The sequence below is a fragment of the Stenotrophomonas sp. GW821-FHT01H02A genome, from assembly GCF_059422145.1.
Genome location: NZ_JBWKWI010000003.1, coordinates 340,031 through 386,479, shown reverse-complemented (window position 1 = coordinate 386,479; position 46,449 = coordinate 340,031). Strand labels below are relative to the sequence as shown.

Sequence of the window (46,449 nt, the reverse complement as noted above, 5' to 3'; positions counted from 1 at the left end):
GATCCACGCCTGCATCGTCCCCGCCGCCGGCTTCGGCCGGCGGCGCGGGCAACCCGAGGCATCGCAAAGCACGCGCAGGAACGGGCCATGGCCATGGGTCCGGACTCTCTCCCGGTCGCCACACCATCGTGGCCATGGCCCGCCCCTGCGGCAGAACTGTTATCAGCGCTGTTTGTTTGACTGAACACCCCGGGTGGCTTCGTCTCCCCCCGCTTTTCAGTAGCCTGACCCCTCCTCTGCATTGGAGGAGGGTTTTTTACAGACGACCTATCAAGGGCGCGGACCGCCGCCCCTGCCCCAGGGCTCCTGCAACCGGCGTGCCAAACCCGCCGCTGCCCTGGCTGGCACAACTCCTGCATCAACGTGGTTCTAAAGACCCGGCGGCTACGGCCGCTACTTTCGTTGACGGCAACGCCCTGCGACTTCACTGCAGCGGCAACAGACAGGAGATACAACGTGGCGGACTTCGGTTACGGCGGCATCGGTTCAGGGCTGGATATTTCCGGCATGGTCAGCAGCCTGGTGGCAGCGGATCGCAAGCCGGCGGACAACGCACTGAACCTGCAGCAGTCCAAGGCCAAGATGCAGCTCTCGGCGATCGGCACGGTCAAATCCGCGTTCGATACGCTGAACACGGCGCTGAAAGCGCTGAAGGCCAACACGGCGTTCGACGCCCGCACGTTCACGGCCAGCAAGCCGGGTACCGACGACATCTTGACGGTCAGCGGCACCAACGCGGCCGCTGCCGGCTCCCACGCCATCGACGTGAAGGAACTGGCCACCGCGAACAAGTGGATCGCGGACACCTCGCTGCCGAAAACCGACACCTTCGGCGCCGGGACCCTGACGCTCACCGTGGGCGTCGGCGACAAGCAGAAGACGTTGAACATCGACGTTGCGGCGGACGACACGCTCAGTTCGATCCGCACCAAGATCGAGAAGGCCGGCCGCTCCTCGGGCGTGCAGGCCACGCTGATCTCCTCCGGTGACAACCAGTACCTGTCGATCTCGCAGGAGAAGTCCGGTACCGCCAATGCGATCAAGCTCAGCGCCGACCCGTCCAACACCAAGCTCGCCGCCCTGGCCAACAGCCTGTCGGAACGCACGCCGGCCGCGGACGCCAGGTTGCTGATCGACGGCGTGGAAGTCATCAGCAGCGAGAACACCGTCACCGACGTCGTTCCCGGGCTGACCCTCAACCTGAAGAAGATCGGCGAAAGCACCGTCACCATCACCACCGACGTCGCCGCCGCGCGCAAGGTGATGCAGGACTTCGTGACCGCGTACAACGGCGCGATCGCGGCGATCAACACCGCGACCAAGTACGACATCGAGAACAAGGAGCCGTCCTCGCTGACCGGCGATGCGCAGATGCGCGGGGCCTCCAGCCAGCTGCGCAGCATGATGGGCGGCATCCTCAAGGACCTCTCGGCCGCCGGCCTGGACCCGAAGAAGATCGGTCTGCAGACCCGCGCCTACCCCAACGCCGACGGCAGCCTGGTGCTGGATACCGCCAAGTTCGATGCCGCCCTGGTCAACCAGGGGGGCGCGGTGCGTGAGGCCTTCACCGGCGATGACGGTGCCGCGGCCAAGCTGTTTGCGATGGTGGACGGTTACGTCAGCACCACCGTCGGCAAGGAAGGTGCGTTCGTCTCGCGCACCAAGAGCATCAACAACACGCTGACCGACATCGACAAGCGCCGCAAGGCGCTGGATGTCCGCATGGAAGGCGTGTCCGAGCGTTACAAAAAGCAGTTCCTCGCGCTCGATGCGCTGATGAGCAAGATGAGCCAGACCATGTCCAGCCTGACCACGCAGCTCTCCCAGCTCAGTGGTTGATGGGTGTCGGCCGCGGACTCAAGTTGGGCCGGTCCGCGGCCGATACCACTGGCAGGACACCCCGCAGGCTCCACCCGGTGCCGACGATGTCGCGAACCTCGCGGCCCCGCATGAAGGAGACATGATTGATGTACGGTTCCAACCGTCAATTCACCGAGCAGTACCGCAAGGTCGGCGTGCAGAGTTCGGTCACCGATGCCGATCCGCACAAGCTGGTGGCATTGCTGCTGGCCGGTGCCTGCGAACGCCTTCGGCTCGCCCTGGCCTGCCTGGAACGTGGCGACCAGGCACGCAAAGGCAAGGCGATCGGCGAGGTCTGCGCGATCGTCGGCCACCTCAACGGTTCGCTGGACCATGAGGCGGGCGGCGAGATCGCCGGCAACCTGTCCTCGCTGTACGACTACGTGATGCACCGGCTCACCGAAGCCAACCTGCACAACGACCCGGCCGCGTTGACCGAAGCGCTCGAGCTGCTGGGCGAGATCGATTCGGCCTGGAATGCCATCCCGCAGCAGCAGCGCCAGACCGCGCAGGTCGCGCCGTGACCTCGCTGGGCGCGCTGAACGCACGGCTCGATGCGCTGGAGACGGCGCTGCATGACGAGAACTTCGACGAAGCGGGCCTGCAGCTGGATGCGCTCGACGCCGCCCAGCGCGATTACCTGGCCGGTCCGTCGGCGCTGTTCGATGTGCCGGGCCTGTCTTCGCTGCAGGCGCGCCAGCAGCGCATCATGCTGTTCATGATGCGCCAGCGCGAAGACGCCAGCCGCCACATCCACAATGGCCACCAGTCCCTTCGCGCCGCACAGGCGTACCTGACGGCAGAATCCCTCTCATGACCGACCTTCGCACCAGCGCCATCCATCACCCGGCCGAAAGCGAGCTGTTCGATGAGACGTTGAGCTGCGAAGTGGCGCTGCCGGCCGAGTTCCGGATCGGCAGCGCGGTGATCCGCCCCGGCACCGCCGAGACGCTGCTGCGCAGCGTGGCCCTGGTCGAAGATGCGCGCAGCGATGACGGCCATGACGATCGCAGCGAGGCCACCCTGCAGGTGCAGCGACTGGAGGCCAAGCTCGACCTGGTGATGGTGCTGCTGGGCCGCCTGGTCCGGCAGAGCACCCAGGATCTGCCGCTGCGCCCCCTGCGCTGGTCCCGCCGCGGCATCCGCCTGGAACAGGGATCGCGCAGTGGCGCCGCGCCCGGCAGCATGGGCGTGATCCGCCTGCAGCCCTGCGACTGGTTGCCCGACCATATCGACCTGCCCGTGGTGATCGTGGCCGAAGCCGCCAATGGCTCGGGCGCGCACTACCTGTGGCTGCGCTTCGAAGGCCTCAGCGACGCGCTGGAGATGGCGCTGGAGCGACATCTGTTCCGACTGCACCGCCGCCAGATCGCCGAAGCACGCCGGCTGCGCTGACCGCAAGGCGCCGACTGTGACGCATTCGGCTTGGCGCTGGGCCTTCACTCCGTTAAGGTGACGACCTCCCCGCTCCCCTAGCAGCCTGTGCGCGTTCTCATCGTCGATGATCACACCCTGGTCCGTGCCGGCCTCAGCCGCCTGCTGCAGGGCTTTGCCGACGTCGAGGTCATCGCCGAGGCCAGCAACGCCGAACAGGCGCTGCAACTGAGCGTGCAGCATTCCCCGGACGTCGTGCTGATGGACCTGTCCCTGCCCGGCCGTACCGGCCTGGAAGCCCTGAGCGACATCCTGCTGCGTACGCCCGGCTCGCGCGTGGTGATGATGACCATGCACGACGATGCCGTGCACGTGCGCGATGCGCTGGACCGGGGCGCGGTGGGCTTCGTGGTCAAGGACGCTGCCCCGCAGGAGCTGGAACTGGCGCTGCGCGCCGCCCATGCCGGCCAGGTGTTCCTGAGCCCGCAGATCTCGGCCAAGATGCTGGCCCCGATGCTGGGCAAGGAAAAGCCGGTTGGCGTGGCCGCCCTGTCGCCGCGCCAGCGCGAGATCCTGCGCCAGATCGGCAAAGGCGAGAGCAACAAGGAAATCGCCGCGGACCTCGGCATCAGCGTCAAGACGGTGGAGACCCACCGCGCCCGGATGATGGAGTCGCTGGGCTGCCGCCGTGCCAATGACCTGGTGCTGCTCGCCGCCCGCCACCAGCACGAACTGGAGTGATGCGCGCCGGTTCTCCGGCACCCGCGACCTCCCCGACGCCTGCGGCGACGGATTCTTGAAGCCCGATCGGTCGAGCAGCAACGTAACGACAAGGTCCCGTGGCGAACACCCGTCAAAATACCGCGCTGATGTAGGGGTTCTCCCTACATGCTGTCAGGCATTTGACGACCCGACTCAGGAACCCCCTGATTCCCGGCGTACCGGAACACAAGCAAGATGTGTTCCATAACGCACCGGGGAGTCGGTGCGAACGGGGAACCACCTTGAAAGCCTCCATGTCGACCCAGATGGGTCAGCAGCTTCACCTCACGCCGCAGCTCCTGCAGTCCATCCGCCTGTTGCAGCTGGACGGCATGCAGCTGGAACTGGAAATCCGCCGTGCGCTGGAGACCAACCCGCTGCTGGAGCTGGAAGAGGCACCGGAGCCGGTCGCCGCCGAGACCGACCTGGCCAGCACCACGCAGGAAGTGGCTGCGTTCGACGAACTGCCGGAAAGCACCCTGTGGGATGTGGCCGGTGCCGGTTGGCAGGACGGCGATGACGACCGCATGCAGCGGGTGGCGGCCGGTGAGTCCTCCGATCCGCAGCTGCGCGCCCTGCAGCGCCTGGCGCTGGAACTGGATGCCCGCGAACTGGCCGTGGCCGGCTTCTGGCTGGAGCATTGCGACGACGCCGGCTACCTGGATGCACCGCTCGCGCAGCTGACCCTGCTCGCCAGTGCGCGCTGCGACGTGGACGCTGCCGGTGTGGAAGCAGTCCGCCAGCAGATCCTGCACGGCGATCCGGTCGGCTTGGCCGCGCAGGACCTGCACGAATGCCTGAGCGTGCAGTTGCGCGCCCTGCCCGGCCGCGTGCCGGCCCGCCACCTGGCCCAGCGTGTGCTGGACGAGGGCCTGGTCGCGCTGGCCGCCCATGACTATCCGGCGCTGGCCCGGGAGCTGGACGCCGAAGTCGCCGACATCCATGAAGCGGTGCGTTTGATCCTGTCGCTGCAGCCGCGCCCGGGCGAGAGCCTGCTGCCGGACAGCAACGGCGTGGTGATCCCGGACGTGGTGGCCTGGCATGCCGATGGCCAGTGGCGCGTCGCGCTCAACCCGGCCACCAGCCGCCGCCTCAGCATCAACCCGCATTACGAGCAGGCCCTGGCCGAGACCAGCGACGCCGCCCAACCGCTGCGCGACATGCTGCAGGAAGCGCGCTGGCTGACCCGTGGCCTGTCGATGCGATACGACACCCTGCTGCGCACCGCACGGGTGATCATCGAGCGCCAGTCCGGCTTCCTGACCCGTGGCGAAGAAGCGATGGCGCCGCTCACCCTGAAGGAAGTGGCCGACGAAATCGGCATGCACGAATCCACCGTCTCGCGCATCACCACCGGCAAGTACCTGCAGACCCCGCGCGGCACGCTGGAACTGAAGCACTTCTTCGCCGTGCGCCTGGAAGGCGCCAGCGTCTCCGGGCAGGCGGTCAAGGCCATGGTGCGCCGCCTGATCGAATCCGAGCCGGCCGCGCGCCCACTCGCCGATGAAGCGATCGCCGGCCTGCTCTCGCGCCAGGGGGTGAACATCGCCCGCCGTACCGTTGCAAAATACCGCGAACAACTGGACATCGCTCCGGCGCGCGAACGCCGCCGCAGCCATGCCGGCACCTCGCATCTGGCCCGGGTGGGCTGAAGGAAATGGAAGACATGAACAAGCTCACCGTCCTGCTGGTCGACGACCACGAAGGTTTCATCAACGCCGCCATGCGCCACTTCCGCAAGGTCGACTGGCTCGATGTGATCGGCAGCGCCGCCAATGGCCTGGAAGCGATCGAACGCTCCGAGTCGCTGCGCCCGAAGGTGGTGCTGATGGACCTGGCGATGCCGGAGATGGGCGGGCTGCAGGCCACCCGCTTGATCAAATCGCAGGATGACGCGCCGTACATCGTCATCGCCAGCCACTTCGACGACGCCGAACACCGCGAGCATGCCCTGCGCGCCGGTGCCGACAACTTCGTCAGCAAGCTGTCCTACATCCAGGAAGTGATGCCGATCCTGGAAGGCCTGAAGGGGAACGGATCATGAGCGAATCCCGCATCCTGGTACTGGACAACGACGCCGTCCGCGCCGAGCGCACCGTCGCCCTGCTGGAGTTCATGGACTTCAACCCGCGCTGGGTGGCCGACGCCAGCGATTTCGACATCAGCCGCCACCGCCCGAACGACTGGATGGCGGCGATCATCGGCGGCCTGGACGGCTCCGAGCGCAGTGATGCGCTGTTTGCCTGGCTCGGTAAAGGCGCACTGCCGCCGCCGGTGATGTTGATCGATGGCGACACCACCGCCTTCGCCCAGCAGTACGGCCTGCACGAAGCCAATGTGTGGCCGCTGGAAGCCCCGCTCCGCCATGCGCAGATGGAAGGCCTGCTGCGCCGTGCCAGCCTCAAGCGCCTGGATGCCGAACACCAGGCCGGCGCCGTGCAGGAGCAGGGTCCGACCGGCGAAGGCCCGGCGGTCACCCAGCTGCGCCGCATGATCGAGCAGGTTGCCGCGTTCGATACCACCGTGCTGGTGCTGGGTGAATCGGGCACCGGCAAGGAAGTGGTCTCGCGTTCGATCCACCAGCGCTCGCCGCGTCGCGATGGGCCGTTCGTGGCGATCAACTGCGGCGCGATTCCGCCGGATCTGCTGGAAAGCGAGCTGTTCGGCCACGAGAAGGGCGCCTTCACCGGCGCACTGAGCGCGCGCAAGGGCCGTTTCGAGATGGCCGAAGGCGGCACCCTGCTGCTGGACGAAATCGGCGACATGAGCCTGCCGATGCAGGTCAAGCTGCTGCGTGTGCTGCAGGAACGCAGTTTCGAGCGTGTCGGCGGCAACCAGACCATCCGCTGCAACGTGCGCGTGATCGCCGCGACCCACCGCGACCTGGAGTCGCGCATCGCCGACGGCAAGTTCCGCGAGGATCTGTTCTATCGCCTCAACGTGTTTCCGATCGACGTGCCGGCCCTGCGCGAGCGCAGCGAAGACCTGCCTGCGCTGGTCACCACCATTGCCGGCCAGCTGGCCCGCACCGGGCGTGGCGAAGTGCGTTTCACCGGCGAAGCACTGCAGGCGCTGGCCGCCTACGAATGGCCGGGCAATGTGCGCGAGCTGACCAACCTGGTCGAACGCCTGGCCGTGCTGCACCCCAGCGGCAACGTGCGCGTGCAGGACCTGCCGGCCCGGTACCGCGGCGACTTCGCCGCCGCTGCGCCGGCCGCCGTGGCCGCAGCGGCTGCGGTGGCCGACGAGCGCCTGGACCTGCGCAGCTTCTCCTTCCACACCCCGGGTGCCCAGGGCACCCCGGCGCCGGACAACGGCATCGGCCCGGTCACCCGCGCCCCGGCCCTGCCCGACGATGGCCTGGACCTGCGCAACCACATGGCCAACATCGAGTTGAACCTGATCAACGAAGCGCTGGAGCGCACCCAGGGCGTCGTCGCCCACGCCGCCCAGCTGCTCGGCCTGCGCCGCACCACCCTGGTGGAGAAGCTGCGCAAGTACGGCATCGAACGCGACCAGACCGAACTGGCCGGCTGAGCGATTGACCGGTGGAACGTTGAAGCCCGGGCATGTCCCGGGCTTTTTTGTGGTTCTGCTCCCACGCAGCGTCGCGCGCCCTCCGCCGGTTTTCCGGCGTCGACTCTCCGGCACGCCACCGTCACACCGCCACGGGGTCACGTAGCCGCACCGCCCGCACGCGGCCGCCGCGCGCCCACGCCCCGCTGAATACGCAAACCCCCGCCACCGCTACAAAACTGAACCACTCATCTGTTTCGGCACGCCACTTGCAACGTCTCCCGGTGTAACCCACCCCTGCTTCGGAACGTTCCAGATGTCGCACTCCGTCACCTCGATCCTTTCTCAGATCCGCACCTTCCAGACCCAGATGGGGCAGTCCGCCGTCAGTCCGCTGACGGAGGCGCCGCGCAGCAATGCCATCCAGGGCCTGGTGTCGCCCCAGGAGATCCAGGGCCCCAGCTTCACCGAAACGCTGCGCGGCGCCATCGCCAGCGTCAACGATGCACAGCAGACGTCCGGCGCCCTGGCCAAGTCCTTCGAACTGGGTGAACCCGGTGCGGACCTTGCCAAGGTCATGGTCGCCTCGCAGCAGTCCCAGATCGCCTTCCGCGCCACCGTGGAAGTCCGCAACCGTCTCGTCCAGGCTTACCAGGACGTGATGAACATGCCGCTGTAAGGATAGAAACGCATGGCCCTGTCGCTCTCCAAAGAATCGCTGAACACCGAAAAGGCTGGGCAGTGGTTCGACCGGCTGCAAAGCCTGCAGATCACCCGTCGGCTTGGCCTGATGGCGATGATCGCCGTGGCCGTGGCGGCAGGCCTGTTCGTGTTCTTCTGGTCACAGAAGCCGGGCATGGTGCCGCTGTACACCGGGCTGGACCAGAAGGCCACGGCCGAGGCCACCGACCTGCTGCGCGCGGCACAGATCCCATTCCAGCTTGACCAGGCCACCGGTGGCATCACCGTGCCGGAAAAGAACCTGCACGATGCCCGCCTCAAGCTGGCCGGCTCGGGCCTGACCGACAGCGGCAGGCTCGGTTTCGAACTGATGGAGCGTGACCCCGGCTTCGGCGTCAGCCAGTTCATGGAGAACGCCCGCTACCAGCACTCGCTGGAAACCGAGCTGTCGCGCACCATCAACACGCTGCGCCCGGTCCGCGATTCACGCGTGCACCTGGCCATCCCCAAGCCCAGCGCGTTCACCCGCCAGCGTGACGTGGCCAGCGCCTCGGTGGTGCTGGAACTGCGCGGTGGCCAGCAGCTCGAACGCGGCCAGATCGATGCGATCGTGCACATGGTCGCCGCCAGCATCCCGGATCTGGCACCCGAGCGCGTGACCGTGGTCGACCAGAGCGGGCGCATGCTCAGCGTCTCCGACCCGAACAGCGAGGCCGCCCTGAATGCCGCGCAGTTCGAGCAGGTGCGCCGCCAGGAAACCTCGTTCAACCAGCGCATCCGCGAACTGCTCGAGCCGATGACCGGCCCCGGCCGGGTCAACCCGGAAGTCAGCGTGGACATGGATTTCTCGGTGATCGAGGAAGCCCGTGAGCTCTACAACGGCGAGCCGCAGAAGCTGCGCAGCGAGCAGATGAGCGAGAACAGCAGCAACGTGCCCGGCCCCCAGGGCGTGCCCGGTGCGACCAGCAATACCCCGCCCGGCCCGGCCGCCGCCCCGGCGACCGCGCAGGCACCGACCGAGACCTCCAAGAACGCGACCCGCAACTACGAGCTGGACCGCACCCTGCAGCACACCCGCCAGCCGGCCGGCCGCATCAAGCGCGTGTCGGTGGCGGTGCTGGTGGACAACGTGCCGCGCGCCGGTGCCAACGGCAAGATGGCCGACCAGGCCCTTTCCGCGGCCGAACTGACCCGCGTGGAGGCGCTGGTGAAGCAGGCGGTCGGCTTCGATGCCGAGCGTGGCGACACCGTTTCGGTGATGAATGCCCCGTTCGTCCGCGAGGTCACCCCGGTCGAAGGACCGAAGTGGTGGGAGCTGCCGCAGGTGCAGGACGCACTGCGCCTGCTGCTCGGCGCGATCGTGGTGCTGGCCCTGGTGTTCGGTGTGCTGCGCCCGGCGCTGCGCTCGATCACCGGCCAGACCAAGCCGAACGACGACGAACTGGAACCCCACAGTGCCGACGTGCAGCTGGTCGACGACGGCGAAGGCCTGCCCGCGATCGGCAGCGAACGCCTGCACGCGGCCGGACATGAACCGCTGGCATTGCCGGTGGACTCTTACGAGGAACGACTGCGCATGGCGCGTGAAGCTGTAAAGACCGATTCCAAGCGCGTGGCCCAGGTGGTCAAGGGGTGGGTGGCCAATGATTGATGCACCTCCACCGCTGACCGGCGTGCAGCGCGCTGCCGTCCTGCTGCTCTCGCTGGGCGAACTGGATGCCGCCGAAGTGCTGCGCCACATGGAGCCCAAGGAAGTCCAGAAGATCGGCATCGCCATGGCGACCATGACCGACATCACCCGCGAGCAGGTCGAGCGGGTCATGGACCAGTTCGGCAGCGAGCTGGGCTCCAAGACCTCGCTGGGCGTTGGCTCGGACGACTACATCCGCAACATGCTGGTGCAGGCGCTGGGCAGCGAGAAGGCCGGCAACCTGATCGACCGCATCCTGCTCGGCCGCAACACCACCGGCCTGGATGCGTTGAAGTGGATGGATCCGCGTGCCGTGGCCGACCTGGTCCGCAACGAACACCCGCAGATCATCGCGATCGTGATGGCCCACCTGGAAACCGACCAGGCCGCCGATGCGCTCAAGCTGCTGCCCGAACGTACCCGGGTCGACGTGCTGCTGCGCATCGCCACGCTGGACGGCATTCCGCCGAACGCCCTCAATGAACTCAACGAGATCATGGAGCGCCAGTTCGCCGGCAACCAGAACCTGAAGTCTTCCAACATCGGCGGCGTGCAGTGCGCGGCCAACATCCTGAACTTCATGGACAGTGGCCAGGACCAGGCGATCCTGGGCGAAATCGCCCGCATCGATGCACCACTGAGCGGCCGCATCCAGGACCTGATGTTCGTGTTCGACGACCTGGTCGATCTGGACGACCGCGAACTGCAGCTGGTGCTGCGCGAGGTCAGCGGCGAGCGCCTCGGCCTTGCCCTGCGTGGCGCCGACATCAAGGTGCGCGACAAGATCACCCGCAACATGTCCCAGCGCGCCGCGGAAATCCTGCTGGAAGACATGGAAGCCCGCGGTCCGGTGCGCCTGTCCGATGTGGAAGTCGCGCAGCGCGAGATCCTGGCCATCGTCAAGCGCATGGCCGATGAAGGCACCGTCACCATTGGTGGCAACGCGGAGGCCATGCTGTGAACAACGCCGTGCGCTGGCTTGCCCCGGACCTGCTGGCGGTGCCCGAGCCGCCGCCGGAAGAACAGTTCGAACTCACCGAGCCGGATCCGGAGCACGAGCCGGAACCGCTGCTGCAGCTGCCGACCCTGGAAGAAATCCAGGCGATCCAGGACAGTGCCGAGAAAGACGGTTTCGATCAGGGCCATGCTGAAGGGCTGGCCCAGGGCCAGGCCGAGGTGCGTCGCCTGATCGCGCAGATCGAAGGCATCCTGGACAACTTCAGCCGGCCGCTGGTGCGGCTGGAGAACGAAGTGGTCGCGGCGCTCGGCGAGCTTGCCGTGCGCGTGGCCGGCAACCTGGTCGGGCGTGCCTATGAGGCCGAGCCGGAACTGCTGGCGCAGCTGGTCAACGAGGCGGTGGATGCCGTCGGTGGCGCAAGCCGCGATGTGGAAGTCCGCCTGCATCCGGACGACATCGCGGCGCTGGCCCCGGTGCTCAACCTGGCCCCGAACCAGCGCCTCACGCCGGACCTGAGCCTGAGCCGTGGCGACCTGCGCGTGCATGCCGAGGCCGTGCGCATCGACGGCACCCTGGACGCACGCCTGCGCGGCGCCCTGGATGCGGTCATCCGCAAAGCCGGAACCACCCCATGAACACCGATACCCTGCCCCCGCCCGCCGACTGGACGGCCGCCCGCAACCTGCGGCTGGCCTCGCGGCTGGACAACATCCGTCCGGATACCGCACACGGCCGTGGCCTGATCCGCGAGGGCGTGCTGCGCCGCGCGGTCGGCCTGACCCTGGAAGCCGTTGGCTGCGAGGCACCGATGGGCGCCAGCTGCAAGGTCGAAGTGGCCGACGGTGGCTGGGTCGATGCGGAGGTGGTCGGCTTCGCCGGTGAACGCACTTACCTGATGCCCAGCGCCGAACTGCACGGCCTGCTGCCCAACGCACGGGTGGTGCCCTCGCTCGGCCGCGGCGGCGTGGAAGTGGGCGAAGGCCTGCTCGGCCGCGTCATCGACAGCGACGGCGTGCCGCTGGACGGCAAGGGTCCGATCCGCGCCGAAGGCACGGTCGGCATGGCCGGCGTCTCGATCAACCCGCTCGCACGCGAGCCGATCACCCAGCCACTGGATGTCGGCGTGCGCGCGATCAACGCCCTGCTGCCGATCGGCCGTGGCCAGCGTGTCGGCCTGTTCGCCGGCTCCGGTGTCGGCAAATCGACGCTGCTGGGCATGATGACCCGCTACACCGCCGCCGACGTCATCGTGGTCGGCCTGATCGGCGAACGTGGCCGCGAAGTCCGCGATTTCGTGGAAAGCACGCTGGGCGAGGAAGGCCTGCGCCGCGCCGTGGTGGTGGCCAGTCCGGCCGACCGTCCGCCGCTGGCCCGCCTGCACGGTGCCTACCGTGCGACCGCGATCGCCGAGTGGTTCCGCGACCAGGGCTTGAACGTGTTGTTGCTGATGGACTCGCTGACCCGCTTCGCCCAGGCCCAGCGCGAGATCGGCCTGTCGGTCGGTGAGCCGCCGACCACCCGCGGCTACCCGCCGTCGGTGTTCGCCAAGCTGCCCGCCCTGGTCGAGCGTGCCGGCAATGGCGCCAAGGGGCGTGGCTCGATCACCGCGTTCTACACCGTGCTGACCGAAGGCGATGATCCGCAGGATCCGATCGCCGATGCCGCCCGCGCCATCCTCGACGGCCACATCCTGCTTTCGCGCCGGGTCGCCGACAGTGGCCTGTACCCGGCCATCGACGTGGAATCCTCGGTCAGCCGCGTGGTCACGGAAATCGCCGACGAACCGTGGCGCCTGCGCATCCGCAAGCTCAAGCGGCTGGTCTCGGCGTACTCGTCCAACCGCGACCTGATCGCGATCGGCGCCTATCAGCGCGGCAACGACCCGGCCACCGACGAGGCGCTGGAGCGCTGGTCGGACATTGTTGAATTCCTCGGCCAGGACGTCGGCAAAGCCGCCGACCTGCCGCACAGTCAGGCCGCCCTCAAGCGGCTGGTGGAACCAGAGACTTAAGCCATGATCCAATCCAAGCGCTTCGACCCCTTGCTGAAACGAGCCCAGGACCACGAAGACGAGGTCGCCCGCGACCTGGCCGAGCGCCAGCGCGCGCTCGACACGCATGTGTCGCGCCTGGATGAGCTGCGCCGCTACGCCGAGGAATACGCCGGCGCCCAGATGTCGGCCACCAGCCCGGCCCAGCTGATGAACCGCCGTGCGTTCCTGGATCGGCTGGACAGCGCGGTCGCGCAGCAGCGGCAGACCGTGGACAACAACCGCGAGAAGGTCGACGCCGAGCGCGCCCGCCTGCTGCTGGCCAGCCGTGACAAGCAGGTGCTGGAGCAGCTGGCCGCCAGTTACCGGGCCCAGGAAAAAGTGGTCACCGACCGCCGCGACCAGCGCGAAATGGACGACCTCGGCGCCCGTCGCTCGCGTCAGGCACAGCGCGAAGACGGCGACAACGGAGGCACGCCGTGATGCCCCCGGCCCTGCTTGGCGGCGCCGCACCCGCACAGAACGCCGGCGGCACGGCCGCCAGCCCGCGTCCGGACAGCACCGGCAACAGCGATCGTCGGGACTTTGACGCACTGCTCAAGCCGGGCAGCGAGGCACCGCGAGGCGACACGCCGCGCAAGCCCGGCGGCAACCGCGACGCCGGCAAGAGTCCGACGACCACGGGCCCCGGCCAGGACAAGGGCGCAACGACGCGTCCTGCCAAGCCCGCCACCTCCTCCGCCGGCGACAACGCGATGCCGGGCGATGCCAGCACCGCGGCACCGGCCACCGCGGAGAAGCCGGCGGCCAAGCCGGCCGACGAGACGGAGGCCGCATGGCCGCCGCTGGGCCTGGCCGGCCTGGCATTGAACGGACTGCCGCTGCCGGCGCCTGCACCGGTCCTGCCGGTCCTGCCGGCCCTGCCGGCAACCGCAGCGCCCGCCAACGCCGCTCTCCCCGCACTGGCGACGGCGGCGACGGCCACGGACGGTGCCGCACCGGCGCTGGCGTCCCCCATGCCGGCCGACGACGCCGCCATCGAACTGCCGACACTGGCCATCGAGGCCGCCCCGGCCGACGACGCTGCGCTGCTCAAGACCTTCGCGGATGCCATGGACGCGGCAACCGCCGACGGCCCGGATGCACCTGCCGCCCCGTTGCTGCACGCACTGCACGGCATGACCGAGGCCAAGCCGGCGGTCGCCAGCCTGTTCACCGGCTCGCCGACCGCCACCCCGCACCTGGGCGGTGACGATTTCGACGATGCCGTCGGCGCCCGCGTCGGTTGGCTGGCGGACCAGAAGATCGGGCACGCCCACATCAAGATCACCCCGAACGACCTCGGCCCGATCGAGGTGCGCCTGCAGCTGGATGGCGACAAGGTCCATGCGACCTTCACCAGCGCACATGCCGACGTGCGCCACGCACTGGAGAGCAGCCTGCCGCGCCTGCGCGACCTGCTCGGCGAACAGGGCTTCCAGCTTGGCAATGCCGATGTGGGCCAACAGCAGACCGCGCAGGATGGCGGACGTGGTGAGGCCGGCAACGGGATGAACGGCGACGACGGAGAACCGGCGCTGGCCGATGCCACCCTGTCGCCGTCCCAGCTGATCCGCCAGCGCGGCCTGGTCGACGCTTACGCCTGATGGCACGCGGCGGCGCCGGCTCGGCCGCGCCGCCAGAAACCCGACACACCGCCTCTCCGGCATTCAGGCACGGCCTTTGCATGTAGGCAGGAAGCAATCCTCTGGAGCTTCCCCTCGTGGCCGCAGCCGCCGATAAAACCAAGAAATCCGCCGACAAGGACAAGACCGCCAAGCCGCGCAGTCCGCTCCTGGTCACCGCCCTGGTCGCGGTGCTCGCCGCTGGCGCCGCCGGTGGCGGAGTCTGGTACTTCACCCAGTCCAGGCACGACGACAAGGCCGCCAAGCCGGCCGCCAGCAAATCCGCGGTGCCCGCCCCGGCGCAGTACTTCGGGCTGGAGCCGCCGTTCGTGGTCAACCTCAACAGCAGCTTCGACGGCCCGCGCTACCTGCAGGTCGAAGTGCAGCTGATGAGCCGTGATCCGGCCGCGATGGAGGCGATCAAGCTCCACGCGCCGGCCATCCGCGCCAAGCTGCTGATGCTGTTCTCGCAGGTCGAGCCGACCGACATCGCCGACCGCGCCGGCAAGGAGCGCCTGCAGGCCACCTCCCTGGCCGAAGTGCAGAAACTGCTCAAGGCCGAGACCGGCAAGCCCGGTGCCGACGAATTGCTGTTCACCAGTTTCGTGACCCAGTAAGGGCGACCATGAATGACCTGCTTTCCCAGGACGAGATCGATGCCCTGCTGCATGGCGTGGACTCCGGTGCAGTCGAGACCGACATCGATGCGCCCACGCCCGGCGAGGCGCGCTCGTACGATTTCGCCAGCCAGGACCGCATCATCCGCGGTCGCATGCCGACCCTGGAAATGGTCAACGAGCGCTTCGCGCGCCTGTGGCGCATCGGCCTGTTCAACCTGATCCGCCGCTCGGCCGAACTGTCCGTGCGCGGCATCGAGCTGATCAAGTTCAATGACTACATGCACTCGCTGTACGTGCCGACCAACCTCAACCTGATCCGCTTCAAGCCGCTGCGCGGCACCGGGCTGATCGTGTTCGAGCCGACGCTGGTGTTCGCGATCGTGGACAACTTCTTCGGTGGCGACGGCCGTTACCCGACCCGCATCGAAGGCCGCGAGTTCACCGCCACCGAAATGCGCGTGATCCACCTGCTGCTCAAGCAGACCTTCGCCGACCTCCAGGAAGCCTGGGCGCCGGTGATGGACGTGGAGCTGGAGTACATCAACTCCGAGATCAACCCGCACTTCGCCAACATCGTGACGCCGCGCGAGTACGTGGTGGTCTGCCGCCTGCACGTCGAGCTCGATGGCGGTGGCGGCGACATCCACGTCACCCTGCCCTACTCGATGCTCGAGCCGATCCGCGAGCTGCTCGACGCCGGCATCCAGAGCGACCGCAACGACCGCGACGCCAGCTGGGGCGTGATGCTGCGCGAGCAGCTCAACATCGCCGAAGTCACCCTGTCCAGCGTGCTGGCCACCAAGCGCATGAGCCTGCGCGACCTGACCAAGCTGAAGATCGGTGACGTGTTGCCGATCGAGCTGCCCAAGCAGGTGCCGGTGTGCGTGGAGAACGTGCCGGTGTTCACCGGTGAGTTCGGCGTCGCCAACGGTTTCAACGCGGTGAAGATCACCGCCACCCATCCCCCGGGCACCCGCCCGCGCGTTCCCGTACTGCAGGAAGACCCGCAATGAACGATATCGAATCCAACGAGCCGGCACCGGCACAGTTCACCCAGCTGCAGTCCGACGACACCACCGTCGGCGACGAGCTCAACCTGGATGTGATCCTGGATGTCCCGGTGACGCTGTCGCTGGAAGTTGGCCGCGCGCGCCTGCCGATCCGCAACCTGCTGCAGCTCAACCAGGGCTCGGTGGTGGAACTGGAGCGCGGTGCCGGCGAATCGCTGGACGTGTTCGTCAACGGCACCCTGATCGCCCACGGCGAAGTGGTGGTGATCAACGACCGCTTCGGCGTGCGCCTGACCGACGTGGTCAGCCCGAGCGAACGGATCCGGAGACTGCGTTGAGTGCCGGGCTGCTGATCGCGGCCGGCGCCTCGACCGTCAAGGTCGGCCAGCATGCCGCCGCCGCACCGGGCATGTTCGGTGCGGTGCTGGCATTGCTGGGCGTACTGGCGCTGATCGTCGGCCTCGGCTGGTTGCTCAAGCGCATGCCCGGCAGCGGCTTCCGCCCGGCCGAAGGGCTGCGCGTGGTCGCCAGCCTCAACGTCGGCGCCAAGGAGCGCGTGGTGGTGGTCGAGGTCAATGGCACCCAGCTGCTGCTGGGCGTCACCGCCGGCGGCATCAATACGCTGCATCAGCTGCCCGAACCGCTGCCGGCCCCGACCCCGGCGCGCCTTCCCGATTTCAAACACCTCCCGAATTTCGCCCAGCTGCTGCAACAGCGGCTGCGCAAGGAACCCTGAACATGCGTGGCTGCCGTACCTCCTGGACCCGTTACCTGCCCCTGTTGCTGACTGTCCTGCTGTGCGCGCTGCCGGCCCTGGCCTGGGCCGCGCCCGGCGTGCCGGGTGTGCCGGCGCTGCCGGACGTGAATGTCGGCAAGATCGGCGGCCAGCCGGTCAGCCTGCCGCTGCAGACGTTGCTGCTGATGACGGCGATCACCCTGATCCCGTCGATGCTGCTGGTGCTGACCGCCTTCACCCGCATCATCATCGTGCTCGGCCTGCTGCGCCAGGCACTGGGCACCGGGCAGACGCCGTCCAACCAGGTGCTGCTCGGCCTGGCCCTGTTCCTGACCGCGATGGTGATGCTGCCTGTGTGGCAGAAGGCGTGGGGCAGCGGCATGGCGCCGTACCTCAATGGCGAGATCGATTTCCAGACCGCGTGGACCCTGACCACCCAGCCGCTGCGCGCCTTCATGCTGGCGCAGATCCGCGAAACCGACCTGATGACCTTCGCCGGCATGGCCGGGCACGGCACGTATTCCAGCCCGGATGCCATCCCGTTCCCGATCCTGGTCGCCTCGTTCGTCACCAGCGAGCTGAAGACCGCCTTCGAGATCGGCTTCCTGATCTTCATTCCGTTCGTGATCATCGATCTGGTCGTGGCCAGCGTGCTGATGTCGATGGGCATGATGATGCTCTCGCCGATGCTGGTCTCCGCCCCGTTCAAGATCCTGTTGTTCGTGCTGGTGGACGGCTGGGTTCTCGTGGTCGGCACCTTGGCCGCCAGTTTCAATGCGGTCTGACCGCCCCGCCCTGCTGATCGATACGGACCCGAGACCGACATGACGCCCGAACTTGCCCTGACCGAACTCCGTGGTGGCCTGATCACCGTGCTGTGGGTCGCCGGCCCGCTGCTGCTCACCGTGCTGATCGTCGGCGTGGTGGTCGGCGTAGTCCAGGCCGCGACCCAGCTCAACGAACCGACGATCGCCTTCGTCGCCAAGGCGGCGGCATTGACCGTGGTGCTGTTCGCGCTGGGCAGCCTGCTGATCGGCCATCTGGTGGAATACACCACGTTGCTGTTCCAGCGCATCCCGCACCTGATCGGCTGAGGCCAGGCCGCCGTGGATTCCGCGACCCAGATGGCCGCCGACGGCCTGCAGGCCTTCGGCATGATCGGCACGATCCTGTGGACCATGCTGCGCATCGGCGCGATGCTGATGGCGATGCCGCTGATCGGCACCCGCGCGGTGCCGTCACGGATCCGCGTGCTGCTGGCCGGCGCGTTGGCGATCGCGTTGTCGCCGATGCTGCCGCCGGTACCGGAATGGACCGGCTTCGATGCGGCCACGGTGCTGACCATTGCCCGTGAACTGGCGATCGGGGTCTCGATCGGCTTCGTGCTGCGGCTGGTGTTCGAGGCTGGCGCGATGGCCGGCGAGCTGGTCGCCCAGGGCACCGGCCTGGCCTTCGCACAGATGAGCGATCCGCTTCGGGGCGGCAGCTCCGGCGTGATCGGACAGTGGTTCTACCTGCTGTTCGGCCTGCTGTTCTTCACCGCCAACGGCCACCTGGCGCTGATCTCGCTGCTGATGGACAGCTACAAGGCGCTGCCGATCGGCACCTCGCTGCCCGATCCGCAGGCATTCCTCAGCATCGCCCCGACCTTCCTGCTGCAGGTCTTCCGTGGCGCACTGACCCTGGCATTGCCGTTGACCGTGGCGATGCTGGCGATCAATCTGGCCTTCGGTGTACTGGCGCGCGCCGCACCGGCCCTGAACCCGATCCAGCTGGGCTTGCCGGTGGCGTTGCTGCTGGGCCTGTTCCTGCTCACGGTGCTGGCCGGCGAGATGGGTCCGCCGGTGCAGCGCCTGTTCGATGCCGCCTTCGATGCCGCCGAAAGCGTGAGCCGCTGACCCGGGACACACACCGGGACAGCCGCGCCAGCGCAGCGGCGACCTGCACGCCTGCCACTTGCGATCCCCCCGGGGCGTGGCGTTAGTCTTGGCTGACGACGATACCTTCACCCGATCTCTGCGGTGATGGCGCCGCGTTCTGTCGTATCGCTCAGACGTTGGCCAGGGAGAGCGTCATCCATGCTGATCGGCAGTTACACCCCGTGGTTGGTGATCATTTCATTCCTGGTCGCCGTGCTGGCCTCGTTCACTGCGCTGGACATGGCCAGCCGGGTCACCACCGCAGCCACGCCCCGCAGCACCTGGTTGTGGCTGGTCGGCGGTGGCTGCGCGATGGGATTGGGCATCTGGTCGATGCACTTCATCGGCATGCTCGCCTTCCAGCTGCCGATCCCGCTCGGCTACGCGCTCGGCCTGACCACCATCTCGCTGCTGGCCGCCATGGCCTCCTCGATCTTCGCGCTGTGGCTGGTCTCGCAACCCACCCTGCCGCATGGACGCCTCGCGCTTGGCGCGGTGCTGATGGGCAGCGGGATCGCCTCGATGCACTACCTGGGAATGGCCGCGCTGCGCATGCAGCCCGGCATCGATTACCACGCCGGCTGGGTGGCGCTGTCGCTGTTGATCGCCGTGGCCGCCTCGTGGACGGCGCTGTTCATCGCCTTCCGGCTGCGCAGTACCCATCGCCGCCTGCGCGACCGCGCCGCCCCGGCGCTGGTGCTGGCCACCGCAATCGTCGGCATGCACTACACGGGCATGGCGGCCGCCCGCTTCCCGGCCGACAGCATCTGCGGTGCCGCGGCCGGCGACGGGCTGCAGGCGCAGTGGCTGGCCCTGGTGGTGCTGGTCCTGACCATCGCGATCCTGGCGGTGGTGTTGATCGTGTCCTGGCTCGACCAGCGCATGGAGGCGCAGCTGCTGCGGTTGCGCAACACGGACCTGAGCAGCTCGCTGGACGATGCGTACGCCGAGCTGACCCAGGCCGCCCTGCACGATCCGCTGACCCGGCTGCCGAACCGCCGCCTGCTGCAGCAGCGGATCGAACAGGCGCTGGCCGAGGCCGAACAGCGCGGCAGCCGCTTCGCGGTGATGTTCATAGACCTGGACGGCTTCAAACAGGTCAACGACGCCTACGGCCACCAGACCGGCGACGCGCTGCTGGTCGCCGTGGCCGATCGCACACGCAAGCTGCTGCGCCCGACGGACATGCTGGCGCGGCTGGGCGGCGACGAGTTCGTGCTGGTGGTCTCGATCGAGAACGATGAAGACGTCGCCACGCTGGCCAGCCGCCTGATCCAGACCGTCGGCCGCGAACCCCTGCTGCCCCACCAGGACCTGCAGGTGACGGCCAGCATCGGCATCGCGATCTGTCCGGACCACGCCGCCAGCGAACGCCAGCTGATGGCCTTTGCGGATGCCGCCATGTACCAGGCCAAGGAAGCGGGCCGCAACGCCTACGTCCTGTTTGCCGACTGGATGAACGACAGTGCCGAGCAGCAGTTCCAGCTGCTGGCCGACCTGCGCCGCGCGATCGGCACCGAGCAGCTGTTCCTGCACTATCAACCCAAGACCCGCGTGGCGGGCCAGTCGGTCAGCGGTGCCGAAGCCCTGATCCGCTGGCGGCATCCGCAGCAGGGCCTGATTCCGCCGGACCGCTTCATCCGCCTGGCCGAGCGCAGCGGCGTGATCAACGAGATCGGCCGCTGGGCGCTGGACGAGGCCTGCCGCCAGCTGCGCCTCTGGCACGACGCCGGGCATGACGGCTGGACGGTCTCGGTGAATCTCTCGCCGATCCAGTTCGCCTCGCCCGGCCTGCTGCAGGAAGTGCGCGAAGCGCTGCAGAACCACGCCATCGAGCCGCGCCGCCTGATCCTGGAGATCACGGAAAACACGGTGATGCGCGACACCGACGCCAGCCTGACCCTGCTGCAGGGCATGGCGGCGCTGGGCGTGGGGATCTCGATCGACGACTTCGGCACCGGCTACTCCAGCCTGTTGTATCTCAAGCGCCTGCCGGCCACCGAGATCAAGATCGATCACGCCTTCGTGCGCGACCTGGAGAACAGCTCCGAGGACGTGGTGATCGTGTCGGCGATCGTGGCGCTGGGCCATGCGCTGGACATGGACATCGTGGCCGAAGGGGTGGAGACCGCCGGCCAGCGCGCCTACCTGGAGCGGCTGGGCTGCGACTACCTGCAGGGCTACCTGCTGGGCCGCCCGGTGGATGCGCAGCGCTTCATGCAGCTGCATGACCTGCCGCGACCGCGGGTGGAAGTGGCCACGGGGTGGACGCCGCCCCGGCGGCCGGACGCCGCCGCCGGGTAACGCCGGGCGCCGGCCCGCGCCGGGCACGCCCGGATAACGGAATGGTTCTTGCACGGACCGGGGTATCCCCTCCTGTGTCGTGCCCTGATGTCCGAGAACGAACAAGCCGGCGAAAAAACCGAATTACCCACCGAGAAGCGCCTGCGCGATGCCCGGGAGCAGGGCAACATCCCGCGCTCGCGTGAGCTGGCGACGGCGGCGGTATTCGGTGCCGCTGTGCTGGCGCTGATGGCGTTTTCCGGCACCATCGCCCGCAACGCCAAGACCTGGATGCAGGTCGCGCTCAGCCCCGAGCCGGGACTGCGCCTGCATCCGCAGGCACTGTTCGGGCATTTCGGCGAACTGCTGCTGCGCCTGCTGCTGGGCATGTGGCCGCTGGTGGTGATCTGTCTGCTGGCCAGTTTCCTGTCGCCGGTGGTGATGGGCGGCCTGCGCTGGTCGAACAAGTCGCTGCTGCCCGACTTCAAACGGCTCAGCCCGATGGCCGGCATGAAGCGACTGTACGGGCCCGAAGCGATCGCCGAGTTCACCAAATCCCTGCTGCGCATCGCCTTTGTCGGCACCGCAGCTGGACTGGTGGTGTGGCACGGGATCCGCTCGCTGCGCGACCTGCTCAACCAGCCGCTGGAAGCGGCCATGGTCCACGGCCTGGGCTTCACCCTGAAGCTGATGCTGGCCACCGGCGGCGCGATGATGCTGCTGGCCGCCATCGATGCGCCGTACCAGCGCTGGAACTGGATGCGCAAGCTGAAGATGACCCGTGAAGAACTGCGCCGGGAAATGAAGGAAAGCGAGGGCAGCCCGGAGGTCAAGGCCCGTATCCGCCAGCTGCAGCAGCAGATGTCCAACCGCCGGATGATGGAATCGGTGCCCACCGCCGACGTCGTGGTGGTCAACCCTACCCATTACGCGGTCGCCCTGAAGTACGAAGGCGGAAAGATGGGCGCGCCCACCGTGGTGGCCCTGGGCGTGGATGAAACCGCCCTGCGCATCCGTGAGGTGGCCGACGGCAACAAGGTCGCCATCGTCTCCGCCCCGCCTTTGGCACGCGCCTTGTATCGGGAAGGTCAACTTGGAAAGGAAATTCCCGTGAGACTGTATTCGGCCGTGGCCCAGGTGCTCTCCTACGTCTACCAGCTGCGCGGCTGGCAGGGCGGCCCGATGCCGGCTGCGCCCAGCATCGACATCGATGAATTCGGCAAGGGAGGCCGCCCATGAGCGCGCAACCTGCCGGCATGAACGTGCGCCGCGCGCTGGACATGATCCGTCACGGACTGGGCGCCCCGCTGATCGTGCTGGCCCTGCTGGCCATGGTGGTGGTCCCGCTGGCGCCGCCGGTGCTCGATGCGCTGTTCACCTTCAACATCGCCATCTCGCTGATGGTGCTGCTGGCGGTGGTCTACGTGAAGCGCCCGTTGGACTTCACCATCTTCCCGATCGTACTGCTGGTCACCACGATGCTGCGGCTGGCGTTGAACGTGGCCTCCACCCGCGTGATCCTGCTCAACGGCCAGAACGGCCACGAGGCGGCCGGCAAGGTGATCGCCTCGTTCGGCGAGTTCGTGATCGGCGGCAACTACGCAGTCGGCATCGTGGTCTTCGCGATCCTGACCATCATCAACTTCGTGGTGATCACCAAGGGCGCCGGGCGCGTCTCCGAAGTGACCGCCCGCTTCATCCTGGATGCCATGCCCGGCAAGCAGATGGCGATCGACGCCGATCTCAACGCCGGTTTGCTGACGCGTGAGGAAGCCAAGGCCCGGCGCGAGGAGGTCCGCGAGGAAGCCGACTTCTACGGCGCGATGGACGGTGCCAGCAAGTTCATCCGCGGCGACGCGATCGCCGGCATCCTGATCCTGTTCATCAACCTGGTCGGCGGCCTGGCGGTCGGCGTCCTCCAGCACGGCATGCCGTTCGGCGATGCCGCCGCGACCTACACCCTGCTCTCCATCGGTGACGGCCTGGTCGCCCAGCTGCCGGCGCTGCTGGTGTCCTCGGCGGTCGCCATGCTGGTCACCCGTGCCTCGCGCTCGCAGGACATGGCCCAGGCCATGATGGGCCAGGTGTTCGGCCAGTACCGCGCGCTGACCATCGCCGCGGCGATCCTGGCGGTCGTCGGCCTGGTCCCGGGCATGCCGAACGTCGCCTTCTTGACGCTGGCCGCGATCCTCGGCTTCATCGCCTGGAAGGCGTGGAAGAAGAGCACCGCCCAGGCGCGCGCCGCGGAATCCCCCGCCGCCAACCGCCCCGACAGCCTCGGCCTGCCCGGCGCGGCACCCTCGCCGACCGCCGAGCTGACCTGGGATGAACTGCGCCCGGTCGATCCGCTCGGCCTGGAAGTCGGTTATCGGCTGATCCCGCTGGTGGACAAGAACCAGGGCGGCGAGCTGATGGCGCGGATCAAGGGCGTGCGGCGCAAGCTCACCCACGACATCGGCTTCCTGATTCCTTCCGTCCACATCCGCGACAACCTGGAGCTGCCCGCGACTGCCTATCGCCTGCTGATCCACGGCGTGCCGGTGGCCACCGCCGAGATCCACCCGGACCGCGAACTCGCGCTGGACCCGGGCAGCGCGCTGGGCACGCTGGAAGGCATCGCCGGCAAGGACCCCGCGTTCGGCCTGGATGCCACCTGGATCCAGCCACATCAGCGCGCCAATGCCGAATCGATGGGCTACACCGTGGTCGACCCGGCCACCGTGGTCGCCACCCATCTGTCGCACCTGATCCGCGAACACGCCCCGGAGCTGCTCGGCCATGAGGAGGTGCAGCAGCTGCTGGCCAACCTGGCCAAGAGCGCACCCAAGCTGGTCGAAGACCTGACGCCCAAGTCGCTGCCGCTGTCGGCGGTGGTGCGGGTGCTGCAGAACCTGCTGATCGAGCGCATTCCGATCCGCCAGCTGCGCAAGATCGTCGAATCGCTGGTGGAGAGCGCGCCGACCAGCCAGGACCCGGCCGTGCTGACCGCTGCCGTGCGCAACGCACTGGGTCGTTTCATCGTGCAGGAGATCGCCGGGATGTCGCCGGAGCTGCCGGTGTTCACCCTCAACCCGCAACTGGAACGCGTCTTGCAGGAGTCCACGCAGGGCAACGGCGCCGCGCTGGAACCCGGACTCGCCGAGCGACTGCACCAGAGCCTGGCCGAATGTGTCGGCAAGCAGGAAGCGAAGAACGAGCCGGCGGTCGTGCTGGTGCCCGGCCCGGTACGTGCCGCGCTGGCACGGCTGGTACGCCACAGCGTCCCCTCGCTGTCCGTACTCGCCTACAGCGAGGTGCCCGAGGACAAACGGTTGAAGCTGGTCGGCACGATCAGTTGAACCGGACACCCGACGGCACCGCGACAGAAAACAGACACCTCATTCGATTTCACCGCAGCAGGAAATAAAGGGACTCCCTGACCGTGCAGACCACCGACAACCAGCGTTTCCCTTCCACCACTCCGCCGCCCCAGTCCCGGTACCACAGCATGAAAATCAAACGCTTCGTCGCCTCCGATATGCGCTCGGCCATGAACCTGGTGCGCAAGGAACACGGTCCGGACGCAGTGATCCTGTCCAACCGCCGGATCGAGGAAGGTGTCGAAATCGTGGCGGCGGCCAACTACGACGAGAGCGCCGTGCAGCGTGCGCTGGAAGCGGCCCGCAAGGACGTCGCGCCGCCGCCGGTACCGCGCCCGCGCAGCGCCGCCGATGCGGTGATCGCCGCCGTGACCCGCCGCAAGGCACCGGTCGCCACGCCGGAGCCGGTGGCGGCGACCACCTCGGCAGTCGCCGCGCTGGCCCGCGCCGCCGTCGGCGCGACCGGTCGCACCTTGGATACCGCCAATGAAATCGTGCCGCCGCCGGGCAGCGACGGTTTCGCCGCCACCCTGGCGCGCGCCAGCGTCGGCCCGGCCGTCAACGAACCGTCGCTGCCGGAGCAGATCTTCGCGCCGTTCAATGTCGAGCAGGCCGCCGCCGCGTCTCCGGCCGCCCCGGCCGACGCACTCGCCACGCCCGCGCCGATCAATCGCGCCCGCTTCGTGATCGATCCGCCGCTGGACGAGATGGACGAGGCCGTGATGCCGGTCGCTGCAGCGCTCGCGCCGCTGCCGGTGGTGGCCGCCGCCCTGCCGCCGGCCCTGCCGCTGCCGATCGCCGAAACCGTCACCACCGCCGCCAATGAACCGGCAGCGGCCGTGGCCAGCGTGCCCGAACTGACGATCATCCAGCGCGACGACGAGGAAATCCGCCAGCTGCGCCATGAAGTGGCCGGCATGCGCCATGTCATCGAACGCGAGATGCACCGCTTCACCGACGAGCGCCTGCGTGGCTCAGCGGTCCGCGCCGCCGCGCTGGACCTGATGGACGAGTACGGCTTCGACGCCGGCATCAGCCGCGACGTGGCCATGCAGATCCCGCTGGACACCGAAGCCCACCGTGGTCGCGGCCTGATGCTCGGCCTGCTCTCCAAGAAGCTGCCGATCGCCCCGGTCGACCCGCTCGAAGCCGGCGGCGTGATCGCCCTGGTCGGCCCCACCGGGGCCGGCAAGACCACCACCATCGCCAAGCTGGCGTCGCGTTTCGCCGAGGCGCATGCCGCCCGCGACGTCGCCCTGGTCACCACCGATACCGGCCGCATCGGCGCCCGCGAGCAGCTGTACGGCTTCGGCCGCCAGCTCGGCATCGCGGTCCATGAGGCCAGCAGCGGCAGCGACCTGAACCAGCTGCTGGAGCGCCTGAAGGACTACAAGCTGGTCCTGATCGACACCGCCGGGCTGGGCCCGCGCGACCGCGCCATGGCCGCCCAGCTGCAGTGGCTGCGTGCCGCCGAGCAGATCCGCACCCTGCTGGTGCTGCCGGCCAACACCAGTTTCGGCGACATGGACGAGGTGGTCCGTCGCTTCAGCGCCGCCAACCCGCAGGGCGTGGTGCTGAGCAAGCTGGACGAGACCGGCCGCTTCGGTACCGCCCTGTCGGTGGCGGTCGACCACCGCCTGCCGATCACCTGGGTCACCGATGGCCAGGACGTTCCCGAAGACCTGCACCGTGCCAGTGCGGCCAATCTTGTACTTCGCCTTGAAGATTTGCGCCGCGCGGCCGATATGCCCTGCAACCCGGAGTTGAACCATGCCGTCGCGTGAGTACGCCAAGCTGACCAAGACCTTCCCGTTGTCGGCTACCCGAAGCCAGCCGCTGGGCCCGGTCCGCACCATCGCCGTCACCGGCGGCAAGGGCGGCGTGGGCAAAACGAACGTTTCGGCCAATCTGGCCGTGGCGCTGGCGGACATGGGCAAACGCACGCTGCTGCTGGACGCCGACCTCGGCCTGGCCAACATCGACGTGATCCTCGGCCTGCAGCCGAAGGTGACCCTGGCCGACCTGGTCGCCGGGCGCTGCACGCTGGAAGAAGTGATCATGGAAGGCCCCGGCGGCGTGCTGGTGGTCCCCGCCGCCTCCGGCCGCCGCCACATGGCCGAGCTGCAGCCGGCCGAGCACGTCGGCCTGGTCAACGTGTTCTCCGAGCTCGAGCGCGAGCTGGACATCATGATCGTGGACACCGCCGCCGGCATCACCGATGGCGTGCTGACCTTCTGCCAGGCCGCGCAGGACACCGTGGTGGTGGTCTGCGATGAGCCGGCCTCGATCACCGATGCCTACGCGCTGATCAAGGTGCTCTCGCGCGAGCGCGGCGTGGACCGGATCCAGGTGGTGGCCAACATGGTCCGCGACCCGAACGAAGGCCGCGTGCTGTACGAAAAGCTGACCCGCGTCTGCGAGAAGTTCCTCGCCGATGTCTCGCTGAACTACCTGGGCTGCGTGCCGCAGGATGACTGGCTGCGCCTGTCGGTGCAGCGCCAGCAGCCGGTGGTCAAGGCCTATCCCTCCAGCCCGGCCGCGCTGGCGCTGACCGAGATCGCGCGCCGCACCGCCCGCTGGCAGGCCCCGACCGAGCCGCGTGGCGGGGTCGAGTTCTTCCTGGAACGCATCCTCAAGCAGCGCGGGGTGACGGCATGAAAGGCGCAGCACAATACAAAGAGGTCCAGCGGACCGCCGCGAACGAGTGCATTGCCCAGCACTCGGACCTGGTCCGGCGGATCGCCCACCATCTGGCCGCGCGCCTGCCGGCGAGCGTGGAAGTGGACGATCTGATCCAGGCCGGGATGATGGGCCTGATCGAGGCCTCGCGCAGCTACGACGCCGACCAGGGCGCCTCGTTCGAAACCTACGCCTCGATCCGCATCCGCGGCTCGATGATCGACGAGATCCGCCGCGGCGACTGGGTGCCGCGTTCGGTGCACCGCCGGGCCCGCGATGCCGCCGCGACCATCCGTCGCCTGGAGCAGAGCACCGGCCGCGCCGCCAGCGCCACCGAAGTGGCCGCCGCGATGGACATGCCACTGCCGGACTACCTGCGCCTGATGGAAGACGCCTCGCGCGGCCAGGTGCTGAGCCTGGAATCGCGGATCGAAGACCAGGGCGAGCTGGACACCGTCGCCCAGGGCGGCCCGACCCCGCAGCAGGTCCTGGAGCGCGGCGAATTCGGGCGCGAGCTGGGCAATGCGATCGGCCTGCTGCCCGAACGCGAACAGCTGGTCCTGTCGCTGTACTACGAGCAGGAACTGAACCTGAAAGAGATCGGTGCCGTACTGGGTGTCAGCGAATCGCGCGTGTGCCAGATCCATGGCCAGGCCGTGCTGCGCCTGCGGGGCCGGCTGAAGATCTTCGAGGCGGCAGACGCCGGCCTCGAGAACCATTGAAATCGAGGAAAATGCTTTGAACAAGAACATGCGTATCCTGATCGTCGACGACTTCTCGACCATGCGTCGTATCGTCAAGAACCTGCTGGGCGATCTGGGCTTCACCAATACGGCCGAAGCCGAGGACGGGCATGCCGCGCTGGCGATGTTGCAGAGCCAGCCGTTCGATTTCGTGGTCACCGACTGGAACATGCCAGTCATGACCGGCATCGACCTGCTCAAGGCCGTGCGTGCCGATGCCAAGCTCAAGACCCTGCCGGTGCTGATGGTCACCGCTGAAGCCAAGCGCGAGCAGATCATCGAAGCCGCCCAGGCCGGCGTGAACGGCTACATCATCAAACCGTTCACCGCGCAGACCCTGGAAGAAAAGCTCGGCAAGATCTTCGAACGCCTGGCAGCGAGCGCCTGATGGAAACCCTGAGCGACAAATCCGCGCTGGTGCAGCGCCTGCAGGACGCCCTGGCCGCACTGGAGAGTGGTGACGAGGCCGGTTGGCGCCGGGAAATCGACGCGCTCGCCGCGCTGCGCACGCAGCCGATGATGGCCGGCCTGAACCGCCTGGCCCGCGAGCTCGGCCAGGCCCTGGGCGAACTGCCCAGCCTGCCCAGCGAAGCCGGCGAGCTGGATGATGCCTGCGCGCGCCTGGACCACGTGGTGGCGATGACCGAACAGGCCACCCACCGCACGCTGGACCTGGCCGAGGAATGTCGCTCGCTGACCGAGCAGCTGCGCGCCAACGGGTTGACGCCCGACCAGGACCAGCAGCTGGACCGGATCCGCCACAACCTGACCGAAATCGCGCTGACGCAGAGCTACCAGGACCTCACCGGCCAGATCATCCGCCGCGTGGTCGGGATCGTGCGGCGCGTGCACGAGGGCTTCGGCGCGCTCGGCCTGCCGCCGCAGGACGACGACAGCAAGCGCGACAACAACGGCCTGGCCGGCCCGGCCGTGAATGGCCTGGATCGCCATGCGGTGTCACAGAACGACGCCGACGACCTGCTCTCGGACCTGGGACTGTAACGATCATGAGTGCTGTGCCAGACGATATCGCTGCCGATTTCATCCTCGAGGCCCAGGAAATCCTGGACCGCCTCGGCGAACAGCTGGTGTCGCTGGAGCAGGCGCCCCAGGATGCCGACCAGCTCAACGCCGTGTTCCGTGGTTTCCACACCCTCAAGGGCGGTGCCGGCTTCCTCGGCATCCAGGCGATGGTCGAGCTGTGCCACGCCGCCGAGGAAACCCTCGGCATGGCGCGCTCGGGCCAGGCCACGCTGCAGGCCCACCATTTCGATGCGGCCCAGCAGTCGCTGGACTACCTGCAGTCGATGCTGGATTCGGTCTCGGCCGGGACCGAGCCGGGGTATGCCCCGCCGGAACTGATCGCCCAGTTCGACGTCAACGGTCCGGCCACGCCGACGCCCGCGGCCGCTCCCACGGCCGGCAGCGGTGGCGAACTGATCACCGATGATGAGTTCGAAGCCCTGCTCGACCAGCTGCATGGTGGCGCGGCGCCGGCCGCCGTTGCCGCGCCGAAGCAGGACGACGGCCTGATCGGCGAAGACGAGTTCGAAGCGCTGCTGGACCAGTTGCACGGTGGCGCCGTTCCCGGTGCCAACGCGATAACCAGTACACCCTCGCCCGCTCCTCGCGCCACGGCGGCACCGGCGGCACCGAGCGCGAAGCCGGCCCCGGCCAAACCGGTCGCCGAAGCCGAACACACGGTGCGCGTGGACACCAAGCGCCTGGATGCGATCGTCAACCTGATCGGCGAGCTGGTGCTCTCGCGCAACCGACTCAAGACCCTGCGCGCGCGCCTGCACGATGAAGAGCTCGACCGCGCGGTGTCCACGCTGGACATCGCGACCGCACGGCTGCAGTCGGCGGTCATGCGCACGCGCATGCAGCCGGTCGGCAAGGTGTTCTCGCGCTTTCCCAAGGTGGCCCGCGACGTGGCGCGGTCGCTGAAGAAGGAAGTCGAACTGGAACTGATCGGCGCGGAAACCGAACTCGACCGCAACCTGGTCGAAGCGCTGGCCGATCCGCTGGTCCATCTGGTCCGCAATGCGATCGACCATGGCGTGGAAATGCCCGACCTGCGCGAGGCCCAGGGCAAGCCGCGCAGCGGCCACGTGCGCCTGTCGGCCCAGCAGGAAGGCGACTACGTCAGCATCGAAGTGCAGGACGACGGCGCCGGCATCGATCCCGAACGCCTGCGCCAGAAGGCGCGCGAGAAGGGCTTGATCGACCCGGAGGCCGCGGCCCGCCTGAGCAGCGAGGAATGCCTGCACCTGGTGTTCCTGCCCGGCTTCTCGACCAAGCAGCAGGTCACCGACATCTCCGGCCGTGGCGTGGGCATGGACGTGGTCCAGTCGCGCATCCGCGAGCTGAGCGGCCAGATCCAGATCCAGTCCGAGCTGGGCCGTGGCAGCCGCTTCATGATCCGCGTACCGCTGACCCTGGCGATCCTGCCGACCCTGCTGGTGCAGGCCGGCGAAGACGTCTACGCCCTGCCCCTGGCCCGCGTGATGGAGGTGCTGCATGCGCCCAACACCTCGCTGGGCTGGTTCGATGGCCGCGCCGTGCTCGACCGCAAATCGCACACCCTGGCCCTGGTCGATCTGCGCCACTGGCTGGACGTGGAGCCGATGCCGTCTTCGCTGCTGACCATCGTGGTGCTGCAGGCCGGCGAGGCCCGCTTCGGCCTGGTGGTCGACCAGGTACACGGCCGCGAGGAAGTGGTGATCAAACCCCTGCCCAAGGCACTGCGCGGCCTGCGCGGCTATGCCGGTGCCACCCTGATCGGTGACGGCCGCATGGCGTTGATCCTGGACGTGGACGGACTGCGCACCCACCACGATTGACCGCGTGAAAGTGTGACCGCCGCAGCACTGGATTCCGTCGGCGTCTCAAGTCCCATTCACACAAGCCGATAACGGACCCATGGACAGACTCAGCCTCATTGGACTTTTCCTCGCGTTGGCCTCGCTGGTCGGCGGCAGCATCCTCAAGGGGGCCGGTCTGGCGTCACTGTGGTCGCCGGCCGCCTTCGTGATCGTCATCGTCGGCACCATCGCCGCGATCCTGCTGCACACCTCGCCGGCCGTGTTCAAGCATGCCTTCAGGATCGTGCGCTGGGTGATCCGCCCGCCGAGCAGCGACCGCCGCGAGCTGATCCAGCAGATCGTGGAGTGGAGCAACATCGCCCGCCGCCAGGGCCTGCTCGGCCTGGAGGCGCAAGTGGATGCGCAGGACGATCCGTTCCTGCGCAAAGGCCTGCAGCTGCTGGTGGACGGCGTGGAGCCGGAGACCATCCGGCACATGATGGAGATCGAACTGAGCAGCCAGGAGAGCCAGGACCTGGCCGCCTCCAAGGTGTTCGAGGGCATGGGCATCTACGCCCCGACCCTGGGCATCATCGGCGCCGTGCTCGGGCTGATCGCGGTGATGAAGAACCTCGCCGACCCGAGCAAGCTCGGCCACGGCATCGCCGCGGCGTTCACCGCCACCATCTACGGCATCGCCTCGGCCAACCTGCTGTTCCTGCCGGTCTCGGCCAAGCTCAAGAGCGTGATCCACCACAACAGCCGCGACCGGGAAATGATCATCGAAGGCCTGATTTCGATCGCCCAGGGTGAGAACCCACGCAACATCGAAACCAACCTGTCCGGGTTCCTGCACTGACATGGCCCGTCGCAAGCACCACGAAGAACATGCCAACCATGAGGCCTGGGCGATCCCCTACGCCGACCTCATGACGCTGCTGCTCGCCTTCTTCGTGGTGATGTACGCCATCTCCTCGCTCAACGAGGGCAAGTACCGGATCATGGCCGATGCGCTGACCACCGCCTTCGGTGGCGCACCGCGCACCATCAACCCGGTGCAGGTCGGCAACCAGCAGGTCCAGGGCGGCGGCTGGGACAGCCCCTCGGTAATCAAGGCCGGGACCAAGATCGGCCCGTCCGCGCCGGCCCCGAGCAACGATCCGACCCTGCTGCCGGCGATGGCCTCGCAGATGCGCATGCCGGTCTCGATCCGCAACCAGGAACAGCTGCAGCGCGCCGAGCGGCAACTCAACGGCATCGCCGACAAGCTCACCGCCACGCTGGCGCCGCTGATCGAACGCGGCATGATCACCGTGCGCCGCACCGAGCTGTGGATCGAGGTGGAGATCAACAGCGACATCCTGTTCCCGACCGGTTCGGCCACGCTCGACGTGCATGCACGCGACACCCTGTCCAAGCTGGCCGAAGTACTGCGTGATGCGCCCAATGGCGTTCGCGTGGAAGGCCATACCGACAACATTCCGATCGCCACCTCGCTTTTCCCCTCCAACTGGGAACTCTCGGCCGGGCGCGCCGCCAGCGTGGTGCATCTGTTCGCCGACCAGGGCCTGCAGCCGGCACGGCTGGCGATGGTCGGCTACGGCCAGTTCCGCCCGCGCGAAGACAATGCCAGCGCCGAAGGCCGCAACCGCAACCGGCGGGTGATGGTGATCATTCTCGCCGACACCGCGCAGAGCGTGGATCCGATCACCGACCGGCTCAGCGCCGACGCCGATGCCGCCGATGCCGTCAACGCGCCTGCCAGCGGCACCCCTGTTACCCCCATCGCACCGGTGCAGTTGCCACCGGTGCCGGCCGGCAGCCGCGTTGGCGCCGCCGTTCCGCCCGCAATGAAGGAGTGAACCGCATGCGTATCTGGGCCGTTGCCAATCAGAAAGGCGGTGTGGGCAAGACCACCACGACGCTCGCGCTCGGCCGCGGCCTGGCCACGCAGGGCCACCGCGTGCTGCTGATCGATCTGGATCCGCATTCTTCGCTGACCCGCGCCTTCGGCGTGCCGCTGGACCCGCCGCCGCAGGGCGTGCTGGAACTGTTCGGCGCACCGCCGGCCGAGCTGTCCACGCTCGCCCACCCCAGCGCCATCCCGGGCCTGGACTACGTCTGCGCGCAGGCGGCGCTGGCCACGCTGGAACGCCGCAGCGCCAACCAGCCAGGCCTCGGCCTGGCCCTGCAGAACGCGCTCGGCCGCCACCAGGGCCAGCACGACTACATCCTGCTGGACTGCGCACCCACCCTGGGCCTGCTGATGATCAACGCGCTGGCCGCCGCCGACCGCCTGATCATCCCGACCCAGGCCGAGCCGCTTGCTCTGCACGGCCTAGATGGCATGGTCCGCACCGGCGAAATGGTCGAGCGCTCGCGTCGCCGCCCGCTGCCGATGTCGATCCTGCCAACGCTGTTCGACCGCCGCACCCGCGCCGGCAACGAAACCGTCAAGCTGATGCAGGACAAGCATGGCCACCGGGTCTGGGAAGACGCGATTCCGGTCGATACCCGCATCTGCAATGCCGCCAGCCTGACCGTACCGCCGCAATCGGAGGACTACCCCGGCCGTGGCCTGGCGGCCTACCGGCGTGCCCTGGAATGGATCCTCGCCGACGACGCGCAGCAGATGGAGCGCGCGGCATGAACACCGCCGGCGTACTCGACGATTACCTGGAGCAGCTGCTCGGCGATGCAATGCCCGCGCCGGTGGAGGCGAGCGTTGTTGAAGCGGCGCCTCCGACCGCCGAAAAGAGCACCGCCGGGATCGTGCCGGTGACGGATGAGGTTGCGCTCGCACCAGGTTTCAATGACCTGCTCGATGAGCTTCGCAACGACCCGCTGCTGAGCGGCGCCATGACGCTTCCCGCGGCCGGCACCACCGCCGGGGCGGAGCAACCAGCGGCGGTGGCCGAGGCGGCCGCGCCGGCACCCGGCTTCGACGACCTGCTCGATGAGCTGCGCAATGATCCCCTGCTCAGCGGTGCGATGCCCGCGCCCGCCGACGAAGCGCGCCCAAGCTGGGACGACCTGCCGCCTGAGGTCGTCTACGAAACCGAACCCGTGGCCGTAGGCGCCAGCGCGCCTGCAGCAGCACCCACCCCGGTGGTGCCGCCCGCCCCTGCGCCGGTCGCGGCGCCTGCCCCTGTAACCGCCGCTGCCGCGCCAGCAGCACGTGCAACGGTTGCCCGGCCGATGCCTGCCATGCCGCCGATGCCGGCGGCGACCAGCGCCCGCGCCGGCACGCCCTCGTTGGCGCAGAGCCGTCCCGGCAGCTGGGAGGAACTGCAGCGCCAGGCCCGCGACCCGGCCTCCAGCCCGCGCGAAAACCGCCGCGCCAGCGAGCGCACCTCGCGCTGGCTGCGCCTGCGCTGTGGCGCGCAGGCCTACGCACTGGAGCTGCTCAAGGTCCAGGAAGTGGTCCTGCCGGTGCCGTTGCTGCCGCTGCGGGGCACCTCGCCGGCGATGCTGGGGATCATGAACCTGCGCGGCCAGGTGGTGCCGGTGATGGACCTGGGCATCCACCTGGGCAGCAGCGCGGCGGGCAACGATGCCAACACCCGCATCGTGGTGCTGGAAGAGAACGGCGAAACCATGGGCCTGCGCGTCTCGGCCGTGGAGGACGTCGCCAACCTGACCGACTCCCAGATCGAGCCCCCGGATACCGCCCGCATCTGCCAGATCTCCAACGACCTGTTCCGCGGCGTGGCCCGTGGCGGCGCCCAGCCGATGATCCTGCTGGATGCGACCCAGTTGCTGAACTGACCGCCGGAACGGCTAAAGCTTCCCGGGTTATTGCCGTTATAGACCTCGGAACCGTTTGTCCGGAGCAATGATGAGCACTGTGGCCCTGGGTGATGATCTCGGTATCGAGACCAGCACCGAGCTGAAAACCCGTTTGGCCCCCCTGGTGGACCAGGCCGGCGATCTGACGCTGGACGCCAGCCAGATCGGCCGTATCCATACCGCCTCGGTGCAGGTGCTGTGCGCATTCGTCGAGGCCCGCCGCAAGGCCGGGCATCCCACCGGATTCCACGGTTGCACCGCAACCTTCCGTGATGCCGCGCGCCTGCTCGGCGTCACCCAGGCCCTCGGCCTGGATGCACCCCATGACAACCTGAAATCTGTGGAGAACGCTGCATGAGCGCACGTATCTTGGTGGTGGACGATTCGGCGTCGATGCGCCAGATGGTCTCTTTCGCCCTCACCTCGGCCGGCTTTTCCGTCGAGGAAGCCGAAGACGGCGCGGTCGCCCTCGGTCGTGCCAAGGGCCAACGCTTCAACGCGGTGGTCACCGACGTCAACATGCCCAACATGGACGGCATCGCACTGATCCGTGAGCTGCGCCAGCTGCCCGACTACAAGTTCACGCCGATGCTGATGCTGACCACCGAATCGGCCGCCGACAAGAAATCCGAAGGCAAGGCCGCCGGCGCGACCGGCTGGCTGGTCAAGCCGTTCAACCCGGAGCAGCTGGTCGCCACCGTCCAGAAAGTCCTGGGCTGATCCCGCTTCGCCCTTCCCTCCCCTCGCAACCGGACACCCCGCACCATGAGCATGGATCTGCAACGTTTCCACGCCACCTTCTTCGAAGAAAGCCGCGAGGGGCTGGATGCGATGGAAGCTGGCCTGCTGGCGCTCGAATCGGGCCAGCAGGACCCGGAGATCATCAACTCGGTGTTCCGTGCGGCGCACTCGATCAAGGGCGGTGCCGGCACCTTCGGCTTCGACGCGATCGCCGCGCTGACCCATGTGCTGGAAACGCTGCTGGACGAACTGCGCGCCGGCAAGCGGGCACTGGAGCCCGCCGCGGTCGACGCGATGCTGGCCTCGGTGGACGTGCTGCGCGCCCTGCTGCGTGAAGCCGAACACGGCCAGCCGGCGGATCCGCAGGCGGTCGCCGACGTCAAGGCACGCCTGGAAGCGGTGCTGTCCGGCCAGGCTGCCGCAGCGGCTCCGGTCGCGGCCGCGAAGGTGGATGACACGCCCGAAGCATGGCGGATCGGCTTCGTGCCGGCGCCGTCGCTGTTCATGAGCGGCAACGACCCGCTGCGCATCATCCGCGAGCTGGAACACCTGGGCTCGCTGCAGGTCGCCGCACGCCTGGACCGCCTGCCCGGCTTCGACCAGCTCGATCCGCTCGAAGCGCACCTGGCGTGGGACCTCGGGCTGGTCGGCAAGGTGCCGCGCAGCAAGATCGAAGACACGTTTGCTTGGGTCGTGGACGACTGCGAACTGGACATCCGCCCGGCCGCGCCACCGAGCCTGGCCACCCGCGCGCCGGTCGAGGCCAAACCCGCAGTCGCCGCCCCCGCCGCCGCACCGGCCGCAGCAGCACCGGCGGCCGCCGCCGCACATGAAGCAGAAACCTCGATCCGCGTCAGCGTGGACAAGGTCGATGCGCTGATCAACCTGGTCGGCGAACTGGTCATCACCCAGGCCATGCTCAAGCAGGTTTCGCATGCGCTGGACCCGGCGCAGGCCGAGCAGCTGCTGACCGGACTGGACCTGCTCGAACGCAATACCCGCGATCTGCAGGAAGCGGTCATCGGCGTGCGCATGCTGCCGGTGGATGCGGTGTTCCGCCGCTTCCCGCGCCTGGTCCGCGATCTGTCCTCGCGCCTGGGCAAACACGTGCGCCTGCGCACCATCGGCGAAGGTACGGAGCTGGACAAGGGCCTGATCGAAAAGATCGCCGATCCGCTCGTGCACCTGGTCCGCAACTCGATCGACCACGGCCTGGAAATGCCGGACGTGCGTCGCGAGGCGGGCAAGGACGAAACCGGCACGATCACGCTGGCCGCGTCCCACCAGGGCGGCCACATCGTGATCGAAGTCAGCGACGACGGCCGCGGCCTGAACCGCGACAAGATCCTGTCCAAGGCGCTCGAGCGTGGCCTGAGCGTGCCCGACAACCCCACCGACGCACAGGTGTGGGACCTGATCTTCCAGCCCGGCTTCTCCACCGCCGATGCCGTCACGGATCTGTCCGGTCGTGGCGTCGGCATGGACGTGGTCCGCCGCAACATCCAGGCACTGGGGGGCGAAGTGCAGCTGGAAAGCCAGGCGGGCAACGGTACCCGCGTGCTGATCCGGCTGCCGCTGACACTGGCGATCCTGGACGGCATGACCGTGTCGGTGGCTGGCGAAACCCTGATCCTGCCACTGGCCTACGTACTCGAGGCACTGCAGCCGCAGGCCGACGATGTGCGCACCATGGCCGGCGAGGGTCGCGTGCTGCGGGTCCGCGGCGAGTACCTGCCGATCCTCTCGCTCAGCGAGTACTACGGCTACGGTGGGCGTGCGCTGGACGATCCGCTGGTGGTGGTGGTTGAAGGCGATGGCCAGAAGATCGCGCTGGAAGTGGACGAACTGGTCGGCCAGCAGCAGGTCGTGGTCAAGAACATCGAGAACAACTACCGCCGGATCAGCGGCGTCTCCGGTGCGACCATCCTGGGCGATGGCCGCGTTGCGCTGATCGTCGACATCGGCGGCCTGGTGCGTTCGCTCAAGGTGCCGCAGGCCGCGTAACGCTGCTGCCATCACGCTGGCCCCGACGCCGCCGCTCCCCCGGGAGCGGCGGCGTTCGTTCGTGCACGCACGGTTGCGATCCGTGCGGCCAGTCCGCCCGAAAACTGTGAACTTGATCGGCACGCCGCTCAGCGATGCTCGCCTGCAACCGTTCGCCAAGGTATGGCCTGCCCGCGCGAAACCCTTGCAGCAGAAACCATTCCGCGTGTACAGCGCCGGTCGACCGCTGCGAAAAAAATGTGACGAAGCGCTATCAAGTTGCGCGTGCCCGACGCCGCTATCCGAAGTAGCGACCACGGCAACCGTCGCGCCGCACCCCTCCTCCCACCCCGCTGATTCCGCCCAGCACCCCACGGCTGTGCGCCACTGCCCTGCCCGGAGTTTCCACCATGAAGTGGTTCCACAACCTGCCCATCGCCCGCAAGCTGGCGGTAGGCTTCACCCTCACGACGTTGATGACACTCGCCCTGGGCAGCTTCGCGCTGGTCCGCCTGGGCGAGGCCAACGCACAGCTGCGTGCGATGAGCACCAACGACATCCCGTCGGTGCAGCATCTGGGCGAAGTGCGCGCGCAGCTCGGCGAATTCCGCACCTACGAGATGGCCCAGCTGACCGTGCTCGACAAACCCGACGCGGTTGCCGACTACGACAAGCGCATGGCCGATACCGGCAAGGTCGTCAACGCCGAACTGGCCGCCTACGCGGCGCTGCCGGCCGGCGCCAGGGAACGTCAACTGTATGACGTGGTCGCCGCGCGCACCGCGGACTACTTCAAGGCCAACGGCCTGATCAAGGACGCCATCGCCGCCGGTGATGGCGTCACCGCCCAGCAGATCTCCGATGAGCAGTCGCGCCCGGCACGCCGCGCCCTGTTCGCCGCGCTCAAGGAGCTCGGTGAGTTCAGCAACGGCCTGATGGCCAGCCGCATCGAGAGCGCCAACGCCACCCACCAGAACAGCATCTACGCCATCATCGGCTGCATCGTGCTGCTGTCGCTGCTGGCCGCGGTGATGGGCGTGGTGATTTCGCGCGCCATCACCCGCCCGCTGGGCCAGGCCGTGCACGCCATCCAGTCGGTCGCCCGCGGTGACCTGTCGGTGAACATCCAGGCCACCAGCCAGGACGAAGCCGGCAAGATGCTGGCCGCCACACGCGACATGACCGTGATGCTGCGTCGCTTCTCCGAGCAGACCCAGCAGATGGTGGAAATGCATGCCGGCCCGGACATCAGCCACCGCATTCCGGAAGACTTCCCGGGCGTGTACGGGCAGCTGGCCGTCGGCATCAATACGGTGATCTTCGAGCATCTGGACTCGATCAAGGACGCGATCAACGTCCTGAACCAGTACGCCGCCGGCGACCTCTCGCCGAATGCCCGCCGCCTGCCCGGCACCCGCGCGATCCTGCACGAATCGATGGACGCGGCCAAGGCCAGCCTGCTGGCGATCAACACCCAGATCCAGTCGCTGGCCCAGGCCGCCGCGGCCGGCGACTTCACCCAGCGTGGCGACGCGATGCGCTTCGACCACGACTTCCGGGTCATGATCGAGAACCTCAACACGATGATGCAGGTCGCCGATGGCAACCTGTCCCAGCTCTCGCACCTGCTGCAGTCGATCGCCAACGGCGACCTGACCGCCCGCATGCAGGGCGAGTTCCACGGCGTGTTCGCCTCGATGCGTGACGATGCCAACACCACCGTCGCCCAGCTGACCCAGATCGTCGGCCGCATCCAGCAGGCCTCCTCCAGCATCAGCACCGCGGCCGGCGAGATCGCCTCGGGCAACAACGACCTGTCGCGCCGCACCGAGCAGCAGGCCGCCAACCTGGAAGAGACCGCGGCCTCGATGGAGGAACTGACTTCCACCGTGCGCCAGAACGCCGAACACGCCCGCCAGGCCAACCAGCTCGCCATCGGCGCGCACAGCGTTGCTTCGCAGGGCGGTGAGGTGGTGGGTCGCGTGGTCAGCACCATGCACGAGATCGACGCCTCCTCGCGCCGCATCGCCGACATCATCACCGTGATCGACGGCATCGCGTTCCAGACCAACATCCTGGCGCTGAACGCCGCGGTCGAAGCCGCCCGTGCCGGTGAGCAGGGCCGTGGTTTCGCGGTGGTTGCCTCGGAAGTGCGCACCCTGGCCCAGCGTTCGGCCGGCGCGGCCAAGGAGATCAAGGGGCTGATCGACGACTCCGTCGGCAAGGTCGCCGAGGGCTCGCAGCTGGTCAACCAGGCCGGCGCCACCATGGGCGAAATCGTTGCGTCGGTGCAGCGCGTGACCGACATCATGGCCGAGATCTCCGCCGCCTCGCAGGAACAGTCCGCCGGCATCGACCAGGTCAACCAGACGGTGGTGCAGATGGACGAGACCACCCAGCAGAACGCCGCGCTGGTGGAAGAAGCCACCGCTGCCGCCCGTGCGATGGAAGAACAGGCCACCCAGTTGGCCGATGCCGTGGCGATCTTCCGCCTCGACAACCAGGTGGCGCAGGCGGTCAGCGCGGTGACCGCCCGCGCGGTCGCCGAGATGCCGCCGATGCGCCGCGCCAGCCGCCCGGCAGCCACGGCCCCGTCCGGTGCCACGCCGGTGCGCGCCGTGCGCAGCACCCCGGCCGATGACGGCAACTGGCAAACGTTCTGAGTTTCCAGGGCGATCACCCGATCGCCCGCACCTCCTTCCCCTGCGAGTCCGCCCGTGTCCACGCCCCCCGCCAACGCCGCTTCACCGAACGCCCGCGAATTCGAGTTCGCCGACCGTGATTTCCGCCGCGTCTGCGAGCTGATCTACCAGCGTGTCGGCATTTCACTGGCGCCGGCCAAGCGCGACATGGTCTACGGCCGCCTGTCGCGCCGCCTGCGTGCGTTGGGCATGCGCAGTTTCAGCGAGTACCTGGACCAGCTCGAAGCGCACGGCGGCGACGAATGGCAGGCCTTCACCAATGCGCTGACCACCAACCTCACCGCCTTCTTCCGCGAGCCGCACCACTTCGAGAAGCTGGCCGAGGAACTGCGCCTGCGCGCTGGCCAGGGCACCCTGCAGCTGTGGTCGTGCGCGGCGTCCACCGGGGAGGAGCCCTACTCCATGGCGATCACGGCGTGCGAAACCTTCGGTACGCTGAAGCCGCCGGTGCGCATCCTGGCCACCGACGTGGACACCCAGGTACTGGCCACCGCCAGCCGGGGTGTCTATGCGATCGACCGCGTGGCCGGGCTGGACCCGGCCCTCCGCAAGCGCTACTTCCAGCGCGGCACCGGCCCCAATGAGGGCCATTGCCGGGTCAATCCGGCACTGCGCGACCTGATCGACTACCGCCCGCTCAACCTGCTCGCCAACCGCTACGACGTCGGCGGCCCGTTCGATGCCCTGTTCTGCCGCAACGTCATGATCTATTTCGACAAACCCACCCAGCGCGGCATCCTCTCGCGGCTGATCCAGCACATGGGCGATGACGGCCTGCTCTACACCGGCCACTCGGAGAACTACCTGCACGCCGCCGACCTGATCCAGCCCTGCGGCCGCACGCTGTACAAACGCGCGCCGGGAGCGCCGGCATGAGCCTGCCGATCCGCAACGACGACGTGATGCGCTACTTCGACAGCCGCTTCCAGGTGACCGCGGCCAAGCTGCTGCCGACCCAGTACCTGGCCGTGGACGACAACACCGCACTGACCACCACGCTGGGCTCCTGCGTGGCCGCCTGCCTTCGCGACCCGGTGCTCAAGATCGGCGGCATGAACCACTTCCTGCTGCCCGAGGGCAACATCGGTGATGGCGCGCCCGCGCGTTACGGCAGTTACGCCATGGAACTGCTGATCAACGACCTGCTCAAGCGCGGCGCCCACCGCAAGCGCCTGGAAGCCAAGGTGTTCGGCGGGGCCAACGTGCTCAAGGGCTTCACCAGCAATCCGGTCGGCACCCGCAACGCCGAGTTCGTGCGCCAGTACCTGCAGGCCGAGCACATCCCGATCATCGCCGAGGACCTGTGCGGGATTCATCCGCGCAAGGTGTGGTTCTTCGCCGATACCGGCCGCGTCGTGGTGCAGCGCCTGCCGCACGCCCATGAAGCGGAAGTCGCGGCGACCGAGTCCGCAGTGCGCGCCCGCCTGTCCAAGGCCCCGGTCACCGGTGGCGTGGAGCTGTTCGAATGACCCACGGTGTGCCTTGCAAAGTCCTGATCGTCGACGACTCAGCGGTCGTGCGCCAGATGCTCAGCGAGATCCTCGCCAGCGATCCCGGCATCGAAGTGGTCGGCACCGCTGCCGATCCGCTGCTGGCGCGCGAGAAGATCAAGCGCCTGGCCCCGGACGTGATCACGCTGGACGTGGAAATGCCGCGCATGGACGGGCTGGCCTTCCTGGAAAACCTGATGCGCCTGCATCCCCTACCGGTGGTGATGATTTCCTCGCTGACCGAACGCGGCGCGGATACCACCCTGCAGGCGCTGGCACTGGGCGCGGTGGACTTCGTCTCCAAGCCGAAACTGGATGTCGCCCGTGGCCTGCAGGGCTATGCCGACGAGATCATCGCCAAGGTCAAGATGGCTGCGCGCTCGCGCGTGCGCACCCTGGCCCGGCCCAATCCGCCGCGGATCACGCTGGGTGCGGTTGCCACCACGCCCACCCCACGCTCCATCCAGTTCCGCACCACCGACCGCCTGATCGCCATCGGCGCCTCGGCCGGGGGCACCGAAGCCCTGCGCGTGGTGTTGGAAGGCCTGCCCGCCGACGCCCCGGCGGTGGTGATGACCCAGCACCTGCCGGCACAGTTCAGCACGCCGTTCGCCGAGCGCCTGGACCGCCATTCGGCGATGTCGGTACGCGAAGCCAGTGACGGTGAAGCCGTGCTGCCCGGGCATGCCTACCTGCCGCCGGGCGGCAAGCACCTTCGCGTGATCCGCGATGGTGCCCGCTGGCGCTGCCGGATCGACGATGGCCCGCCGATCAACCGCCACAAGCCGGCGGTCGATGTGCTGTTCCGGTCCGTGGCCGAGAGCGCCGGAGCAAACGCCATCGGCGCGATCCTGACCGGCATGGGCGACGATGGCGCGCGCGGTCTGCTGGATCTGCGCAACGCCGGCGCCCCGACCCTGGTGCAGGATGAAGCCACCAGCGTGGTCTGGGGCATGCCGGGCAGCGCGGTGAGGATCGGCGCGGCGGAGGAAATGGTGCCGCTGGAGCGGATCGCCGAGCGGTTGATGGCGTTGGCGCGCAGCTAGCGCCTGCACTGCGATGGCGTTGGCACGCGCCTGAGTCCCACAACACCCGGATGGCCTGAGCACGCTAATAGCACCTTGTACAGCCGGGCTCAGCACTGCCGCGGCCCGCCCCATCCAAGTCTTCCCGAACGACTGGCAATACCGCTGATCGGTATGACCAAGGCATGGTTCGAGCAGAAAGAGGCAGTTCGCCAGGAGCCACCCCGGCGCTGATCGCGCGGCCGGTCTTCCCCTACCGGCGCACGCCGCCTGCTTGACTCGCAAGAATCTGGGCGCCCGCTCAGCCCACAACCGTGCCCGCGCCACCAACCGGCAAGTAGCCATTCTGTTCAGGACACTGAAAAACCGCGTCAGAACTACTCACATCGCTCAATAATCCGAAATCAACGATTGAATAAATCAAGGTACTTGATTCCGTCCTCAAGGCGCTGACGGAAATGTTCATTTCTAATCGCAGGCAACACATCTAGACGATCGCCGAGTCGCAGCAACCTATCGGCTTCAGCCGTGAAAGTTCCAACATGTACGACCCTTCTGCTCCTACAAAACTCTTCTTCAAACGATACAAGATTCGCCTCTTTGACGACCAGAGCCAGGCCCCAGTCACCCACTGTGAAAGCTAGTGGCCAAGGATCGCGCTGATTGACGACTCCATATTCAACGGCCACCGGGTGAAGCGGGAAGAGATCGGCGTCAACAACTATTCCGACAGAATCATCACAAAAAATCGCGATAGCGTCAGCCAACCCATCGCTCAAGTCACATGCGGCGAAAACCTGCTGAGCCTCGCGCAACTCTGATGCCAGCTGAACATCCGCCCGTGGGAACTTTAGAATATCTATCAGCTGTTCACTGCGCGGAAGAGAGCCATCGGTCAATGCAGACATCGCTGCTGCTGCACCCCCGAGTCTACCTGTTACGTAGAGCCGATCCCCGGGAGCTGCCTTCTTCCTCGACCAGTAGTGATCCTTAGATACGCGCCCGATTGCAGCCCCCACAACCTGAGGCGCATCTCCCTCTTTTGTATCCCCACCCACAAATCGCACTCCATGCTCCTCACACGCATCTCGGCATCCGAGCACGATATTTCGAGCATCATCCGCGGAAAATCCCGGCGGAAGGACGAGCGATATCATGACCGCATGAGGCTCGGCCCCACCAGCAATCAAGTCACTGATGTTTGCTACGGCAGCCAATCTCCCCCAAACCGAATAATCCAAAACTCCGAGCGCAAGAAGTACCGGCTTTGGCGCACGGTCAATTTTGAATGCTACATAGTCACTAAAACCAAGATCGATGACACTTACATCGTGACCAAACCCATTCATAAACCCGACTGACTCATGGAGCAAAGGAAGCAAAGAGCTAATAAACCCCTTCTCACCCAGGTCTTTCATCGTTGACCCAATCACGCCAAATACCCAAAAAGAGTGTTCAACCGCTGGCGATTCTCAGCGCCATCCCCACCAATTAATTCGGATACTTTAGACAGTTTACCTGCCTCAACCTCCTTCTCAAGACGCTCAAGCTTAGATCGAAGATCATTCATCTTTGATTCCATCAGTCCGTATGTCGCCAATGGCGGTATCGCTGCAGTGGCCAGCAATAAAGCTACGAAGACCATTCCGAACCTTTGTAAATCAGTCACCTTTTTTTCCACCGAGACAGCTCGAGCTGCCAGCTGATTCAAGCCACTTCGAACAGGTGTTCTCAATTGCTCAGCGATTCCAGATACGCTCCGATGTGCCGTGCTAGTTGGCTCGCCAACCGAGCCAAATGCCAATCCACAAACCTTCGTGAATTCGATAGTCGCCAATCGCTCGCCGCGCTTGAGACTTTTTTCACTCGAAGAGAGATTATGAATCATCACAATCACTCGACCTTTATAGCCTGGGTCGAATGGCGGCTGAGCAGTAAGGACCAATCCGTCATACACGTGAAACATCCGGAGCGAAACTTTCGCAGTGAGATCGAGCGGCAGGTGAATAGCCTCGGACGAAAGCACGAAACACAGGCCGTGAGGAGGGATAACTAAAGAATGCCCCATGCCCAAACGCTTAGCCGAAACCGCACCTCCCTGGCCATTACACCCGGAGTAATATTCATCTCCTACCGTCAAATCATATGAGCTGCGCCGAACATTTTCCTTGTTGAAAGGTGAAATTAATCGAGCGCCACTCGATGCCAGCCGAACAATTTCATCTCGCCCAATTATCACCTGACTCAATCCTCAGAAAGATGTCCGCCAACGCCGCCTTCAGCTGCTCCACTGAACACCCTCCCCTCATGCAACACTCGTCTATCGACGGGCTGCCAGGCTTGAGTACCAGCGCCGTCACCGAACCCGGATGCCAAAGTGAGATGGTAACGGCTCCTTCCGCCGAAACCGACACTCGGTGTAGATCAAATGCTTTGGCAAAGTATGACTGCCCAGCGCAATACGTGTTTGATTCCAATCGACAGGCCCCCGTCGAACCAATTCGAGTAGCTCTTACATCGCCATCAGAGCCGTACTCGTATGCGACCAAGGAAAACGCCTCACCTTCTGTCAACTCATACGAATCACTTGAAATGATTCCACTCAGCACCCGAGAGGTGAAATGCGAGCGGTGCGAGTGAATATCCTCAGCAACCACGCTTCCTCCTGGCCAATAGTGCAACCTCAAGACTTCACTGTCAGAATCGAACGGCAAGATAACTTTCAAAAATCCCAACGGATGCCAGTATGATTTTGCCGCGAGAACTGACATTGAGTCCGGGCAGCCGCTCAATTCCTTAAGAAGGAAATAAATAGACCTCGTTGAGGGCAAGCGGCAGGCCGAATCTCGCTTCCATTCTTCGTAACGCGGTTCCATGGAAGGTCTCCACCATCGCCGAGAGCATCAGAAAACGGGCCCGGCTTATGCCGGGCCCCAATCATCCTACATCACTACATCAGCAAATCGCGTCAGGCAGCAACCGTACCGGCCACGTCCTGATAGTCCTCGATCTGGTCGAAGTTCATGTAGCGGTAGATGTCCTTGCTGCTGGCATCCAGCACGCCGATGTCGGCCATGTACTCTTCCTTGGTCGGGATCCGACCCAGGCGCGAGCAGATCGCGGCCAGTTCGGCCGAGCCCAGGTACACGTTGGAGTTGCGGCCCAGACGGTTCGGGAAGTTGCGGGTCGAGGTCGAGAACACCGTCGCGCCCTCACGCACCTGCGCCTGGTTGCCCATGCACAGCGAGCAGCCCGGCATTTCCATGCGGGCGCCGGCGGTGCCGAAGGTGCCGTAATGGCCTTCCTTGGTCAGCTCCGAGGCGTCCATCTTGGTCGGCGGGGCCACCCACAGCTTGGTCGGGATGTCGCGCTTGCCTTCGAGCAGCTTGGCGGCTGCACGGAAGTGACCGATGTTGGTCATGCACGAACCGATGAACACTTCGTCGATCGCCGCACCGGCCACGTCCGACAGCGTCTTGACGTCGTCCGGATCGTTCGGGCAGGCCACGATCGGCTCGTGGATGTCGGCCAGGTCGATCTCGATGACGGCGGCGTACTCGGCATCGGCATCCGGCTCCAGCAGCTCCGGGTTGGCCAGCCACGCTTCCATCTTCTCGATGCGGCGCGCCAGCGAACGGGCGTCCTGGTAACCCTCGGCGATCATCCACTTCAGCAGCGTGATGTTGCTGGTGAGGTACTCGATGATCGGCTCCTTGTTCAGATGCACCGAGCAACCGGCCGCCGAACGTTCGGCCGAGGCATCGGACAGTTCGAACGCCTGCTCGACCTTCAGGTCCGGCAGCCCTTCGATTTCCAGGATGCGACCGGAGAAGATGTTCTTCTTGCCGGCCTTGGCCACGGTCAGCAGACCGGACTTGATCGCATACAGCGGGATCGCGTTGACCAGGTCACGCAGGGTCACGCCCGGCTGCATCTTGCCCTTGAAGCGGACCAGCACCGATTCGGGCATGTCCAGCGGCATCACGCCGGTGGCGGCCGCGAAGGCCACCAGGCCCGAGCCGGCCGGGAATGAAATGCCCACCGGGAAACGGGTGTGCGAGTCGCCGCCGG

Annotated in this window: 46 protein-coding genes (1 of these 46 running past the window's edge); 42 read left to right on the top strand and 4 right to left on the bottom strand. The window is 67.1% G+C overall.

The window, feature by feature from the left end:
- Positions 1 to 456: 456 nt before the first annotated feature.
- From fliD to AC07WC_RS07110, 42 genes are all read left to right on the top strand, one after another.
- Entirely contained in the window at positions 457 to 1,839 is a 1,383-nt protein-coding gene (gene fliD, locus AC07WC_RS07315) for a flagellar filament capping protein FliD (RefSeq protein ID WP_495209408.1), read from the top strand.
- A 128-nt stretch (positions 1,840 to 1,967) separates the two neighbouring features.
- Positions 1,968 to 2,384 carry a flagellar export chaperone FliS gene (fliS, locus tag AC07WC_RS07310; RefSeq protein WP_293978669.1) on the top strand — a complete coding sequence of 139 codons (417 nt, stop codon included), beginning with the start codon at positions 1,968 to 1,970 and terminating at the stop codon, positions 2,382 to 2,384.
- Positions 2,381 to 2,677, top strand: a complete 297-nt coding sequence (locus AC07WC_RS07305) for a hypothetical protein (RefSeq protein WP_495209407.1) — start codon at positions 2,381 to 2,383, stop codon at positions 2,675 to 2,677. Before fliS ends, AC07WC_RS07305 begins: the two co-directional genes overlap by 4 nt.
- Positions 2,674 to 3,255, top strand: coding sequence for a PilZ domain-containing protein (locus AC07WC_RS07300; RefSeq protein WP_495209406.1), 582 nt, complete (start codon positions 2,674 to 2,676; stop codon positions 3,253 to 3,255). Before AC07WC_RS07305 ends, AC07WC_RS07300 begins: the two co-directional genes overlap by 4 nt.
- 87 nt (positions 3,256 to 3,342) lie before the next feature.
- Positions 3,343 to 3,975 carry a response regulator gene (locus tag AC07WC_RS07295; RefSeq protein ID WP_088435064.1) on the top strand — a complete coding sequence of 211 codons (633 nt, stop codon included), beginning with the start codon at positions 3,343 to 3,345 and terminating at the stop codon, positions 3,973 to 3,975.
- 263 nt (positions 3,976 to 4,238) lie between these two features.
- Positions 4,239 to 5,648: an RNA polymerase factor sigma-54 gene (gene rpoN / locus AC07WC_RS07290; RefSeq protein ID WP_495209405.1), complete on the top strand. Its 1,410-nt coding sequence runs from the start codon at positions 4,239 to 4,241 to the stop codon at positions 5,646 to 5,648.
- Between the two features lie 14 nt (positions 5,649 to 5,662).
- Entirely contained in the window at positions 5,663 to 6,040 is a 378-nt protein-coding gene (locus tag AC07WC_RS07285; RefSeq protein ID WP_026070040.1) for a response regulator, read from the top strand.
- The gene (locus tag AC07WC_RS07280) at positions 6,037 to 7,533 is read left to right on the top strand and encodes a sigma-54 dependent transcriptional regulator (RefSeq protein ID WP_495209404.1); all 1,497 of its coding nucleotides are present in this window, start codon (positions 6,037 to 6,039) and stop codon (positions 7,531 to 7,533) included. Before AC07WC_RS07285 ends, AC07WC_RS07280 begins: the two co-directional genes overlap by 4 nt.
- A 295-nt stretch (positions 7,534 to 7,828) precedes the next feature.
- Positions 7,829 to 8,191: a flagellar hook-basal body complex protein FliE gene (fliE, locus tag AC07WC_RS07275; RefSeq protein ID WP_495209403.1), complete on the top strand. Its 363-nt coding sequence runs from the start codon at positions 7,829 to 7,831 to the stop codon at positions 8,189 to 8,191.
- Positions 8,192 to 8,203: 12 nt separating this feature from the next.
- Positions 8,204 to 9,844 carry a flagellar basal-body MS-ring/collar protein FliF gene (gene fliF / locus AC07WC_RS07270; RefSeq protein WP_495209402.1) on the top strand — a complete coding sequence of 547 codons (1,641 nt, stop codon included), beginning with the start codon at positions 8,204 to 8,206 and terminating at the stop codon, positions 9,842 to 9,844.
- A gap of 13 nt (positions 9,845 to 9,857) precedes the next feature.
- Positions 9,858 to 10,844 carry a flagellar motor switch protein FliG gene (gene fliG, locus AC07WC_RS07265; RefSeq protein WP_088435112.1) on the top strand — a complete coding sequence of 329 codons (987 nt, stop codon included), beginning with the start codon at positions 9,858 to 9,860 and terminating at the stop codon, positions 10,842 to 10,844.
- Positions 10,841 to 11,476: a FliH/SctL family protein gene (locus AC07WC_RS07260; RefSeq protein WP_088435059.1), complete on the top strand. Its 636-nt coding sequence runs from the start codon at positions 10,841 to 10,843 to the stop codon at positions 11,474 to 11,476. Before fliG ends, AC07WC_RS07260 begins: the two co-directional genes overlap by 4 nt.
- A complete protein-coding gene (locus AC07WC_RS07255; protein ID WP_495209401.1) occupies positions 11,473 to 12,852 on the top strand; it encodes a FliI/YscN family ATPase in 1,380 nt (459 codons plus the stop codon). The genes AC07WC_RS07260 and AC07WC_RS07255 overlap by 4 nt, the downstream gene beginning before the upstream one ends.
- Positions 12,853 to 12,855: 3 nt before the next feature.
- A complete protein-coding gene (gene fliJ / locus AC07WC_RS07250) occupies positions 12,856 to 13,314 on the top strand; it encodes a flagellar export protein FliJ (RefSeq protein ID WP_495209400.1) in 459 nt (152 codons plus the stop codon).
- Positions 13,314 to 14,477, top strand: coding sequence for a flagellar hook-length control protein FliK (locus AC07WC_RS07245; protein WP_495209399.1), 1,164 nt, complete (start codon positions 13,314 to 13,316; stop codon positions 14,475 to 14,477). Before fliJ ends, AC07WC_RS07245 begins: the two co-directional genes overlap by 1 nt.
- Before the next feature lie 116 nt (positions 14,478 to 14,593).
- Positions 14,594 to 15,112 carry a flagellar basal body-associated FliL family protein gene (locus AC07WC_RS07240; RefSeq protein WP_495209398.1) on the top strand — a complete coding sequence of 173 codons (519 nt, stop codon included), beginning with the start codon at positions 14,594 to 14,596 and terminating at the stop codon, positions 15,110 to 15,112.
- Between the two features lie 8 nt (positions 15,113 to 15,120).
- On the top strand, positions 15,121 to 16,128 hold the full coding sequence (fliM, locus tag AC07WC_RS07235) for a flagellar motor switch protein FliM (RefSeq protein WP_495209397.1): 1,008 nt from the start codon (positions 15,121 to 15,123) through the stop codon (positions 16,126 to 16,128).
- Positions 16,125 to 16,463, top strand: coding sequence for a flagellar motor switch protein FliN (gene fliN, locus AC07WC_RS07230; protein ID WP_088435053.1), 339 nt, complete (start codon positions 16,125 to 16,127; stop codon positions 16,461 to 16,463). Before fliM ends, fliN begins: the two co-directional genes overlap by 4 nt.
- Positions 16,460 to 16,861, top strand: coding sequence for a flagellar biosynthetic protein FliO (gene fliO, locus AC07WC_RS07225; protein WP_495209396.1), 402 nt, complete (start codon positions 16,460 to 16,462; stop codon positions 16,859 to 16,861). The genes fliN and fliO overlap by 4 nt, the downstream gene beginning before the upstream one ends.
- Positions 16,862 to 16,863: 2 nt before the next feature.
- Positions 16,864 to 17,646, top strand: a complete 783-nt coding sequence (gene fliP, locus AC07WC_RS07220; RefSeq protein ID WP_495209395.1) for a flagellar type III secretion system pore protein FliP — start codon at positions 16,864 to 16,866, stop codon at positions 17,644 to 17,646.
- Between the two features lie 39 nt (positions 17,647 to 17,685).
- Positions 17,686 to 17,955 (top strand): flagellar biosynthetic protein FliQ, encoded by a 270-nt coding sequence (locus AC07WC_RS07215; RefSeq protein ID WP_019184809.1) that lies wholly within the window; start codon positions 17,686 to 17,688, stop codon positions 17,953 to 17,955.
- Between the two features lie 12 nt (positions 17,956 to 17,967).
- Entirely contained in the window at positions 17,968 to 18,759 is a 792-nt protein-coding gene (gene fliR, locus AC07WC_RS07210) for a flagellar biosynthetic protein FliR (protein WP_495209394.1), read from the top strand.
- A gap of 180 nt (positions 18,760 to 18,939) precedes the next feature.
- Positions 18,940 to 21,084 (top strand): putative bifunctional diguanylate cyclase/phosphodiesterase, encoded by a 2,145-nt coding sequence (locus AC07WC_RS07205; protein WP_495209393.1) that lies wholly within the window; start codon positions 18,940 to 18,942, stop codon positions 21,082 to 21,084.
- A gap of 87 nt (positions 21,085 to 21,171) precedes the next feature.
- Complete coding sequence (flhB, locus tag AC07WC_RS07200; RefSeq protein ID WP_495209392.1) at positions 21,172 to 22,302, top strand: flagellar biosynthesis protein FlhB; 1,131 nt, start codon at positions 21,172 to 21,174, stop codon at positions 22,300 to 22,302.
- Positions 22,299 to 24,401 carry a flagellar biosynthesis protein FlhA gene (flhA, locus tag AC07WC_RS07195; protein WP_495209391.1) on the top strand — a complete coding sequence of 701 codons (2,103 nt, stop codon included), beginning with the start codon at positions 22,299 to 22,301 and terminating at the stop codon, positions 24,399 to 24,401. Before flhB ends, flhA begins: the two co-directional genes overlap by 4 nt.
- A 149-nt stretch (positions 24,402 to 24,550) precedes the next feature.
- Positions 24,551 to 26,206 (top strand): AAA family ATPase, encoded by a 1,656-nt coding sequence (locus AC07WC_RS07190; protein ID WP_495209390.1) that lies wholly within the window; start codon positions 24,551 to 24,553, stop codon positions 26,204 to 26,206.
- On the top strand, positions 26,193 to 27,080 hold the full coding sequence (locus tag AC07WC_RS07185; RefSeq protein WP_495209389.1) for a MinD/ParA family ATP-binding protein: 888 nt from the start codon (positions 26,193 to 26,195) through the stop codon (positions 27,078 to 27,080). Before AC07WC_RS07190 ends, AC07WC_RS07185 begins: the two co-directional genes overlap by 14 nt.
- Positions 27,077 to 27,823: an RNA polymerase sigma factor FliA gene (locus AC07WC_RS07180; protein ID WP_019182907.1), complete on the top strand. Its 747-nt coding sequence runs from the start codon at positions 27,077 to 27,079 to the stop codon at positions 27,821 to 27,823. The genes AC07WC_RS07185 and AC07WC_RS07180 overlap by 4 nt, the downstream gene beginning before the upstream one ends.
- A gap of 16 nt (positions 27,824 to 27,839) precedes the next feature.
- A complete protein-coding gene (cheY, locus tag AC07WC_RS07175) occupies positions 27,840 to 28,232 on the top strand; it encodes a chemotaxis response regulator CheY (protein WP_019182908.1) in 393 nt (130 codons plus the stop codon).
- Positions 28,232 to 28,846 (top strand): protein phosphatase CheZ, encoded by a 615-nt coding sequence (locus AC07WC_RS07170; RefSeq protein ID WP_495209388.1) that lies wholly within the window; start codon positions 28,232 to 28,234, stop codon positions 28,844 to 28,846. The genes cheY and AC07WC_RS07170 overlap by 1 nt, the downstream gene beginning before the upstream one ends.
- Before the next feature lie 5 nt (positions 28,847 to 28,851).
- Complete coding sequence (locus AC07WC_RS07165) at positions 28,852 to 30,687, top strand: chemotaxis protein CheA (protein WP_495209387.1); 1,836 nt, start codon at positions 28,852 to 28,854, stop codon at positions 30,685 to 30,687.
- Positions 30,688 to 30,766: 79 nt separating this feature from the next.
- Positions 30,767 to 31,507, top strand: coding sequence for a flagellar motor protein (locus AC07WC_RS07160; protein WP_495209386.1), 741 nt, complete (start codon positions 30,767 to 30,769; stop codon positions 31,505 to 31,507).
- 1 nt (position 31,508) lies between these two features.
- Complete coding sequence (motD, locus tag AC07WC_RS07155) at positions 31,509 to 32,510, top strand: flagellar motor protein MotD (RefSeq protein WP_495209385.1); 1,002 nt, start codon at positions 31,509 to 31,511, stop codon at positions 32,508 to 32,510.
- 5 nt (positions 32,511 to 32,515) lie between these two features.
- Entirely contained in the window at positions 32,516 to 33,298 is a 783-nt protein-coding gene (locus AC07WC_RS07150) for a ParA family protein (RefSeq protein WP_495209384.1), read from the top strand.
- Positions 33,295 to 34,416 carry a chemotaxis protein CheW gene (locus tag AC07WC_RS07145; protein WP_495209383.1) on the top strand — a complete coding sequence of 374 codons (1,122 nt, stop codon included), beginning with the start codon at positions 33,295 to 33,297 and terminating at the stop codon, positions 34,414 to 34,416. Before AC07WC_RS07150 ends, AC07WC_RS07145 begins: the two co-directional genes overlap by 4 nt.
- Positions 34,417 to 34,486: 70 nt before the next feature.
- The gene (locus AC07WC_RS07140; RefSeq protein WP_019182915.1) at positions 34,487 to 34,795 is read left to right on the top strand and encodes an STAS domain-containing protein; all 309 of its coding nucleotides are present in this window, start codon (positions 34,487 to 34,489) and stop codon (positions 34,793 to 34,795) included.
- On the top strand, positions 34,792 to 35,157 hold the full coding sequence (locus AC07WC_RS07135; protein WP_088435039.1) for a response regulator: 366 nt from the start codon (positions 34,792 to 34,794) through the stop codon (positions 35,155 to 35,157). The genes AC07WC_RS07140 and AC07WC_RS07135 overlap by 4 nt, the downstream gene beginning before the upstream one ends.
- 45 nt (positions 35,158 to 35,202) lie before the next feature.
- Positions 35,203 to 37,182 carry a chemotaxis protein CheA gene (locus AC07WC_RS07130; protein ID WP_495209382.1) on the top strand — a complete coding sequence of 660 codons (1,980 nt, stop codon included), beginning with the start codon at positions 35,203 to 35,205 and terminating at the stop codon, positions 37,180 to 37,182.
- A 389-nt stretch (positions 37,183 to 37,571) separates the two neighbouring features.
- A complete protein-coding gene (locus AC07WC_RS07125) occupies positions 37,572 to 39,824 on the top strand; it encodes a methyl-accepting chemotaxis protein (protein ID WP_495209381.1) in 2,253 nt (750 codons plus the stop codon).
- Between the two features lie 54 nt (positions 39,825 to 39,878).
- Positions 39,879 to 40,739, top strand: a complete 861-nt coding sequence (locus AC07WC_RS07120; protein ID WP_495209380.1) for a CheR family methyltransferase — start codon at positions 39,879 to 39,881, stop codon at positions 40,737 to 40,739.
- Positions 40,736 to 41,332, top strand: a complete 597-nt coding sequence (cheD, locus tag AC07WC_RS07115) for a chemoreceptor glutamine deamidase CheD (RefSeq protein ID WP_495209379.1) — start codon at positions 40,736 to 40,738, stop codon at positions 41,330 to 41,332. The genes AC07WC_RS07120 and cheD overlap by 4 nt, the downstream gene beginning before the upstream one ends.
- Positions 41,329 to 42,399 carry a protein-glutamate methylesterase/protein-glutamine glutaminase gene (locus tag AC07WC_RS07110; protein WP_495209378.1) on the top strand — a complete coding sequence of 357 codons (1,071 nt, stop codon included), beginning with the start codon at positions 41,329 to 41,331 and terminating at the stop codon, positions 42,397 to 42,399. Before cheD ends, AC07WC_RS07110 begins: the two co-directional genes overlap by 4 nt.
- A gap of 383 nt (positions 42,400 to 42,782) precedes the next feature.
- On the opposite strand, the gene AC07WC_RS07105 is transcribed toward AC07WC_RS07110, so the two are convergent.
- From AC07WC_RS07105 to acnB, 4 genes are all read right to left on the bottom strand, one after another.
- Positions 42,783 to 43,796, bottom strand: coding sequence for a thiamine-phosphate kinase (locus AC07WC_RS07105; protein WP_495209377.1), 1,014 nt, complete (start codon positions 43,794 to 43,796; stop codon positions 42,783 to 42,785).
- A gap of 11 nt (positions 43,797 to 43,807) precedes the next feature.
- Entirely contained in the window at positions 43,808 to 44,617 is an 810-nt protein-coding gene (locus tag AC07WC_RS07100) for a dCTP deaminase (protein WP_495209376.1), read from the bottom strand.
- Complete coding sequence (locus tag AC07WC_RS07095) at positions 44,598 to 45,254, bottom strand: hypothetical protein (RefSeq protein ID WP_495209375.1); 657 nt, start codon at positions 45,252 to 45,254, stop codon at positions 44,598 to 44,600. The genes AC07WC_RS07100 and AC07WC_RS07095 overlap by 20 nt, the downstream gene beginning before the upstream one ends.
- Before the next feature lie 92 nt (positions 45,255 to 45,346).
- A protein-coding gene (gene acnB / locus AC07WC_RS07090; protein ID WP_495209374.1) for a bifunctional aconitate hydratase 2/2-methylisocitrate dehydratase crosses the window boundary here: on the bottom strand, positions 45,347 to 46,449 show its end. Its footprint extends 1,483 nt past the window's final position; only the last 1,103 of its 2,586 coding nucleotides appear in the window; its start codon lies off the right edge, out of view — the gene reads right to left on this strand; the stop codon is at positions 45,347 to 45,349.

What these genes read in the sequence shown, in the direction of transcription:
- fliS (WP_293978669.1), top strand. Translation starts at nt 1,968, where the DNA reads ATGTACGGTTCCAACCGTCAATTCACCGAGCAGTACCGCAAGGTCGGC.
- AC07WC_RS07300 (WP_495209406.1), top strand. Translation starts at nt 2,674, where the DNA reads ATGACCGACCTTCGCACCAGCGCCATCCATCACCCGGCCGAAAGCGAG.
- AC07WC_RS07285 (WP_026070040.1), top strand. Translation starts at nt 5,663, where the DNA reads ATGAACAAGCTCACCGTCCTGCTGGTCGACGACCACGAAGGTTTCATC.
- AC07WC_RS07280 (WP_495209404.1), top strand. Translation starts at nt 6,037, where the DNA reads ATGAGCGAATCCCGCATCCTGGTACTGGACAACGACGCCGTCCGCGCC.
- fliE (WP_495209403.1), top strand. Translation starts at nt 7,829, where the DNA reads ATGTCGCACTCCGTCACCTCGATCCTTTCTCAGATCCGCACCTTCCAG.
- fliF (WP_495209402.1), top strand. Translation starts at nt 8,204, where the DNA reads ATGGCCCTGTCGCTCTCCAAAGAATCGCTGAACACCGAAAAGGCTGGG.
- AC07WC_RS07255 (WP_495209401.1), top strand. Translation starts at nt 11,473, where the DNA reads ATGAACACCGATACCCTGCCCCCGCCCGCCGACTGGACGGCCGCCCGC.
- fliJ (WP_495209400.1), top strand. Translation starts at nt 12,856, where the DNA reads ATGATCCAATCCAAGCGCTTCGACCCCTTGCTGAAACGAGCCCAGGAC.
- AC07WC_RS07245 (WP_495209399.1), top strand. Translation starts at nt 13,314, where the DNA reads ATGCCCCCGGCCCTGCTTGGCGGCGCCGCACCCGCACAGAACGCCGGC.
- fliM (WP_495209397.1), top strand. Translation starts at nt 15,121, where the DNA reads ATGAATGACCTGCTTTCCCAGGACGAGATCGATGCCCTGCTGCATGGC.
- fliN (WP_088435053.1), top strand. Translation starts at nt 16,125, where the DNA reads ATGAACGATATCGAATCCAACGAGCCGGCACCGGCACAGTTCACCCAG.
- fliP (WP_495209395.1), top strand. Translation starts at nt 16,864, where the DNA reads ATGCGTGGCTGCCGTACCTCCTGGACCCGTTACCTGCCCCTGTTGCTG.
- AC07WC_RS07215 (WP_019184809.1), top strand. Translation starts at nt 17,686, where the DNA reads ATGACGCCCGAACTTGCCCTGACCGAACTCCGTGGTGGCCTGATCACC.
- AC07WC_RS07205 (WP_495209393.1), top strand. Translation starts at nt 18,940, where the DNA reads ATGCTGATCGGCAGTTACACCCCGTGGTTGGTGATCATTTCATTCCTG.
- flhB (WP_495209392.1), top strand. Translation starts at nt 21,172, where the DNA reads ATGTCCGAGAACGAACAAGCCGGCGAAAAAACCGAATTACCCACCGAG.
- flhA (WP_495209391.1), top strand. Translation starts at nt 22,299, where the DNA reads ATGAGCGCGCAACCTGCCGGCATGAACGTGCGCCGCGCGCTGGACATG.
- AC07WC_RS07190 (WP_495209390.1), top strand. Translation starts at nt 24,551, where the DNA reads ATGAAAATCAAACGCTTCGTCGCCTCCGATATGCGCTCGGCCATGAAC.
- AC07WC_RS07185 (WP_495209389.1), top strand. Translation starts at nt 26,193, where the DNA reads ATGCCGTCGCGTGAGTACGCCAAGCTGACCAAGACCTTCCCGTTGTCG.
- AC07WC_RS07180 (WP_019182907.1), top strand. Translation starts at nt 27,077, where the DNA reads ATGAAAGGCGCAGCACAATACAAAGAGGTCCAGCGGACCGCCGCGAAC.
- AC07WC_RS07170 (WP_495209388.1), top strand. Translation starts at nt 28,232, where the DNA reads ATGGAAACCCTGAGCGACAAATCCGCGCTGGTGCAGCGCCTGCAGGAC.
- AC07WC_RS07165 (WP_495209387.1), top strand. Translation starts at nt 28,852, where the DNA reads ATGAGTGCTGTGCCAGACGATATCGCTGCCGATTTCATCCTCGAGGCC.
- AC07WC_RS07160 (WP_495209386.1), top strand. Translation starts at nt 30,767, where the DNA reads ATGGACAGACTCAGCCTCATTGGACTTTTCCTCGCGTTGGCCTCGCTG.
- motD (WP_495209385.1), top strand. Translation starts at nt 31,509, where the DNA reads ATGGCCCGTCGCAAGCACCACGAAGAACATGCCAACCATGAGGCCTGG.
- AC07WC_RS07150 (WP_495209384.1), top strand. Translation starts at nt 32,516, where the DNA reads ATGCGTATCTGGGCCGTTGCCAATCAGAAAGGCGGTGTGGGCAAGACC.
- AC07WC_RS07145 (WP_495209383.1), top strand. Translation starts at nt 33,295, where the DNA reads ATGAACACCGCCGGCGTACTCGACGATTACCTGGAGCAGCTGCTCGGC.
- AC07WC_RS07140 (WP_019182915.1), top strand. Translation starts at nt 34,487, where the DNA reads ATGAGCACTGTGGCCCTGGGTGATGATCTCGGTATCGAGACCAGCACC.
- AC07WC_RS07135 (WP_088435039.1), top strand. Translation starts at nt 34,792, where the DNA reads ATGAGCGCACGTATCTTGGTGGTGGACGATTCGGCGTCGATGCGCCAG.
- AC07WC_RS07130 (WP_495209382.1), top strand. Translation starts at nt 35,203, where the DNA reads ATGAGCATGGATCTGCAACGTTTCCACGCCACCTTCTTCGAAGAAAGC.
- AC07WC_RS07125 (WP_495209381.1), top strand. Translation starts at nt 37,572, where the DNA reads ATGAAGTGGTTCCACAACCTGCCCATCGCCCGCAAGCTGGCGGTAGGC.
- cheD (WP_495209379.1), top strand. Translation starts at nt 40,736, where the DNA reads ATGAGCCTGCCGATCCGCAACGACGACGTGATGCGCTACTTCGACAGC.
- AC07WC_RS07110 (WP_495209378.1), top strand. Translation starts at nt 41,329, where the DNA reads ATGACCCACGGTGTGCCTTGCAAAGTCCTGATCGTCGACGACTCAGCG.
- AC07WC_RS07105 (WP_495209377.1), bottom strand. Translation starts at nt 43,796, where the DNA reads ATGAAAGACCTGGGTGAGAAGGGGTTTATTAGCTCTTTGCTTCCTTTG.
- AC07WC_RS07095 (WP_495209375.1), bottom strand. Translation starts at nt 45,254, where the DNA reads ATGGAACCGCGTTACGAAGAATGGAAGCGAGATTCGGCCTGCCGCTTG.